This window comes from Rhodoferax saidenbachensis (assembly GCF_031457975.1).
Lineage (GTDB): Bacteria > Pseudomonadota > Gammaproteobacteria > Burkholderiales > Burkholderiaceae_C > Allorhodoferax > Allorhodoferax saidenbachensis_A.
In genome coordinates, this window is sequence record NZ_JAVDXO010000002.1 from 1 (window position 1) to 56,791 (window position 56,791).

Below are 56,791 nucleotides of genomic sequence, written 5' to 3' on the forward strand. Positions count from 1 at the left end.
TCGGCTACCTGTTCATCAAGCTGGGCACAGAACCTGCTCCGCTGCTGCTGGGCTTTATCTTGGGCCCGATGATGGAAGAGTATTTGCGCCGTGCGCTGTTGCTGTCCCGCGGGGACTGGAGCGTGTTCCTCACGCGTCCGCTGTCAGCCAGTTTGCTGGCCGCGGCCGTGCTGCTGCTGGTCGTGGTGCTGATGCCTTCCATCAAGGCCAAGCGCGAAGAGGCGTTTGTTGAAGATTGAATCGGAATCGCTCCTGAATTGCTATCAATTCAGGAGCTTTCCACGCACATTCCACGCGAGCTAGCAGCACTTTTTACTTGTACGTAGAGAGCAGCAGGCTGGTTTCGGTGGTGGCAATGCCGTCGATCTGGCGGATGGTGCGCAACACCGCGTCAAACGCGTCCAGCGAATCGGCGCGTAACTCCGCCGCGGTGTCCCATCGCGCGCTGGTGCTCTGCAGGGCGGTCGGTGTTGTCCATGGGGCTTCTTTCACAATGCCAGAGACAAATGGCATTTTGTTCCATCAGCCAATCTTTTTGCCAGATTTGTGCACTTCTGTCTGGCGGCACCCCGCCGAACAATGGCGCCATGCAACACCGCGTCTTCCCCCAAGCCCCCCGCGCCGTGGTCATGGTGCGCCCCCACCACTTCACGCCCAATCCGCAAACCGCGGCCGACAACGCCTTCCAGCGCAGCGATGCAGCTCGCCAGGCCGATGAGGTGGCACAGCAGGCCTATGCCGAAGTCACCGAGGCCGCACGCACCCTGCAGCGGCATGGCGTGCAGGTGCACTTGTTTGAGGACGAACACCCCGGCCGCACACCCGATGCCGTGTTCCCCAACAACTGGTTTTCCACCCACGCGGGCGGCCATGTGGCGCTGTACCCCATGTACTCGCCCAACCGGCGGCTGGAGCGGCGCGTGGACGTGATCGAGATGCTCAAAGCGCAGTACCGCGTGCAGGATGTGATCGACTACTCGGGCCTGGAACCCGATGGCCTGTTTCTGGAAGGCACCGGCGCCATGGTGCTGGACCATGTGGCGCGCGTGGCCTACACCGCGCGCAGCAACCGCGCCAACGCGATTGCGCTGGAACGCTTTGCCACCCATTTCAACTACGAGCCCATGGCCTTTGACGCGGTGGACGCACAGGGCCGCGCCGTGTACCACACCAATGTGCTGATGTGCGTGGCAACTGACTTTGCGCTGGTTGGCTTGGATCTGATTCCTGACACCGCACGCCGCGCCGAAGTACGGCAGCGGCTGGAAGACACTGGGCGTGAGGTCGTGGCGCTCAGCGCCGCGCAGATTGGCGAGTTTGCCGGTAACGCGCTGGAGCTCAGCAATGGCCGAGAGCGCCTGCTGGCCCTGTCCAGCCGCGCGCTGGCCAGCTTGCAGCCACAGCAGATCCAAGTGCTGGAACACAGCGTGCGCCTGGTGCCGCTCAGCGTGCCGACCATTGAACTGGCCGGTGGTTCGGTGCGCTGCATGCTGGCCGGCGTGCACCTGGCGCCACGCTGAAGCCCAGGCGCTTAAGCGGCCACGGGACTCAAGGGCAAGCCTTGGCTCCAACCTTGCGCCATGCCCGCAGCCATGGCCGCGTAGTCCGTCTCACGCGCCACGCGGTTGCGCTGCGCAATGCCCGCAGCCGGTGTGTGAAAAATACCGCGCGCCAGATGGCGGCCCGCCAGGGTGATGCCCGCTGTCTTGGGCTGGCGCAACGCCGCAAATTGCTGCCAGGCCTGCGGCACATCGTCGCCCTGCGCCTGCACACACTGCGCCAGGTGCCACGCATCTTCCAGCGCCTGGCAGGCGCCCTGGCCGGAGGTCGGCAGCGGTGCGTGCGCTGCATCACCCAGCAACAGCACATTGGCGCGCTGCCACTGCGGCGTGGGGTCGTGGTCGTGCAAAAAGATCTGGTGGATGCCGCCGTCAGGCGTGCCCGCCAGCGCCTGCTGCACGGGCGCGGGCCAGTGGGCAAAACGCCGGGTCAGTTCCGTCCGGTAGTGCGCAGGCTCCGCTTGGCCCAAGGGCGCTGCGGCACCGCCCGCCCAGTAGGCCCGCTGCGGTGACAGGGCCACCACGCCAAAGCGCTCGCCCGTACCCCAATAGTCCAGCACGGCCCCGGGCTCAAACACCGGCTCCGCCGTTTCACAAATGCCGATCCAGTTCACAAAGCCCTGGTACACCGGGCGGGCAGCGTCTTCCGACCCCAGCACAAAGGCCCGGCAACGCGAGCGCATGCGGCCCTCAGTGCCCAGCACCCAGTCCGGCTGTACCGTCGCGCCATTCTCAAAGATCAGCTGCGTAGCCCCCGCCCCGGCCTCTTCCAGCGCAACCACATCGCGCAGGCGCTGGCCGTAGTGCAGCACCACGCCCAGTTCCAGCGCGCGCGCCAGCAGCGCATGCATCAGGTCGTGGCGCAGGATGGCCATGCTGGCGTGGCCCATGGCCGCGTCAATGACACGCACATCGATGCAGCCCAGCCATTCACCACCAGAGGTGTAGCGCTGCATGGCGTGCACGCGTGTGCCGTGCGGGCGCAGGGCCTCCCACACGCCCAGCATGTCGAGCACCCAGCTGGCATTGGGCCAGCTCACGATGCCCGCGCCCAGGCTGCGGATGGCGGGGGCCCGCTCGTACACGGAAACGGAGTGACCAGCTTGGCGCAATGCAATAGCGCTGGCCAAGCCTGCCACCCCGGCACCGATCGTGGCAAAGTGCATGCGGTATCCCGGTTCTATTGGTACACCGCGTCCGCCCAAATGATGGCTTCCATCTGGGCCACGTTGATATCGCGGTACGACAGGCCCAGGCGCTGGGCGGCCTCGGCAAACACGGTGGCGTCTTCCATCTCGCAGGCAATGGCCATGGCCAGCAGGTCCATGTACTTGCCGGTGCCTTTGAGCAGCGCCTCGGTAATGGCACCGTCCAGTCCCAACATGGACACAGCTTCGGCCAGCGTGCAGCCCAGCATGCGGTCCAGCAGCGAGAACAGGCCGATGAGGAAAGCCTCTTCCAGCTCTTCGGGTGACAAGGTTTTGGCCCCCAGCAACTCCATCATCTTGGCGCGCACCACGGCCATATTGCCCGCCAGCGTGGGCTTGCCGTCCACGCCGGCCGTCATCAGCATGGCGGCCCAGCGCTGCAGCCGCTCGTTGCCCAGCAGCATCACGGCCTGGCGGATGGAGGTGATCTTGGTGCGCAGGCCCAGGCCGGCAGAATTGATCAGGCGCAGCAGGTTGAAGCCCAGTGCGGCGTCCTTCTTGATGGCCAGTTCCACCTCGTCCACATCGGCTTCGCTGCGAAGCTTGCTGAACAGGTGGGCCGCGCTGGCCTGGCTGGGGCTGACCACTTGCGACTTCACCACCTCGGGCCGTGAGAACCAGTAGCCCTGAAAAAAGTGAAACCCCATGTCGCGGCAAATCTCAAACTGCGCGGCACTCTCCACCTTCTCGGCCACGGCAATGGCGCCGGTGCGGTTCTGGATCGCGTCCACCAGTGGCTTGAGCTTGGCAGGGTCGATGGCACGCACGTCCACCTTCACAAAGTCAGCAATGCCCTGCCAGGACTTGTAGACCGGCGCCACCACCGTGTGGCTGAAGGCCAGCCGGAAACCGCGCTTGCGCAGCGTCATCAGCTTGAGCCGCGACTCTTCAATGGTGGCAGGGTCATGCTGTGCCACGGGCGGCACTTCGATGATGGTGCGCTGGGGCACCAGAAAGTCCCAGTGCGAGCCGGTCAGGCTCTCGTGCGTGACGTTGAGGAACAAGTCGGCCTGGGCATTGACCAGTTTGGTTCCGCTCTGCGCCATGACGTTGAGCACCAGCGACACGTCACTGGCCAGGGTGTGCTCCCGCTCGCCCTGGGTGCGGTTGAACAGCTCGTAGCCCACGATGGACTTGTCGGCGTCCACGATGTGCTGCCTTGCAATCGAAAAACTCGCAACCTCAGATACATCTGCTTCCATGAAACTCACGGCCACCTTTCCGCAGTCCGGTGGAATGGCCCACCGCCTCCCTGCAACGCAATGATGCCTGAGCCTGGTTAGGACGGAATCGTCAGACCCTTGACCACTGCGGGCCGCGCCACAAAGGCTGCCAGCACGCGCGCTACTTCGGGGAAGTTGGCAAAGCCCACCAGGTCTCCCGCACCGTAGAAGCCAATCAGGTTGCGCACCCAGGGGAAAATGGCGATATCGGCAATGCTGTAGTCGTCCCCCATCATCCACTGGCGACCTGCCAGGCGCTTATCCAGCACGGCCAGCAGGCGCTTGCTTTCGTCAATGTAGCGATCGCGCGGGCGCTTGTCTTCAAAGTCCTTGCCGGCAAATTTGTGGAAGAAACCCACCTGGCCGAACATGGGGCCAATGCCACCCATCTGGAACATCACCCACTGGATGGTCTCGTAGCGCTTGGCGGGGTCTTTGGACATGAGCTGGCCCGTCTTCTCCGCCAGATAGATCAGGATGGCACCCGACTCGAACAGCGGCAGCGGCTGGCCGCCGGGACCGTTGGGGTCGATGATGGCGGGGATCTTGTTGTTGGGGTTCAGCGAGATGAATTCGGGGCTGAGCTGGTCGTTGGTCTGGAAGCTCACCAGGTGCGGCTCGTAAGGCAGGCCCAGTTCTTCCAGCGCAATGCTCACCTTCACGCCGTTGGGCGTGGGCAGGGAGTACAGCTACAGGCGGTCCGGGTGCTGGGCGGGCCATTTGGCGGTGATGGGGAAGGTCGACAGATCGGTCATGGTGCGTCCTTTTGCTCTGATTTTGATAGCTACTCACGCATATTCCGTGGGGGCTAGGGGCTTAAAACGCTGAGATTACCCGACTGTGAATGCCCAGGCACCGGCTGGGGGTACCGGCTTATTTCTTCTTGTCGGCATCCACGCGGTTCAGCGGGCCAAAGCAGTCGTCCTTCGATTCGCTGTAGCACGCCCAGTACTGGCGGCCCGACGGTGCAAAGAACAGGTAGTTGGTGAACCGGAGTCCGGTATCGTCGCTGCTGGACTGGGCGCAGTCCTGGCCTCCGTAGTCCTTCACAACCTCGGCATCGAGCCTGTAAAAACCTTGGGCGTTGGGCTTGGCGGCGATGGTGTAGCGGCTCTCGGTCTTCTCTGCACCGCTGAGCGCGCTGTAAGTGCCATCGGCGCGGTAGTCATACACCTCGGTGCAGGCGACGTCTGCGCGCGTCCAGGTCCAGCGTCCGACCAGTAGCCGGCTGCCGTCGCCCTCTTGCGGCAGCGCCGCGCTGGCCACGGTTGCAGTCGCCAGCCATGCCACCAACATGATGAAGGGAGTACGCATGGGAAGACTTCGGTGTTACGCCGCGCCAATATTCGGAATCAGCCCGCCCACGGGTTGGCCATTCTTCAGCGCTGCAGTGAAGGCCAGCATGCGGTCGATGGGCAGGCGCGCGCGTTCGATGAGGGTCGGGTTCACCTTAATTTCGTTGATGCCATGCTCCAGCACCATGGCCACGCCAGCCAGGCCGTTCATGGCCATCCACGGGCAATGGGCGCAGCTCTTGCAGGTGGCGCTGTTGCCGGCCGTGGGGGCTTCGATGAAGGTCTTGGTCGGGTTGAGCGTGCGCAGCTTGTGCAGCATGCCGTTGTCGGTGGCGACGATGAAGGTATCCGCCTCCAGCGTCTGCGCGGCCTTGAGAATGCCGCTGGTGGAGCCCACGGCATGGGCCAGGGCCACAATCTCTTTGGGCGATTCCGGGTGCACCAGCACTTTGGCCTGGGGGTGTTCCTTCATCAGCGCTTCCAGCTCAAAGGCCTTGAACTCGTCGTGCACGATGCAGGCGCCTTCCCAGAACACCATGTCGGCGCCGGTCTCGCGCTGGATGTAGCCGCCCAGGTGCTTGTCAGGTGCCCACAGAATTTTCTGGCCCTTGTCCTTGAGCGCACGCACGATGTCGAGTGCACAGCTGCTGGTCACCAGCCAATCGGCGCGGGCTTTCACCTCGGCGCTGGTGTTGGCGTAGACCACCACCGTGCGGTCCGGGTGGGCGTCGCAAAACGCATTGAATTCGGTGATGGGGCAGCCCAGGTCCAGCGAACACGTGGCGTCCAGGTCGGGCATCAGCACGGTCTTGTGCGGCGACAAAATCTTGCTGGTCTCTCCCATGAACTTCACGCCCGAGACCACCAGCGTCTGGGCGCTATGGTCACGGCCAAAGCGGGCCATCTCCAGCGAGTCACTCACCAAGCCACCCGTTTCCTCGGCCAAGTCCTGCAGGTCCGGGTGCACATAGTAGTGCGACACCATCACTGCATTCTTTTCCTTGAGCAGGCGCTTGATCCTGTCCTTCAGCGCCACGCGCTGCGCGGGCGTGGGCTCCACCGGCACGCGCGCCCAGGCGTGCTGGGTGCTGCAGGCGGGTTGCTCGTATTCGACGTCAATTACATCGGTGGCAGACATCACAGCTCCTCAAAGCGCATGGAGAAGTCGGTGGCCTTCACGTCTTTGGTCAGCCCACCGATGGAGATGCGGTCCACACCCGTGGCGGCAATGGCACGCACGGTGTCCAGGCTCACGCCACCCGACACTTCCAGAATCGCACGCCCAGCGTTCAGCGCCACAGCCTGCACCAGGTGCGCCAGCGTCATGTTGTCCAGCAGCACCATCTTGGCGCCGCAGTCCAGCGCCTCGCGCAGCTGCTCCAGGGTTTCCACCTCCACCTCGATGAACTTGGCACTTTGGGCCAGCTGGTTGGCGCGCTGCAGTGCGGCGGTAACCCCACCGGCCGCGGCGATATGGTTTTCCTTGATCAGCACGGCGTCAAACAGGCCGATGCGGTGGTTGGTACCGCCGCCCGCGCGCACTGCGTACTTCTGCGCCAAGCGCAGGCCGGGCAGGGTTTTGCGCGTGTCCACAATGGCGGCGCGGTTGCCGGGTACCGATTCGACCGCGCTGACAAAAGTGGCAGTCTTGGTGGCCACGGCGCTCAGCAGCTGCAAAAAATTCAGCGCCGTGCGTTCGGCCGTCAGCAGCGCCTGGGCGTTGCCCTCGATCTCCATCACCACCTGGTCGCCATAGCAGCGCTGGCCTTCGCGCACATGCCAGACGATGGCGGCGCTGGGGTCCAGCGCCCGCACCGCCGCGGTGGCCCAGGCTTCGCCGCAGATAACCGCCGACTCGCGCGCCAGCACGCGGGCGCGGGCGCGGCGCGTGGGGTCGATAAGGGCTGCGGTCAGGTCACCAGCCCCCACGTCCTCCAGCAGGGCACGGGCCACATCGGCCTGGGCCAGGGTGGCAATCTCGGTAGGGCTAAAGTCGAAATAGGTCATAGGACGGCAAGGATAACGGCATTGGCGGGGCCAGTCAGGGCCCCAGGGCTTGTTGCGCCGCAGCTAAAATGGCTGCAACGAGGACACCCCCATGAGCATTTTCCGCCGCCCCGATTACCAATCCGAAGTCACCCAGTTCATTGACCACCTGAAAGTGGCCAAGCCCACACTGGAAGCCGAGCAGCGCCAGGGCCGCGCCCTGCTGTGGGACAAGAAGATCGACCGCAACGCGGTGAAGGAATACGGTGAGGCCCGCGTGGAGCAAAAGCCCTACGTCTACCAAACTGACGCCAAATAATTATCAAATTGGCCTCAAGCCCCCGTAAATATTGCGCGGGTAGCTCTCAAATCCATAGCAAGCCATGAGTACCACCCCTGCGGATAGCGGCACGGATACTGCCGCCATTGCGGTCATGCCCGAGGTGGTAGACCGGGTGGCGCTGGCGCGCCTGTACGGCGAGCCGCTGTTTGCGATGCCACAGGATTTGTACATCCCGCCAGACGCGCTGGAGGTGTTTCTGGAGGCCTTCGAAGGCCCGCTGGACTTGCTGCTGTACCTGATCCGCAAGCAGAACTTCAATATTCTGGACATCCCGATGCTCAGCGTGACCAAGCAGTATCTGGTCTACGTGGACCAGATCCGCAAGCACAACCTGGAGCTGGCGGCCGAGTACCTGCTGATGGCGGCGATGCTGATTGAGATCAAGTCACGCATGCTGCTGCCGCCCAAAAAGGTGGCCGAGGGCGAAGAGGCCGAAGACCCACGCGCCGAGCTGGTACGCCGCCTGCTGGAATACGAGCAGATGAAGCTGGCCGCGGCCCGCCTGAACGCTATCCCCCAATTTGGCCGAGATTTCCTGAAGGCCGAGGTGTTTATCGAGCAAAGCCTGCAGCCGCGCTTCCCCGACGTGCACCTGGTGGACCTGCAAGAGGCCTGGCGCGACATCCTCAAACGGGCCAAGCTGGTACAGCACCACAAGATCAGCCGCGAAGAGCTCTCGGTGCGTGAGCACATGAGCATCGTGCTCAAACGCCTGCAAGGTCGCCGCTTTGTCGGTTTTGAAGACCTGTTCGACCCCAGCCAGGGGTCGCCCGTGCTGGTGGTGACCTTCATCGCCCTGCTGGAGCTGGCCAAGGAAACCCTGATCGAGATCACCCAGGCCGAGGCATTTGCCCCGATTTACGTGCGCCTGGCGTACTCGCCGACCTGATCTCCCAAAAAGCCCCTGCCGCGCGATGCGGTTAGTATTCGGGCCGCAAGCACCCCAACCCTGTTGATGGAGTCCCCTCCCATGGCCCAAGAACCTGCTGGCAATGCGTCTGCCGCTGCGTCCCCCTACGGCACACTGCCCCCGGCCTCGCCCATGGCGACGCGCAAACCCATCAGCCTGCCACGCATCCAGGAAATGCACACGCGCGGCGAAAAAATCACCATGCTCACCGCCTACGACGCCACCTTTGCCGCCGTAGCCGATGCCGCAGGTGTCGAATGCATTCTGGTCGGTGACTCGCTGGGCATGGTCTGCCAGGGGCTGCACAGCACCGTGGGCGTGAGCCTGCAAGACATGGCCTACCACACCGAAAGCGTGGCACGCGGCCTGCGCCGCGCCCAGGGCACCGCCTGGCTGATTGGTGACCTGCCGTTTGGCAGCTACCAGGAATCCAAGGAACAAGCCATCCGCAGCGCCAGCGTGCTCATGCAGGCCGGCGCCCACATGGTCAAGTTAGAGGGCGGCGGCTGGACCACCGAGGTGGTGCACTTTTTGGTGGAACGCGGCATTCCCGTCTGCGCCCACCTGGGCCTGACGCCACAAACCGTGCATGCCCTGGGCGGCTACCGTGTGCAGGGCCGCGGTGATGTGGCCTCCGAGCAGATGAAGAAACATGCCCTGGCGCTGCAAGACGCTGGTGCCACCATGGTGGTGCTGGAAATGGTGCCCGCACCGCTGTCCGCAGAACTCACCAAAGAACTGCCCCACTGCGCCACCATTGGCATTGGTGCTGGCAAGGGCACGGCCGGCCAGGTGCTGGTGCTGCACGACATGCTGGGCGTGAACCTCGGCAAGAACCCCAAGTTCGTACGCAACTTCATGCTTGATGCCACCAGCATCCGCGGTGCCATGGAAGCCTATGTGGCCGCCGTGAAGAACGGCAGTTTCCCCGACGATTCTCTTCACGCTTGGTGAACACACGCCTATGCAACTCCTCCACACCATTGCCGACCTGCGCGCGGCCCTGAACCAATACCGCCACCCTGCCGTGGTGCCCACCATGGGCAATCTGCATGCGGGCCACCTGGCGCTGGTGCGCCAGGCCAAGCCGCTGGGCGACGTGACGGTCAGCACCATCTTTGTCAACCGCCTGCAGTTCGCGCCGCACGAAGACTTTGACACCTACCCGCGCACGCTGGAGGCCGACTGTGCCCAGTTGGAAGCTGCGGGCTGCGACATCGTGTTCGCCCCCAAAGAGGCGGAGCTCTACCCCCAGCCACAGACCTTCAAGATGCACCCGCCCACCGAGCTGGCCGACATTCTGGAAGGCCACTTCCGCCCCGGTTTTTTCATTGGCGTGTGCACGGTCGTCATGAAGCTGCTGGCCTGCACGCAGGCGCGCACGGCGCTGTTTGGCAAGAAGGACTACCAGCAGCTCATGGTGATCCGCAACATGGTCAAGCAATTCGCCTTGCCCATTGATGTGGTGGGCGGCGAAACCCAACGCAACGAGGCGGGACTGGCCCTGTCCAGCCGCAATGGCTACCTGAGCCCCGCGCAGCGCGAGGAAGCGCTGCTGCTGTCCGCCACGCTGAAGAAAATTGTGGCGGCCCTGCGCGCGGGAGAGAAAGATGTGGCCCGCCTGGAGGCCGAAGGCATGAACGCCCTGCGCAGCGCGGGCTGGTTGCCCGACTATGTGGCCGTGCGCCGCCAGGCCGACCTGCAAGCGCCGCAAGCCGGTGATGCGCTGGTAGTACTAGCCGCCGCGCGACTGGGCACCACGCGACTCATCGACAACCTGGAGGTGTAGGTAACAGGGTCGGTTTACAGGAACCGGTCCAGCACCCGTTTGCTGTGCGCGTCCAGCGCAAACTGGTCGCGCACCAGGTACTGAATGCCATGCGCATCGGCAATCAACAGCGCGTGTTCCTTGCCAATGCGGCGGATATCTTCATCGCCACGCAGCACAAACTCGGTGTCGCCCCGGTCCGTCTTCACGGCCCAGGTGCAAGGGGTGGAATAGCTGGTGACCGAGACAATGCGCTCAATCACCGGCATGAACTCCCGCGTGGCCAGCTCAGCCCGGATCAGGCCCTGCGCGGGCTCGGGCACCTCGGCCAATAAATCGACCCAGGCAACCTCTTTGCCATCAGTGCTCACCAGCGAAATGCCGTCGTCGGGCGACTGGATGGGGAAGGCGCGCACCGGCACCACGCCTTCAAAGCGTTCGCCCGCCGCATTGGTCAGCACCAGCTTGCCAAATGATGTGCGCTCCAGGCTGAAGCGCGTGGTGGTGATGGAAGTCAAAGCACTCATTTCACGTCATCCATATCCATGTCCATATTGCGCGCCTGCGCCTGGTAGAGGTTGAAGTAGGCCCCTTCGGCCGCCATCAGCGCGTCGTGCGTGCCCTCTTCCACCACCCGTCCGCGGTCCAGCACCACCAGGCGGTCAGCCCGGTGCAATGTAGACAAGCGGTGGGCAATGGCGATGGTCGTGCGGCCTTGCACCAGGTTCTCCAGCGCCTTCTGGATTTCCTTCTCGGTCTCGGAGTCCACCGACGAGGTGGCCTCGTCCAGAATCAAAATGCGCGGGTCAATCAACAGCGCACGCGCAATCGAGATGCGCTGGCGCTCCCCGCCCGAGAGGCCCTGACCCCGCTCGCCCACCATGGAGTCGTAGCCCTGGGGCAGGCGCAGGATGAACTCGTGCGCATGGGCGGCACGGGCCGCAGCAATGATCTGTGCCCGTGTGGCATCGGGCTTGCCATAGGCGATGTTGTCGGCAATGGTGCCGAAGAACAAAAACGGCTCCTGCAGCACCAGGCCAATGTTCTGGCGGTAGTCCGAAATCGCGAAGGAACGAATATCCACCCCGTCCACCAGAATCGCACCCTCGGACACATCGTAGAAGCGGCAAATCAGGTTGACCAGCGTGCTCTTGCCCGATCCGCTGTGGCCCACCAGGCCAATCATCTCGCCGGGCGCAATCTTGAGACTGATGCCGCGGTTCACCTCGCGGTTGCCGTAGCGGAAGCCCACATCGCGCACCTCAATGCTGCCCTGTACCTTGCCCATGGGCACGGGGTTCACGGGCTCGGGTACGCTGGACACATGGTCCAGGATGTCAAAAATGCGTTTGGCCGCTGAGGCCGACTTTTGCGTGACCGAGACAATGCGGCTCATGGAATCCAGCCGGCCATAGAAGCGGCTGATATAGGCAATGAAGGCGGTGAGCACGCCCACGGTGATCTGTCCCTTGGACACCTGCCAGATGCCAAAGGCCCACACCACCAGCAGGCCCAGTTCGGTCAGAAACGACACGCTGGGGGAGAACAGTGACCAGATCTTGTTGATGCGGTCGTTCACCGCCAAGTTGTGTTTGTTGGCTTCGCGGAAGCGGTTGGCCTCGCGTCGCTCCTGCGCAAAGGCCTTGACCACGCGGATGCCCGGAATGGTGTCTGCCAGCACGTTAGTCACCTCACCCCAGACACGGTCAATCTTCTCGAAGCCGGTACGCAGGCGGTCGCGCACAAAGTGGATCATCCAGGCGATGAAGGGCAGCGGCACCAGCGTCACCAAGGCCAGCCAGGGATTGATGGAGAACAGAATCAGCGCCGTCATCGTGAGCATGATCACGTCGGTCGCAAAGTCCAGAAGATGCAGCGAGAGGAACACGCAGATGCGGTCACTCTCGCTGCCAATGCGCGACATCAGATCACCCGTGCGCTTGCCGCCAAAATATTCCAGCGAGAGGCGCAGCAGGTGTTCGTAGGTGGTGGTGCGCAGGTCCGCGCCAATGCGCTCGGACACCAGCGCCAGGATGTAGGTCTTGGCCCAACTCAGCACCCAGGCCGCCAGCGCGGAGCCCAGCAACCCGCCCATGTACATGGTGACCAGCATGGGGTCGATAGTCTGCCCGTTTTGGAACGGGATTAGCACGTTGTCCATGAGTGGCATGGTCAGGTAGGGCGGCACCAGGTTGGCCGCCGTACCCAGCAGGGTCAGCACGAAACCCAGCAGCAATTGCCCGCGGTAGGGCTTGGCAAAGCGCCACAGGCGAAACAGCGTCCAGGTGCTGGGCGGGGTGTGGACCACCTTGGTACAGACCGGGCACTCTTCTTGGTCCGGCTCCAGCGGGGCCTTGCAGCTGGGGCAGACCTGCGTCAACGCCTGGGCCAAGGGGCGGCCCGACACGGTACTTTCGAGTTGCGCCTGAAATTGGTCCACCAGGCGGATCGCCTGCAGGTTCTGCCCCAGCGTAAAGCGCCAGGTGCCCAACAAACCCATTGGGTTCAGCAGGTCCAGATGCCCCACGCCCGCGTGGTCGTGGTGGTGCAGGCTTTGGCCGGGTTGCAAATCCCAGGCCTGCCAGACGCCCTGGGAGCCCGATCGGCTTAGCAGACGCTGGTTGGTGACCACCACCAGGCCCTTGACGAAGCGCAGTTGCTGGTCAAGGTCAACCTCCAGCGAGGCCAATACGTTCTCTTGGGATCGGAGCTGCAGTTGCACCTCGTCGCGCCACAGCGGGGAAATCTCGCCAAACGGCAGGGGAGCAGCCAGTGCTTCAGTGGTCATTAACAACAACGGATAGGTTTTTATTCAAAAATGCGGGGGATTACAGGCCCCAGGGCCCTCCCGACGTCAGCCTGACGATATTACGCCCTGCCACCAGTGTGCCCACCCCGCCAACGCCGGGTGAGCGAGAATACACAACGCACACAGCGTAACAATGGTGGACCGCCCCCTCCACAGCAAGCCATGACAGCCAAGAAAAACATTGAAATTCTGCGGGTGACCTACCTGCGCGGTCCCAATATCTGGACCTACCGGCCCGTCATCGAGGCCTGGGTCGACATTGGTGAGCTGGAGGATTTCCCCTCCAACACCCTGCCCGGCTTCTACGAGCGCATCACCGCCTGGCTGCCCGGCCTGATCGAACACCACTGTAGCCCTGGAGTGCGTGGTGGCTTTCTGGAGCGGCTGCGCGAAGGCACCTGGGCCGCCCACATCCTCGAACATGTCTCCCTGGAAATCCAAAACCTGGCCGGCATGCAAACCGGCTTTGGCAAGGCGCGTCAGACCTCCCAGCGCGGCATCTACAAGGTAGCGTTTCGCACCCGCCAAGAGCAAGTGGGCCGCCAGGCCTTGGTAGTAGCGCGTGACCTGGTCATGGCCGCCATCAACGACACGGTCTATGACCTGGACGCCCAACTGACCACTCTGCGCGATCAGGTGGACTCCCTGTGCCTGGGGCCCAGCACCTCCAATATCGTCGATGCGGCCACCGACCGGCGCATTCCGTCGATCCGCCTGACCGAAGGCAACCTGGTGCAGCTGGGCTATGGCCATGCGCAGCGCCGCATCTGGACCGCCGAGACCGACCAGACCAGTGCCATTGCCGAAGAAATCGCCAGCGACAAGGACCTCACCAAAAGTCTGCTCAAGTCCTGTGGTGTGCCCGTACCCGAAGGCGCACTGGTCAATTCGCCCGAAGCCGCCTGGGAAGCCGCGCAGGACATCGGCATGCCCGTGGCCATCAAACCCTACGACGGCAACCATGGCCGTGGTGTCTCGCTGGAACTCATGGACGAGACCAGTGTGGTGGCCGCCTTTCACGTGGCCAAGCAGCAAAGCGGTGGCAGCGTCATCGTTGAAAAATTCATCCCTGGCAACGAACACCGCCTGCTGGTGGTGGGCAAACAGGTGGTGGCCGCGGCCCGTGGCGAATCGGCCTGGGTGGTGGGCGATGGCGTGTCCAGCGTGACCACGCTGGTGGACCAGCAGCTCAACACCGACCCGCGCCGAGGCACGGGTGAGGATGCGCCCCTCAACCTGATCGACCTGCGCGACAACCCTGAAGTGGCGCTGGAACTGGAGCGTGTAGGCCTGACTGCCCAATCCGTGCCCGCCAAAGACCGCCGTGTGCTGATCCAGCGCAATGGCAACGTGGCCTGCGACGTGACCGACCAGATGCACCCCAGCGTGGCAGCTATCGCCGCCCTGGCCGCCCGCGTGGTGGGCCTGGACATTGCGGGTATCGACATGGTGATGGAAGACATTTCCAAACCCATCCGCAGCCAGCAAGGCGCGGTGATTGAGGTCAACGCCAGCCCCGGCCTGCTTGCGCACATCAAGCCCGCTGAGGGCCACAGCCGCCCCGTGGGCAAGGCCATCGTGGCGCATTTGTTCGCTCCCGAGGCCGATGGCCGCATCCCCGTGGTCGGCATCACGGGCACGCAAAACACCGGCCGTCTGGCGCGCCTGGTGGCCTGGCTGGTGCACATCAGTGGCAAACATGTGGGCCTGGCCTGCAGCGAAGGCCTGTACCTGGATGGCCGCCAGGTGCTGGCCACCGACTGCGCGCACTGGGAACCCAGCCAACGCCTGCTCATTAACCGCTCGGTGCAAGCCGCCGTGTTTGAAAACAGCAGCCAGATGATTTTGGGCGAAGGCATGGCCTACGACAAATGCGCCGTGGGCGTGGTGACCGATGCCAAGTGGACGCCCTCGCTCAAAGACTTTGACATTTTGGACGCCGAGCAAACCTTCAAGGTAGCCCGCACGCAGGTGGATGTGATCCTGCCTACGGGCACCGCCGTGCTCAACGCCAGCGACCCACAGGTCGTGGAGATGGCCGAACTGTGCGACGGCAAGGTCATTTTCTATGCTATTGATGCGACCCAACCGGCACTGGCAGCCCATCAGGCGGCCGGCGAACGCGTGGTATTCCTGCGCAATGGCGAAATCGTGCTGGCCCAGGGTGCCGAAGAAATCGCGCTGTTGCCCCTGTCCTCGCTCAAACCCGCCAAGGCAGCCCAGCCCGAGCTGGTGATGGCCGCCACGGCCGCCGCCTGGGCGCTAAACATCCCCGTGGAGTTGATTGGTGCAGGTTTGCGCACCTTTGACTCCAGCCCCAAGAAAACTCCCTACTGAGCACCACCATGGAAGTCACCCGCATCCGCGCACTGCGCGGCCCCAATCTGTGGAGCCACCACACGGCCATCCAGTCGGTGGTGGAGTGCCGCCCCGAGGAATGCTCGATCGACAACCTGCAAGGGTTCGAAGTCCGCCTGCGTGCACGCTTCCCCGAGATCAGCCCCTTCCAGTCCACCGGCCACGACGACCATATCCCGATGGCGCGCGTACTCGAATTAGCGGCACTGGGCCTACAGGCCCAGGCGGGCTGCCCGGTCACCTTCAGCTGCACCACACCCACGCTGGAAGCCTGCATCTACCAGGTGGTGGTGGAGTACAGCGAAGAGGAAGTCGGCAAACTGGCCATGGCGCTGGCCCAGCAGCTGTGCCAGGCCGCGCTGGAAGACAAACCCTTTGACCTGCGTGCCGCACTGGACCAACTGCGAGAGCTGGATGAAGACGTGCGCCTGGGGCCCAGCACCGGCTCCATCGTGGATGCCGCGGTGGCACGCGGCATTCCCTACAGCCGCATGACCGAAGGCAGCATGGTGCGCCTGGGATGGGGCAGCAAACAGCGCCGCATCCAGGCAGCCGAAATGGACGCTACCAGCGCCATTGCCGAAGCCATTGCGCAAGACAAAGAGTTGACCAAGAAGCTGCTTGCAGCGGCCGGCGTGCCCGTGCCCGGTGGCCGTGCCGTCACCGATGCGGACGACGCCTGGAAGGCTGCGCAAGAGATTGGCCTGCCCGTGGTGGTGAAGCCCAATGACGGCAACCAGGGCAAGGGCGTGACGGTGAACATCACCACCGAAGCGCAACTGCGCAAGGCTTACACCACGGCCCGCGAGTTCCGCGATGACATCCTGGTCGAGCGCTTCATGCCCGGTAACGACTTCCGCCTGCTGGTGGTTGGCGACAAGCTGGTCGCCGCCGCCCGGCGCGACCCGCCCAAGGTGCTGGGCGACGGCGTGCACACCATTGCGCAGTTGGTGGAGCAGGTCAACCTGGACCCCAAGCGCGGCTCAGGCCACGCCACCTCGCTCACCAAAATTCGTTTTGACGAAATCGCCCATGCCTGCCTGGCCACCCAGGGACTGACGGCCGATTCGGTGCCTGCCAAGGGCCAGCGCGTGAACCTGCGCAACAACGCCAACCTGTCCACCGGCGGCTCGGCCACCGATGTAACCGACGATGTGCACCCCGAAGTGGCCGCGCGCGCCATTGCCGCGGCACACATGGTGGGCCTGGACATATGCGGTGTGGACGTGGTGAGCGACAGCATCCTCCAACCGCTGGAAGACCAGGGTGGTGGCATTGTGGAGGTGAATGCAGCCCCCGGCCTGCGCATGCACCTCTCGCCCTCGTTTGGCAAGGGCCGCGCGGTGGGCGAAGCCATCATTTCCAGCATGTTCAAAAAGGGCCAGGATGGCCGTATCCCCATCGTGGCGGTGACCGGCACCAACGGCAAGACCACCACGGTGCGGCTGATCTCGCATCTGCTGACGCAAAGCGGGCTGCGCGTGGGCATGACCAACACCGATGGCGTGTACGTCAACGGCGACACCATCGACACCGGCGACTGCAGCGGCCCCAAGAGCGCACGCAGCGTGCTGCTGCACCCCGATGTGGATGCCGCCGTGCTCGAAACTGCGCGGGGTGGTGTGCTGCGCGAAGGCCTGGCCTTTGACCGCTGCGATGTGGCCGTGGTCACCAACGTCGGTAGCGGCGACCACCTGGGCCTGAACTACATCACCACGGTGAACGAACTGGCCGTGCTCAAGCGCGTCATCGTGCAGAACGTGGCGCCCACGGGCACCGCCGTGCTCAACGCGGCCGACCCCATCGTGGCGGCCATGGCGGCCAAGTGCAAGGGCTCGGTCACCTTCTTCACCGCAGACAAGAACCACCCCGTCATGGCCACGCACCGTGCCCAGGGGCATGCCGTGGTGTTTGTGGAAGGCGGCCATGTGATTGCGGCCAAGGGTGACCTGCTGCAGTCCATTCCGCTGGCCGATGTGCCCATCACCTTGGATGGCGCCATCGGCTTCCAGGTGGACAACGTCATGGCCAGCGTGGCCGCGGCTTGGGCCCTGGGGCAGGACTGGGCGACGATTCGCCAGGGCTTGGCGAACTTCTCCAACGACAGCCACAACGCAGCAGGCCGCTTCAACCTGTTCAACTACCGCGGAGCCACCGTGATTGCCGACTATGGCCACAACCCGGACGCCATGCTGGCGCTGGTACAGGCGGTGCAGGCCATGCCCGCCACGCGCCGTGCCGTGGTCATCAGCGGCGCGGGCGACCGGCGCGACCAGGACATCCGCCAGCAAACCGAAATCCTGGGCGATGCCTTTGACGAGGTGGTGATGTTCGAGGACCAGTGCCAGCGCGGCCGCAAGGACGGGGAAGTGATTGCCCTGCTGCGCGAGGGCTTGGTCCATGCCAAGCGCACCGTCAAGCGTTCCGAGGTATTTGGAGAGTTTTTGGCCATCGACACCGCCATGGACCAACTCAAGCCCGGCGAGCTGTGCCTGGTGCTGGTGGACCAGGTGGAAGAAGCCATGGCCCACATTGCGGCCAAGGTAAAAGCCAGCCAGGCCTGAGAAAACGCAGCGGGTTCAGGCGCCTTCGGTCGCCGGCCCACGCCCCATCAAGGCTGACACGGCCTGGGCGGGCTGCAGCTTGCCATCCAGCAAGTCCACCACGCTGTGGGTGATGGGCATGGGCACTCCCAGATGCTGGGCACGCTGCAGCACCGTGCGCGCGCTGTACACGCCCTCGGCCACATGGCCCAATTCATTCACGGCATCCGACAAACTTTGCCCTCGGGCCAGGGCCAGGCCCACCTTGCGGTTGCGCGAGAGGTCGCCGGTCGCAGTCAGCACCAGATCGCCCAGACCGCTGAGGCCCATGAAGGTATCGGCCTTGGCACCCAGTGCCAAGCCCAGACGGGAGATTTCTGCCAAGCCGCGCGTGATCAGCGCAGCACGGGCATTCAGGCCCAGTTGTAGGCCATCGCACAGGCCTGTGGCAATGGCCAGCACGTTCTTCACGGCGCCCCCCACTTCCACGCCCACCACATCGTCGTTGGCATACACGCGCAGGGACGGGCTGTGGAAGGCGGCTACGAGGGCATCGCGCACCTTGGTGTGGGCGCTGGCGGCCACCAGTGCCGTGGGGTGGCCAGACGCCACTTCCTGGGCAAAACTGGGACCGCTGAGCACGCCGGCCTGCATCCGGGGCGCCACCTGCGCCTGCACCTCGTGGCCCAGCAGGCCAAATTGGCCCTGCACCGAAGCCTCAAAGCCCTTGCACAACCAGGCCACCGGCACAGTCGCACCGGCCAGCTGGCTCAGCATGTCGCGCAGTCCAGCCATGGGCGTGGCGACCACCACCATGTCAAAGGCGGACAAACCCGCCACCACATCCGCCAGCGGCTGGCTGCTGAGCGAGAGGCTGTCGGGCAAGGGGTGACCGGGCAGGTAGCGCTGGTTCACCCGGGCCAGGCGCATGCCCTGCACCAGCGCAGCATCGCGCGCCCATAGGGTCACCGCGTGACCGGCCTGCGGGTTGGCGGCGGCGCTCACGGCCAGCGCAGTACCCCAGGCACCGGCTCCAAGTACTATGATTTTCATAGCTGCTCGCGCAATATCGACGAGGGCTAGAGGCCTAAAAGACCTCAAACCCTGGCGTTACTGCGGCAGGCTGCCTGCTGGCGCGCCGGCGGAATCCGCCTGCTGCTGCTCGTACATGGCCTGGAAGTTGATTTCCGACAGGTGCACGGGCGGGAAACCACCGCGCTGAATCAGGTCGGCCACGTTGCCGCGCAGGTAGGGGTAGACGATTTGCGGGCAGGCAATGCCCATGATCTGGCTGAGCTGCTCAGGCGCCAGGTTGCGGATCTCGAAAATACCGGCCTGCTTGGCTTCAACCAAAAACACGGTCTTGTCCTGGATCTTGGTAGTCACGGTGGCGGTCACGCTGACCTCGTACACGCCTTCGGCCACGGGTGCAGCTTCCACGCCAAGCTGGATGTCCACCGAAGGCTGCTCTTGCTGCAGCAGGATGGCGGGTGAATTGGGCTGCTCCAGCGAAGCCTCTTTGAGGTACACGCGCTGGATTTGGAAAACGGGATCTTGGTCTGCCATGGCAATAGTCTCTCTAGATAAACACAAAGCCCGCTGGCAGAGTGCCAAACGGGCTTACGAAGCAAATTCGCAACGGGGAGAATTATGTCAGGCTGCGGCGGCCAGCAAAGGCAGCAACTCACCGCGACCGTCCAGCGCCATCAGATCGTCACAGCCGCCCACATGGGTTTGGCCAATGAAAATTTGTGGCACGGTACGGCGCCCGGTCACTTCCATCATCTTCATGCGCTCCTCGGGATGCGCGTCCACCCGAATTTCTTCGATGGTCTCGACCCCTTTGGATTTGAGAATGCGCTTGGCCTGCACGCAGTAGGGGCAGACGGCGGTGGTGTACATCTTGACGGCTTGCATGGTTCTTACCTAGGTTGCAGGGGCCTGGTTAGGCCTTTTCAACCGGAAGATTAGCGGCTTTCCAGGCTTTCAGCCCACCCGCCAGCGATTGGGCCTGCTCGTAGCCCAGCTTCTTGGCCATGGCCACGGCACGGCCCGAACGCGCACCGGTCTGACACACCAGCACGAGTGGCAGGGTCTTGTTCTTCACCGCCTGGGCCAGCTTGGCTTCCAGCTCACCCAGGGGAATGTTCTTGGAACCCACGATGTGGCCTTGTGCGAACTCTGTCGCCTCAGACACATCCACCACCACCGCTTTTTCGCGGTTGATCAACTGAATGGCAGCCGTGGGGGCAATACCCGCCAGCGTAGCGCCTTGCAGCACGGGCCACAGCAGCAGGGCACCGGAGGCCACGGCAATCGAAATCAGCATCCAGTTGTCGATAATAAATTTCACTTTGTTCCTTGTTGGTTACTTCACGCTAACCCGCCATTTTAGAATGGCAAGCTGTACGCCGCCGGGCACTCTGCCCGGTCCCCCCACTGATTTGTGACCCATACCATGTACAAACTTGTTCTCGTACGCCACGGCGAATCCACCTGGAACCTAGAAAACCGCTTCACCGGCTGGACCGATGTGGACCTGACACCCCTGGGCGTGGAACAGGCAAAAACCGCCGGCAAGCTGCTCAAGGCCGACGGCTACGAGTTTGATGTGGCCTACACCAGTGTGCTCAAGCGCGCGACCCGCACCCTGTGGCACACGCTGGACGAGATGGACCGTACCTGGCTGCCCGTGGTGCACAGCTGGCGCCTGAACGAACGCCACTACGGCGCCCTGCAAGGCCTGAACAAGGGCGAAACCGCTAAACAATACGGCGATAACCAGGTTCTGGTGTGGCGCCGTAGCTACGACACCCCGCCTCCCGCACTGGAAGCAACTGACCCACGCAGCGAGCGGGGTGATCTGCGCTACGCCAAACTGCAGCCCGACCAGGTGCCACTGACCGAATGCCTGAAAGACACCGTGGCCCGCGTGCTGCCGTTCTGGAACGAATCGATGGCGCCCGCCATCAAGGCCGGCAAACGCATCGTAGTGGCCGCCCACGGCAACTCCATCCGCGCGCTGATCAAGTACCTGGACAACATTTCCGATGACGACATCGTGGGGGTGAACATCCCCAACGGCATCCCGCTGGTGTACGAGCTGGACGCCGACCTGAAGCCCATCCGCCACTACTACCTGGGTGATGCGGAAGCTGCCGCCAAGGCCGCAGCAGCCGTAGCCTCCCAAGGCAAGGCCTGAGCCTGACACACCAGCCCCACTGAAATAGTGGGGCTGCAGGGGAACTGGAACGAAAGAGTGACCTCCAAGGTGTATATTGGTGCGGCACAGGAATACATATGGGTCACAAACTGAAAATTACGGGCTGGATTGCCTTGGGCGCACTGGCCGGAGCACTGACCACCGTGTCACTGCAAACCGTTGCGCGCAACACACTGGCCCCGTTGCCACTGGAAGAGCTGCAGCAATTGGCCGCTGCATTCGGCTTAGTAAAAGCGAACTACGTCGAGCCAGTCGATGAAAAGAAACTTATTGCAGACGCCATTGCTGGCATGGTGTCTAGCCTAGACCCACATTCGCAATATTTTGACAAGAAGTCTCTCAAGGAATTCAAAGAGAGCACTTCTGGCAGATTTATTGGAGTCGGCATTGAAATCACCCAAGAGGATGGCTTAGTCAAAGTCGTGTCGCCCATCGAAGGATCCCCAGCCTTTCGCGCTGGCCTCAAGACCAACGACCTGATCACCAAGATCGACGATACCGTGGTCAAGGGCTTGTCGCTCAATGACGCGGTCAAGCGCATGCGTGGCGAGCCCAACACCAAGGTATTGCTGACCATCTACCGCAAGGATGAGAACCGCACCTTCCCGGTGACCATCACCCGCGAAGAAATCAAGCAGCAATCGGTACGAGGCAAGGTCATTGAATCCGGCTATGCCTGGATCCGCATCAGCCAATTCCAAGAACGTACTACCGAAGACTTTGTCAAAAAAATAAACGAAATCTATAAACAAGAGCCGAAGATCAAAGGATTGGTTCTTGACCTGCGCAACGATCCTGGAGGCCTATTGAATGCGGCAGTGGCCATTTCAGCCGCATTCTTGCCAGAGAATGCTGTGGTCGTCTCAACCAATGGGCAGACACCTGATAGTAAACAGGTCATTAAAGCCATGGCGCAAAACTATATGAGACGCGACAGTGCCGATATTCTCAGAACGTTGCCTGCTGACATTAAAAAGGTCCCTTTGATCATTTTGGTTAACGAAGGTTCTGCGTCGGCGAGTGAGATCGTTGCTGGAGCATTGCAAGACCATAAGCGCGCAACAGTTATTGGCAGTCAAACGTTTGGAAAAGGCTCTGTTCAAAGTGCTTTGTGCCTCGATCAGGGGTACTCTTTCAATGATTGCCCCAACGCCGCAGTGAAGATCACCACCTCGCGCTACTACACCCCTAGTGGACGCTCCATCCAGGCCAAGGGCATCGTGCCCGATGTGATGGTGGACGAAACCGAGGAAGGCAGCCCTTACGCAGCCCTGCGCATGCGCGAAGCCGACCTGGAGAAGCACCTGACCAGCGGCCAGGGTGAGGAAAAGAAGGATCCCGCGCGCGAAAAGGCCCGTGAGGACGCCATCAAACGATTGGAAGAAGAGTCCCGCAAGCCAGTGGCCGAGCGCCGCCCGCCCGAGTTTGGCTCTGACAAGGACTTCCAGTTGATGCAAGCCATCAACCAGTTCAAGGGCAAACCCGTGATGGTCAGCAAAACCCTTGTGGAACGCAAGGAAGAGCCCAAGGACAACTGAACCCAGCATGCAGGACCAGGAACTGCTGCGGTATTCGCGCCACATCCTGCTCGATGAAATTGGCATCGAGGGGCAAGACAAACTCAACGCAGCACACGCCCTGGTGATTGGGGCCGGGGGCTTGGGTTCTCCGGCTGCCATGTACCTGGCCTGCGCAGGTGTCGGTCACATCACTCTGGTCGACCCCGACACCGTCGATCTGACCAATCTCCAGCGGCAGATTGCCCACACCACCGCACGCGTGGGCCAACCCAAAGTGGACTCCGCAGCCGCGACCCTGCGGGCACTCAACCCCGAGATCCGAATCACACCGCTGCAGGCATCGGCCGACGCCGCATCGCTGCAGGCGCTGGTGGCCCAGGCCGATGTGGTGCTGGACTGCTGCGACAACTTCCGTACCCGCCAGGCCGTCAATGCCGCCTGTGTGCAACTGTGCAAACCGCTGGTGTCAGGTGCCGCGATTCGCTTTGATGGGCAAGTGAGCGTGTACGACCCGCGCGATACAGCCAGCCCCTGCTATGCCTGCGCCTTTCCACCCGACGAGCATCCCGAGGAAACCCAGTGCTCCACCATGGGGGTGTTCGCGCCACTGGTAGGCGTCATCGGCGCGGTGCAAGCCGCAGAGGCACTTAAACTTTTAATGGGCCTGGGACCCAGCTTGACCGGCCGCTTGCTGATGCTGAACGGCCGGGCCATGGAGTGGACCGAGGTGCGCCTGCCACGCCAGCCCCACTGCAGCGTCTGCGGCCATTGAATCACCTCGGAAATGCCCTCGGAAAGCCGCCTTTCTCCACCGTCAGCGCCGGGTAAAACTTGCCATCGGCATTACCGTTCCTGTTAGACTTTCGCAACACATTTCCTAACGCCTTGGTCACCAAAATATCGCGCTCCTCCATCGAATTGCAAGAACTGCAGTTGGAGGATGCACGCGCCCTGCTGGACCATGACCAAAGCATCAACCTGCCAGCCCCCGAGGCCTCGGCAACGGCTTACCTGCAGGGCATCATTGATGGCTTGTGTGAGCTGTCCCTCAAAGACCCACTGACCGGTTTGCCCAACCGGCGACATTTCCGCTCGGTGGTGGACCGCGCCATTGACGTGGTGGCCCGCTCCGGCGAACCTGCCCTGCTGCTGATGCTGGACATTGACCACTTCAAGAACGTCAACGACACCTACGGCCACCAGGCCGGTGACCAGGTGCTGCAGGCCATCGCCAAGTGCCTGGTGGGCTGTGTGCGCCCCATGGACACCGTAGCCCGGCTGGGTGGAGAAGAATTTTCCGTCATGCTGCCCAGCTGCCACACCTCGTTTGGCAACGTGGTGGCGGAGCGCATCCGCCACAACATCGAAGCCATGCAGATTGCGATTGCACCGGGTGTCAGCATCCAGGTAACCATCAGCATAGGCGGCGCTTTCGCGCCCGAATGGGTGCGATCCACCGCGGCCTTGTGGACCGAGCGCGCCGACCAGCAGCTCTACCGCGCAAAAGCAGAAGGACGCAACCGAGTGCTTCTGGACCAACAGCAAGAAGTTTACGTAAGTGCCGAAGAGAAAAATCTTCTCTTCGGCCATTTGTCTCTGGGCGATCCCGCCTGGATCGAAAGTGCGGCCACCGAGGCTTCCGGTGGTAACGCCAATGGCACCATGCAGAGGGTCTATTAATGTCTGACGTGCTAAATCCCCCCGAGTCCGCCGAAGGCAGCACCAGCGTGCCGCTCAAGCCCTTGGGCAAGGTCGTGGCTGTCACCAGTGGCAAAGGCGGCGTGGGCAAGACCTTTGTGTCGGCCAACCTGGCCGCGGCTCTGGCCAAACGCGGGCACCGCGTGCTGGTGCTCGATGCCGACTTGGGGCTGGCCAATCTGGATGTGGTCCTGAACCTCTACCCCAAAATCACTTTGCACGACGTGTTCACCGGCAAGGCCAAGCTCGAGGACGCCATCATCCGCGCGCCCGGCGGTTTTTCCGTGCTGTTGGCCGGTTCAGGCATGGTCGAGTATTCGCGCCTGACACCCGAAGTACGTGATGACTTCCTGCGTATCATGGCTGGCCTGGTTCCGCACTACGACGTGGTGCTGCTGGACACCGGTGCCGGTATTTCGGATGTGGTGCTGTTTGCGGTTTCCCTGGCCTCTGAGGTGCTGGTGGTCGCCACGCCCGAACCCACCTCGCTGACCGATGCCTATGCCACCATCAAGGTGCTGGCCGGGCAGCAAAAACGCAAAATCATTCGCATGGTGATCAACCAGACCGCCCGTCTGGGTGATGGCCGCGCCATCACCACCCAGCTGCAGCAGGTGCTGGACCGCTTTGTGACGTCAGAGGACGGCAAGCAGTTGCGCTTGGTACATATGGGTGATATTCCGGCCGACAACTCTGTGCGCCAGGCCATCATGCGTCGCCAGTTGCTCTTGCAAAGCATGCCAGGCTGCCCCGCAGCCATGGCCATTTCTCAGTTGGCGCTCAAGATCGAAGAGACCGTCGCCCCCAAAGCAGCTTGAGGTTGCATTAGCAATCGCCTCGCTTCAGGCGGTCAAAATCCAGCCCTCCAAAGGGTCCAGGTCCGCTGGCAGGCCATAGCAGGGATGACCAGCTTGCAATTGCCGTTCCGCCCAGGCGGCTTGCAGCAGGCACAGCACGGCGTCCAGCGCGTCCCCCGAGGCATCCTCTACCAGCGCATCGTGCTGCGCATGGCTGAGCTTGAGGCGCAGCTGCAAGCGCGTCTGGCCCATCTCCAGCGCCGTAACCAGATCCTTGCGGGCAATCAGGCGTTCCGGGGTTTGTTTGGCCACGTCGTCACTCTTGTAGCTGCGCGCGCCTAGCACCTCACGCGCCAGCAACCCGGGGTAGGCCTCCAGCGCCACGCGCAGCGCAGCATGGGGCGCCACGGCGGGTTGCAGGCCCGGCAGATGCACGCCGGCATCCAGCAAGCGCGGTACACCCGCATGCAGCATGTAGGCCACGGGCGGATTGACCCATTTCATGGAGGGGCTGGAGCCCGCGGGCCCATCCGTGGCGCGGTGGGCAAACTTCCCCCCCACAGGCCGGGCCGCGCAGAAGGCGGCGAAGGTGTCACGGACATCGGCACGCGGCAAGGACGCAAAGTGGCGAATGCAGGCCTCCCATTCCAGCGGCCAGCCCAAGGTGTTGACCAACTCACGGGGCAACCCGAACGGCAGATCAAAACCACCAATCCAGCCGCGTGGCACAGTCAGCCAGGCCGAGAAGGCATCGAGAGAATCCAGGCGCACCAACGACTGCAACACCACCCGCCCCCGGTCTTGTGCACCTAGCGCCAGCACAATTTGCTTGCGCCGCGACGGACTGCTGGAGAAATCACAGCCCACAAGCAGGCTCATACGCTCACCCTAAGGCCAGTGCCATCACCCCGATGGCAATACAGGCGGCGCCCAGCAGGCGTGCCACGCGGTCACCCTCGCCCAGCAAATGTCCGCCCAGCAGAGCGGCAAACAGCATGGACACCTCGCGTGCGGGCGCCACATGGCTCATGGGCGCGACCTGCATGGCGTACAACACCAGCACATAGGAGATGGGGCTGATGATGCCCACGATGAGCGCGTACTTCCACTGCTGCGCCCACAGGGCGGCGGCGGCCGGGCGGTCGCGCAGGACCGGCGGCAGCAAAAATGCCAGCCGCACAAAGTTGCCAAAGTAGTCGATCAGGATGGGCGAGAGCAGCAGCACCTTGACCGCATAGCCATCGACCACGGTGTAACTGGCGATGAACACACCGGTCATCAGGCCATAGACCATGCCCTTGCGGATGCGTACGCGCTTGAGGGGGTCATGCGCCTGGCGGAACAGCCCGGGGCCACCAGCCACCAGAAACACGCCGCCCACCACAGCAACGATGCCCAAGCCCCCCAAAGCGGAAATATGTTCACCCAAAAAAAGAATGGCCACGAGTGACGAGAGCAGAGGCCCAGAGCCCCGCGCCAATGGATAGACGACAGTGAGATCGGCCTTGCGGTAGCCGCGCAGCAGCACCACGTAATACACCACGTGCAGCACACCACTGATGGCCACAAAGGTCCATTCGGTAGCGCCCCAACCGGGCACCTGCTGCCAGCCCAGCCACAGGCCGACAGGGGCCCAGAACACCATCAATACCAGCGCGGTGAAGCAGGCAAAGCGTGCATCCCCCCCGGCCTTCTTGGCCGCGATGTTCCAGCTTGCGTGAATCAGGCCGGCAAAAATGACCAGTGCTAAAGCGCTAACCGGCATCCGCGCAGACTACGCTCTACCGATGATGGACGCGGTGGCCATCAGCTCTTCCAGCAAAGCAAGGGATACCTTGCCCGACACCGAATACGGGTCCAGCTCGGGCTTCTCGGCGTACTTGAGCAGGATGTTGGTGTTGATCTTGGACATGTTCACCTGGCCCATGGTCCAGCCGCCAAAGCGGCGCTCGGTGATCTCTTCGTAGTGCAGCAGCACCACGTCCTTGTGGCGCACGTCTTTCTGGATGTGGCCATACAGCTCGCTCACCGCCATGCGCCCGCCCTCGATGGCCTGCAGAAAAATGCCACCGCCATAACACAGGATGCCGGTGATGCCGCAGGTGGGGTTGTAGTGGCGCGACTGGGTCAGGATGGCCTCGATGGCCTCGGGACGCGAATCGATCGCACGGCTGGCGTAGAGCAAACGGACCAACATGGCTTTATCCTTTCCGGGGAATCAGTGAGAGGAATTCACGGCGCAAAGTGGGGTCTTTGAGGAACACGCCGCGCATGACCGAGTTGATCATCTTGCTGTCCATGTCCTTCACGCCGCGCCAGGCCATGCAGTAGTGGCTGGCTTCCATCACGATGGCCAAGCCATCGGGCTGGGTTTTTTCCTGGATCAGGTCAGCCAACTGCACCACGGCTTCTTCCTGGATCTGCGGGCGGCCCATGATCCATTCGGCCAGGCGCGCATACTTGGACAGGCCGATCACGTTGGTGTGCTCGTTGGGCATGACACCAATCCAGATCTTGCCGATGACCGGGCAGAAATGATGGCTGCAGGCGCTGCGCACGATGATGGGGCCCACGATCATGAGTTCGTTGAGATGGCCCACATTGGGAAACTCGGTGATGGTGGGCGCTTCCACATAGCGGCCGCGGAACACCTCGTTGACATACATCTTAGCCACACGGCGTGCGGTGTTGTCGGTGTTGTGGTCGTGCTCGATGTCGATCACCAGGCTGTTGAGCACGCCCTTCATCTTGTCTTCCACCTCGTCCAGCAGCAGGGCCAGCTCACCGGGTTCGATGAATTGCGCAATGTTGTCGTTGGCGTGAAAGCGCTTGCGCGACGCTTGGATGCGCTCGCGGATCTTGACGGAAACCGGGGTTCCTTCGTCGGCGTCGGTGGGGTTCATGGTGCTCTGGGTGTTCATGGTTAGAACGATGTTACCAGCCTTTGGTCGCTCTGTATTTATAAGGTTTTTAGCCTCTAGCCCCCGTATTCATTGCGCTAGCAGCTATTAATTTAATAGCGACGCCCGGTCAGCATGAGAGTCAAACGCATCAGGCCATAGGCCAGCCAGTCCAGCGCACGCTGGCCCAAGGGCCGTCGGGCGTGGGTCGCACCTTCGAGCTTGCGCCCATGCTGGGCAATGGCCTGCAACAAGCTTTGGCGCAGCTGGGTGGCAAACGCAGCGTCCTGTACCACCACATTGGCCTCACGCGCTAGCAGCAAACTCAAGGGGTCCAGGTTGGACGACCCGACCGTGGCCCACTGCCCATCCACCACCGCCACCTTGGCGTGCAGAAAGCCAGTGGAGTACTCGTGGATCTCCACCCCCGCCTCCAGCAGTGCCCCATAGACCGGGCGAGCGCCGTGGTACTGCATGAAATATTCGTACTCGCCGTTGAGCAATAGGCACACGCGCACACCGCGCCGCGCCGCATGCATGAGCGCGCGGCGCAGCTTGCCGCCCGGCAAAAAGTAGGCATTGGCAATGATTACCTCGTGCTGTGCGGCGCCCAGTGCCTTGCGGTAGGCCCGCTCGATGCGGGCGCGGTTACGCACGTTGTCACGCAGCACCAGGGCCGCTGGTGAGCCAGCAACGTCACCCGGCCCGGCGGACTCCGTTCGCGTGGCCTGGGTGGCGCGAACCAGCGAGGCCTTGGCCTGCGCCCATTGCAACCGCTCCAACTGGCGCGTGGCCTGCAAGCGCCCCCAAAACTGCCGCATAGTGCGATGCACATCGGCCACCAGCGGCCCTTGCACCTGCACGGCAAAGTCAAACCGGGGCGATTCCAGCTTTCCGTAATAAGGGTCGTACCAATCGTCCAGCACATTGATGCCGCCGCAAAAGGCGACCCGACCGTCCACCACCGCCAGCTTGCGGTGCAAGCGGCGCCAGCGCCCCGGGATCAGCAGGCCCAGCCGCCCCAGCGGCTTGAAACGATGCCAATGCACGCCCGCACTGTTCCAGCGCTGCCGCCAAGCCAGAGGCACTTCGGGCGTGCCCACGCCATCCACCACCACCATCACCTGCACACCGCGTTGGGCGGCTTGCATCAGGGCCTGGGCAACGCCCTCCCCCTGCGTATCAAAGTTGAAGATGTAAGTCTCCAGCCGCACCTCTTGCGTGCTGGCGTCAATGGCGGCAATCAGCGCCGGGAAATACTCGGTACCGCCCTGCAGCAACGCCAGGTGGTGGCCGGGTGTGTAAGGCACATCGGTCACTGCGCATCCGCCCACTCAAATTCGGCAATCAGCGGCAGGTGGTCCGACATGCGCCACCAGTTGCGGCCGTGCGGCACGGAGATGCCTACGGGCTCCATACCACGTGCCAGCACATGGTCCAGCTGCACCAGTGGCAAGCGTGACGGAAACGTGGGATAGCGACCCACGGTGTAGGCCCGCAAGCCCGCAGGCGCAAGCAGGCGCGACACCACCGCAGCACCATCGTTGAAATCGCCCGCCACCACCAACGGCGCATCGTGCGGAATCTCGCGCGCAACGAACTCCACCAGTTGGCCCAGCTGGCGCACCCGGCTGCCGCGGATCAGCCCCAGGTGCACCACCAGCACGTGCACTGCACGCCCTTCGATCAGCAGCTCCACATGCAACAACCCGCGCTGCTCAAAGCGGTGGTCGGACATGTCCTCATGCTGGTGTGCCACCACCGGCCAGCGCGAGAGCAAGGCGTTGCCATGTTCGCCATGGCGGGTGATGGCATTGGTGCGGTACACGGCCTCGTAGCCTTCAGGTGCCAGAAAATCCGCCTGCGGCAACTCGGGCCAGTGGGCAAAGTGTGCAGCCTCGCGGTGGTGCACCTTGCGCACCTCTTGCAGGCAAACCACATCGGCATCGAGCTGCTCCACCCCATGGCCCAGGTTGTGGATCTCCAGCCGGCGCACGGGCCCCAGGCCCTGCACGCCTTTGTGAATGTTGTAGGTGGCAATGCGCAGCCGGGTCATGCCGCGGTGCCCAGGCGCTGTTTGGCGTAGTGGGGCAACTGCAAAATTGCCTCCGCATTCGAGGGAGAAAAACAGGCGTCTGCAGCTGCGTCGTACGGCAGCCACTGGTAGTCGGTGTGCTCGCGCGGGTTCAAGGTCACCACCGAACCATCTGGCACCTGCACGCCAAACACGCGTTCCAGGTTGTGCGTCACGCCCCGTGCATAGCGGTGGCGCCAGCGCGGGTAGATGTTGTAAATGTTCTCCAACCCCCAGTCATGCAGATGGGGGGCCAGCGCGCTGCCCGGTGTGCAGTCCAGACCGGTTTCCTCCAGTACTTCGCGTGCAGCAGTCTGCTCCCACGGTTCGTCCAGGGTGTCTTTGCTGCCGGTCACCGATTGCCAGAACGCCGGAGCGCTGGGGTCTGCTTCCGTGCGACGGATCAGCAACACGTCCCAAGCCGGGGTGTAAATCACCACGAGCACGGACTGCGGGATTTTGAAGGGTTTGGGCATAGACAAACAAAAAGGGCGCTCACAGAGCGCCCTTTCATTGTGCACCAGCCTCGTGGCTGCGCTTGTAGGATCAGGCCGCTTTCGCGGCGTCCAGATTGCGCAGGCGAATGTGCAGTTCGCGCAGTTGCTTCTCGTCCACCGGGCTGGGGGCTTGCGTCAGCAGACACTGCGCGCGCTGGGTCTTGGGGAAAGCAATCACGTCGCGGATGGACTCAGCGCCGGTCATCAGCGTGACGATGCGGTCCAGACCAAAGGCCAAACCACCGTGCGGGGGCGCGCCGTACTGCAGCGCATCTAGCAAGAAGCCGAACTTGAGTTGAGCTTCTTCGGGCGTGATCTTCAGTGCGTCGAACACCTTCTGCTGAACGTCGGCGCGGTGGATACGGACGGAACCGCCACCCATTTCCCATCCGTTCAAGACCATGTCGTAGCCCTGCGAGATGCACTTCTCGGGTGCAGTGACCATCCAGTCTTCGTGGCCGGCCTTGGGCGCGGTGAAGGGGTGGTGTACCGCGGTGTAGCGCTGGTTTTCCTCGTCGAATTCGAACATCGGGAAATCCACCACCCACATGGGCTTCCAGCCAGCAGTGAACAGGCCGTTCTTCTTGCCGAATTCGCTATGGCCGATCTTGATGCGCAGGGCGCCAATGGCGTCGTTGACGATCTTTTCCTTGTCGGCGCCGAAGAAGATCAGATCGCCGTCTTGCGCACCGGTGCGTTCCAGCACTGCAGCCAGGGCCCCGTCGTGGATGTTCTTGACGATGGGGCTTTGCAGACCATCGCGACCCTTGGCCAGCTCGTTGACGCGGATGTAGGCCAAGCCCTTGGCGCCGTAGATCTTGACGAACTCGGTGTAGGCATCGATCTCGCCGCGGCTGATACCGCCAACCTCTTTAGAACCACCAGGCACGCGCAGGGCCACCACACGGCCGCCCTTCATGGTGGCGGCGCCGGAGAAGACCTTGAAGTCCACGTCCTTCATCACGTCGGTCAACTCTGCAAACTGCAGGTTCACACGCAAGTCTGGTTTGTCAGAGCCGTACAGGCGCGCAGCGTCCTGGTAGGTCATGACCGGGAACTCGCCCAAGTCCACACCGATGGTGTTCTTGAACACCGTGGTGATCATGCCCTGGAACATGTCACGGATGTCTTCCTCGGTCAGGAAGGAGGTCTCGATATCGATCTGGGTGAACTCGGGCTGGCGGTCTGCGCGCAGGTCTTCGTCACGGAAGCACTTGGTGATCTGGTAGTAGCGGTCAAAGCCGGCCACCATCAACAACTGTTTGAACAGCTGGGGCGATTGCGGCAGCGCGAAGAAATGGCCGTCGTGCACGCGGCTGGGCACCAGGTAGTCGCGCGCGCCTTCGGGCGTGCTCTTGGTGAGCATAGGGGTTTCGATGTCCACAAAGCCGTTGGCATCGAGGAACTTGCGCACTTCCATGGACACGCGGTAGCGCAACATCAGGTTGTTCTGCATGTACGGGCGGCGCAAGTCCAGCACGCGGTGTGTGAGGCGGGTGGTCTCGGACAGGTTCTCGTCGTCGATCTGGAACGGGGGCGTGACGGAGGCGTTAAGCACGGTCAGCTCATGGCACAGCACTTCAATCTTGCCGCTCTTCAGGTTGTCGTTGGTCGTGCCCTCGGGGCGCGCACGCACCAGGCCTTTGATCTGCACGCAGTATTCGTTGCGAATGTCTTCGGCCACCTTGAACATGTCAGCACGGTCGGGGTCGCACACCACCTGTACATAACCTTCGCGGTCACGCACATCGACAAAAATCACACCACCGTGGTCACGGCGACGATTCACCCAACCACACAGGGTTACGGTTTCGCCCAGCAGGGCTTCGGTCACAAGACCGCAATAGTGGGAGCGCATGGCCATAGCTTGCTTTCAGTTCGCCGCCCCGCGGGCGGCGGGTTGTTAATGGGTTGGTTGGGGCGCCACAGAACCCATGGAGATCACATAGGTCAGGGCTTCGTCCACGCTCATGTCCAGTTCGATCACATCTGCCCTGGGCAGCATCAGAAAGAAGCCGCTGGTGGGGTTGGGGGTGGTGGGTACGTACACGCTGACGAACTCGCCGTTCAGGTGCTTTTGCACTTCACCACTGGGCGTTCCGGTCTGGAACGCAATCGTCCAACTGCCCGCACGCGGGTACTGGATCAGCAAGGCCGTGCGAAACGCATTGCCATTGCTGGAGAACAGCGTGTCCGACACCTTCTTGACGCTGTTGTAGATGGATTTGACGATGGGGATGTTGGTGAACAGGCGGTCCCACTGGCGCACCAGCCAACGGCCGGCCACGTTGGACACCAGAGCGCCGGTGAGCAGCAGCGCCAGCACTACCAAAATTACGCCCAGGCCATGGATGGCGCGCAGCTTGTCGATCATCGGCAAGGCGGCCACCGGCAGCAAAGCCTCGAAGCCGGACAGGACCCCACCAAAGATGCCGTCCAGAATGCCGACCATCCACAGAATCACCCAGACGGTGATGGCCAGCGGCAGCCAGACCAGCAGGCCGGTGATCAGGTATTTTTTGATGGGCACGGTGTTTCCAGTTCTGCGGACGGGTCAGGGAGTCGATTTGGGTGGGGTGGCTGCAGGCGTGGGGCTGCTGGGGCTGGCTGCTGCCGGGGCTGCGGCGGGCGCGGCATCGGTCTTGGCAGCAGGGGCCGCAGCGCTATCGCCGGTGGCTGGCGCCACGCTGGTCGCAGGCGCACTACCACCCTTGAAGTCGGTCACGTACCAGCCGGAGCCCTTGAGCTGAAAGCCAGCGGCCGTCAGCTGTTTTTTGAAGGTGGATTGCCCGCAGGTGGGACAGTCTTGCAGGGGCGCGTCGGAGATTTTTTGCAATACGTCCTTGGCAAACCCGCAGGACTCGCATTTATAGGCGTATATGGGCATGGAAGTATGGCTCTGACATCGAGTTGCAAAGCCTTCAATTATATGTGGCGCTTAGAAAACCCCAACGCGCACCACAATCTGCATCACCACCATGCCCAGCGCGAACCCGATCACCGCGGCCACCAGGGTCTGCAGCAGGCGATTCGTACGCTTTTGTTCCAGCAGCAGCTCCTGCACCAGTTGGCTGTTGTCGGTACCGCGTTGCTGCAAAAACTGGTGCAGCAGCGCAGGCAGCTCGGGAATCAGCTTGGCGTAGCGCGGGGCTTGGGCCTTGAGTTCATTGATAAGCTTTTGCGGACCGACCTGCTCCAGCATCCACTGCTCTAAGAAAGGCTTGGCAGTGGCCCACAGGTCCAGCTCGGGGTCCAACTCGCGGCCCAAACCTTCGATATTGAGCAGGGTTTTTTGCAGCAGGACCAACTGGGGCTGGATTTCCACATGGAAGCGGCGCGAGGTCTGGAACAGGCGCATCAGCACCATGCCGAGAGAAATTTCTTTCAGGGGCCGGTCGAAATAGGGTTCACACACCGCGCGGACTGCAGCTTCCAACTCGTCCACCCGGGTAGTGGCTGGCACCCAGCCCGATTCGATGTGCAGCTCGGCTACACGCTTGTAGTCGCGCCGGAAGAAGGCCACGAAGTTCTGCGCCAGGTATTCCTTGTCCACCTCGGTGAGCGTGCCCACGATGCCAAAGTCCAGCGAGATATAGCGGCCAAACGTGGCAGGGTCCAGGCTGACCTGGATGTTGCCCGGGTGCATGTCGGCGTGGAAAAAACCATCGCGAAACACCTGGGTGAAGAAGATGGTGACCCCATCGCGCGCCAGCTTGGAGATATCCACCCCCGCCGCACGCAGGCGGTCCATCTGGCTGATGGGCACGCCCACCATGCGCTCCATCACCAGCACATCGGTAGTGCAGTAGTCCCACAGCATCTCGGGAATCAGCACCAGCTGCAGGCCTTCCATATTGCGGCGCAGTTGGGCGGCGCTGGAGGCTTCGCGCACCAGATCCAGCTCGTCGTGCAGGTACTTGTCGAACTCGGCCACCACCTCGCGCGGCTTCAGGCGCTTGCCGTCGGCCGACAGGCCCTCCACCCAACCCGCCATCATGCGCATCAGGCTCAGGTCTTTGTCGATAACCTTGAGCATATCGGGGCGCAGCACCTTGACGGCCACCTCGCGCTCACGGCCCTGGCGGTCGCGCAGCACGGCGAAGTGCACCTGCGCAATGGATGCGCTGGCCACGGGCGTGCGGTCAAACGACACAAACAGCTCGTCCACCCGTTGGCCCAAGGCCCGCTCCACCATGGCCACGGCCAGATCGGAAGGGAACGGAGGCACGCGGTCTTGCAGCTTGGCCAGCTCATTGGCAATATCCAGCGGTAGCAAGTCGCGCCGGGTAGACAGCACCTGGCCGAACTTCACAAAGATGGGGCCTAGGCGCTCCAGCGCCTCACGCAGGCGCTGGCCACGCGGAGCGTCCAGCTTGCGCCCTATCGAGACAATGCGTGCCAGCAGGTGCAACCAAGGTTTCTGGAAACTGGTGAGTACCAACTCATCCAGCCCGTAGCGCAGCGCCACCCAGACGATGAAAATGCCGCGGCTCAGACGGGTCATGCGGCAGTGCCGGACGCAGTGTCAGACGGCGCAGCGCGCTTGCCCACGAACTGTTGCAGCGCCTGGGCAAAAGTGCGCCCGGTTTGCATCAACAGATGGGCCGGGGCGTCACCCAGAATGCGCGAGAGGTCTTCTTCCACATCCCAGCGCACATGGTCGGCCAGCCAGTTGATCTCGGCGGCCAGCTGCACATCGCCCTCAATGCGCACCTTGGGTTTGTCGCCTTGCATCAGGGCCTGGGCAATCGCAAAGGGGGATTCGTCGGTGATCACCAGCGTCAAGTCGGCGGTAGCGTCGGCCGGCGCCAGGTCCAGCAGACCGGCAGGTGTGGCCTGTACCTTGAAAGTGAAATCGCGCCATTGGCTCAGCACCACTCTGCCCTTTTGGCGCGCCAGGCGCTCCATGGCCTGGGGTTCTTGCTGCAACACATGGTTGAGCAGAAGCACCACACGGCGGTGGCTTTCTTCAACGGCCCACGCGGGGGGAGCGGGAGGGGTCGGAAGGGCTTTCAAAAAGCCTTCCAGCATAGAAAATGGGGACTGTGTTGCCATAGTCCCCGATTATTGCTCACCCCCGTGGCGGCGCGCACGCACGCCGGGTACGTTTATTACTGCAGGGCTTGCACGCCTGCCACCAGCCAACCGCTGCCGCCGGACTTGGACTTGGTCATGTTCCAGACTTCGCGGAACGGGCTTGGGCCGGCAGAGGGCTCTTCGCGGATCATGCCGGAGAACTCCACGCTGGCCATGTACTCGTCGGGCAGCTCTTCGATGCCGAGCAGATGGGCTTCGATCATCACCACCTCGGTCAGGTTGGCATCGGCGCCCGTGTGGGTCTCACGCTCGGATAGCTGGGCCTGAATTTCCTTGAGCATGTCGTCCGTCATCATGGCGCGCAGGGCGGGAATGTCCGAGCGGTCCCAGGCGGCCTGCAGCGTCACAAAGTTGGATTTGGCGGACTTCAGGAAACCTTCGCTGTCAAAGCCAGCAGGCACACCCCAGGTTTGCGAACCCAGCAAGGCGGAGCCGATCATGGAGCCGCCTTGGGGTGGTTGCTGTGGCGCTTCAAACGCCATGCTATTGCGCTCCCAAGGGCGGGCCGAAGCGTCGTTGCCCACGTTCTCGGCACGGTAGGGTTTGGCCAGCGGTGCAGGCGAAGCGCCAGCCCCCTGGAAAGCAAACGGAGACGCCTGGGGTGCTGCGGGCTTGCGGTTGCGCATGAACCAGCCCACCAACATCATCACACCCAAGGCCAAGAGTCCAAACATCAGGATGCTGCCAAACGCTCCACCCATGCCCAACGAGTTGGCCAGCCATGCCAGCCCCAGGCCGGCGGCCAGGCCACCCAGCATGGCGCCCCAGGGGCGTTTGGGGGCAGCCGCTGGCGCAGGGGCTGCGGGAGCCGGCTTGGCCGCTGCATTGTTCACGCCCTGCGCGGGGGCGGCTGGAGCCGCAGGCGCGGCTTGCCGTTGTGTCACATTGCTGGACTGCTTGCCGAACGACGTGCCGCCGCCCAAGCGTTTGGCGGCCTCTGCATTGATGCCCGACAAGGACAACACCAGCGCCAAACCCAAAGCCCACAATTTCATGATTTCTCCAAAATGATTGTTCTCAACACTTGATTCCAACATGCAATGCGGCAATGCCGCCAGTCAAGTTGTGATAGTCCACATGTCCAAAGCCCACTTTGTGCATCATGGTCTTTAGCTCTTGCTGGCCCGGATGCATGCGGATGGACTCCGCCAGATAGCGGTAGCTGGCATCGTCCCCTGCGATCAATTTGCCCAGGCGCGGCAGCACTTTGAAGGAGTACCAGTCGTAGACTTTCTCCAATGGTGGTGCTACTTTGGAGAACTCCAGCACCAGCAGCTTGCCACCGGGTTTCAGCACGCGGTTCATCTCGGCCAGGGCCAAGTCCTTGTGGGTCATATTGCGCAGGCCAAAAGCCACGCTCACCACGTTGAAGTGGTTGTCGGGAAAAGGCAACTTTTCTGCATCGCACACCAGCGTGGGCAGCACAACACCGGCGTCCAGCAAGCGGTTGCGGCCCGTGGAGAGCATGGCCTCGTTGATATCGGTGTGCACCACCAGCCCGCTCTTCCCCACCTTTTTGGAAAAGGCCAGGGCCAGGTCTCCCGTGCCGCCTGCGATATCCAGCGCCTGGTCGCCCTCTTTCAGGCTGGCCACCAGCACGGTGTAGGCCTTCCAGCCACGGTGCAGGCCCGCCGACATCAGGTCGTTCATCAGGTCGTACTTGGGCGCAACCGAATCGAACACGCCGCGCACGTGGCTGGCCTTTTCCGATTCATCAACGGTCTTGAAGCCAAAATGGGTGTTTGTCATGGGTTATGGATAAAAAATGGTTCTAGCCCCCGCAGAATGTGCGCGAGCAGCTCCTGAAACAATAGCAATTTTAATGGCTGGCGCAGCTGTGCCCGCCCTTGGCCGCCATGGGCGCATCGCGCTCGGTGTAGGCGGCCTTGAGTTTGTCCTCATATTCCTGCCAGAGCCGGTCGGCCTGGGAGCCCAGGAAATACAGGTAGTCCCAGGTGTAGATGCCGGTGTCGTGGCCGTCGGAAAAGCGTGGCTGCACCGCGTAGTTGCCCACCGGGTCCAGTGCCTCCAGCTGCACGTCGCGCTTGCCAGTTTGCAAGGTTTCCTGGCCGGGACCGTGGCCCTGTACCTCGGCTGACGGTGAGTAGATGCGCATCAGCTCAAACGGAATGCGAAAGCTCGCGCCGTCCGAAAAACTGACCTCCAGTACCCGGGACTGGCCGTGCACCGTCAGCGCCTGCGGGGTGGGAGAGTTGGGAGAGAGTCCTGCCATGGTCTTTTAAAAACGTGCGGTAAGGTTGATGTGCAATTTGTCATCCCCTTCGCGGGGGTAGGTCGTACCGCTGCTCGCGGGCAAGGCGCTGCCCGTGATCACGCGGCCATAGTCGGCCGACAGCGAGAGTCCGGAGCGCACATAGCGCACCCCCAAGCCCACACTGGCGATATTGTCCGATGCCAGCTTGTTGGCATTCGGGTTGTTGTTGCTGAGCCAGCCTGCGTCCACAAAGCCCAGCGCACGCCAGCCCGGGGCCAGTTCAGGGGTGGTGATCTCGCCGGAAAGCGACAACCCACTGTCAGCCGAGATGGGGCGCTCGCCCGTGCCGCGTACGGAGGTAGCACCACCAATGCCAAACTGCTCGCCCGCAATCAGCGCGTCCGGGCTGTACTGGAATTGGCCACGCACACCCCAGAGCCAGCCACCACCCAGTCCCGCCAGGTAATTGGCCCCGCCATGCACGGCGGTCCAGCTGGCCGTGCTGATGCGGGTGTCTTCGGTGCGGTAGGCCGCCAGATCATTGCCGTCGCCACCGGGCAGGTTGATAGCCACATCGGCGTTGTAGCCCCAGGTGGCTAAGTCCGACTCCAGACGGGCGTTGTAGCCAAACGTGAGCGGCAGGCTGCGCCGTGTGGTCTGCCCAGCCAGGGGCACGCCGTTGATCTTCGTTACGTTGAACTGTTTGTCATCTACGCCCAGCAGCAGGTAGCTGCGAAAGCCGCCCTGCGGTGCCAGATAGTGGTTGTAACTGATGCCAGCTGTCTGGCCCGCGCCCGTGCTCTTGAAGGAACCAAAGTCCCCCAGCACGTCGGACTGGGTGAAGTTGGCTCCCAACACACCGCCCCAGCGGTACATGGGGATGCGGTAGTTCAGCCCGTACTGGCGTACATCGTCAGGCCGCTCCATGGAGGTGGTGAAGGCCAGTGTCAGCGAATGGTCCAGGTCCGCAATATTGGCGTGGCCTGCGGCCAGCGTCACGCGGTCATTGCCGGTGGCCTTGGAGCCCGTGTTGGCGGCGTTCACCGACACGTACCAGGGCTTGTCTTCCTTGACCAGAATGCGTGCGTCGATCTTGTCGGGTTGCTCCGACTCCTTGAGAGACACCTGCACCTGCTTGCCTGGGCTCTCGTTGGCAATGGCCGTTTGCACCGCCAGCGTCTGGAAATTGGGCGCCGTGCCCTCGGCCAGCTCGGGCACGCTGGCGCGCAGGTTGGCCTCGCTGTAGCGCTCGCGCCCTTCGATCGTCACCTTGCCAATCACGAACTTCACAATGTTGAGCGTAACGGTGTTGCCCACCTCTTGGGGTGGCAGTGCCACGCGGTGCAGCAGGTAGCCACGCTCTTTCAGCGCGGCCTCCAGCGCCTGGGTGGCTTTTTGCAACGTCTCGATGGTGGCGTCGTTGCGCAGGTAGGGTGCCAAGATGCGCGACACATCCGAGGACGACAGCGGGTTGTCCCCCACGATGTCAAAGCCACGGATCACAAAGCTGGGGTTGCTGACCGCAGGAGACACGGGAACCGGCGTCTGCTGGGCATTGGCGGCCAAGGGCGCGAGCCACAGGACGGCACAGGCCAGGGACAGGGCGTGCAACGGAAATTTGGAGAGCTGGGGCATGGGCATCATCCGCGGCACTGGTTAACGGAACGCACACCGGCGTCGTTGAGCACGCCGCGCAGCTGCTGGTTCTTGCTATCGGGGCGCGGGATGATGTCAAAGTCCAGGAACAACGGAATACGCAGGGGGCGCACTGCGTCGCCATTGGCGCCGGCAAAGCCGGCCTCGCCCCGACCCAGCTGCAGAACCTCAGAAGCGGTGGTGATCTCGATATGGCCATCGCGCACAAACACGTACAAGCCTTCCGTGCCTTCGGGTAAGGCAGCGGCAGAGAACAGCTGCTGCATATCCACTTTGACCTCGTCAGGACGCGGCAAATCGCCCAGCGTGGGCGCAGCTAGTACCCGCACTTCGTCGCGGCTCACAAACAGGCCCTGGCCGGCTTCCAGCACCTGCAGGGCAGTTTGCCCGTTGGGCGTGACTTCAATAGCCCCCAGCCAGGTGAAGAAGCTGCAACTGCCTTCGCTGGAGCAGTCCATGTCCAGCCCCGTTCCGCGAATGCCGATGGTGGACGTGGCCGTGGTGAAACCCACATTGCGTTGGTTGGCCTTACCGATAAGTCCGGTCAGCGCCCGCATGGAGCCCTGCAACAACGAGACCAGGAAGCGCCCCTCGCGCGGGCTGGCTTGGTCAAACACAAAGCTGTCGACCTTGAAGCGGGTGTTGGCACCTATGGTCACGCGGCTCTCGTCGCGAAACGCGAAAACGGCCGTAGCACCCACACCGGTTTCCACCACGTCGCCAGGGTACACACTGCCGCCGGGCACCACACGGCGCCGGGTACCTGTGGCATCCACCACGCTGGCCTCACCCAGCAGGGTGACCAACTTGGCGCTGGCCAACACCATGTTGCTGCGGGCCGGGTCAGGCACCTTGGCCGACTCGGCCTTGCAGTCCGTGGCGCAAATGCGTGCATCAAAGTCCGTGCCGCGGATACCAATGGTGGCCGTGGCCGTGATCACACGCGCCGCGCCCGGCGTGCTTTTGTTGATTAGCCCCGTAATGGCGCGAAACCCGCCGCGCAGCAGCTGCAGTACCAGGCTGTTGTTCTCCGCGTTTTGTTTGTATTCGTACTGCTGGATCAGGATGTCAGAGTTGGGGCGCACCGTCATCTGCGTGCCGTCCTGCAGCTTGACGATGGCGTAGGCCCCCTCAGCCGTGGTCAGGCGATCCCCCGCCTGTAGGGCCAGACCCTGCCCCAGCGTGCGCGGCGTCTGTCCGGCTGATTGGGCAAAGCCCACGCCACGTGCAAACTCCACCTGTCCGGCGGGCTGTGCCAGTGCTGCGGATGTGCAGGCCACAGCCAGAGCAAACACCGCACCCCATGTTTTCAGATGCGGCATATTTCACCCTCCACCACTAGCCCGTCGGTGCCCTTACCCTTGTCGTCCTTAGTGTCCTGCCGGATCAGCAGGTTTTCAAACTTGTCGGCGAAATCGGCGGTGGTGGTGCCTGCAAACGGCTGCAGCGTGGACCCGGCCTTGGTCACGGAGGCAATGGCGCCACTGGTGTTGGCCGTGTAGCCATACACCTTCAGTCCGCCTGCATCCACCATGACGTCCACCGTGGCGTTGCTCACCGTGGTAGAGATGCCGGTGCCAATATCGGGGCTGCTCAGCGTGCCGGTGCCAGACAGCGTCACCGCGCCCACCGGGGTGAAGGCCTCGGCAAAGCCGGTGGGGGAAGCCAGCGTGGCCCCGGTCAGGCTGATGGAAGTCGTCCCGTCATAGACCTTGGTAATGGATCCGCCCAAACTGCCGGACAACACCGCCACCACTGTGGGGTCGTACAGCACGCCATTGCCAGTGCCCAGCACCGTGGCGCCATAGGCAGCGTTGAACTGCTTGAAGTTGGGGGCAGAGACAAAGCTGTGCCCGCCCACACTCTTCACGTAAGCCAACCAGCGCCCGTTGGGCGTGGTGATGGAGGCCGTCGCGTTGCCCATCGTGCCATCCGTGCGCAACACAACAGCATCGCCCGCCGCGCTGGCACTGATGGACCCCGCCAGCGTGAGGTTGCCCACGGCGTGCGCATTGAGGGAGGCTACCGACATGCTGGCCAAGGTCATCGCATTGGCATCCTTGAGGCTCACCACGCCGGCGTTGGTAATGGCTACAGAACCAAAATTGTTGCTGCTGTTCGTCAACGTGATGTTGCCGCTGCCGGCGTTCAGCGTCGTGAGTCCAGACACCGACAAGGCTGCCGACTGCGTCAGCGCCCCGCCCCCTGTGCGGATTTCCAGATCGCCCGTCGTGGTGATGGCGCCCAAACTCAGGGCTCCGGTGTTCCAGTAGGTGAACTGGTTGGTGTTGCCGCCCGTTTTGACAGCGCTGAAGGTGCTGACGGTGTTGGACCCATCCAGCGTGGCGAAACTGTCGCCCTGCAGATTCAGGGTGGACGCCGTCACACCCGCCCCAGCACCCGCCGTAGACACGCCACCGGTACCGAACTTCAGCGTGATGGTGTTGCCTGCAGACGCCAACGCACCCGTGATGCTGACGCCACCACCACTCTCCAGGGTGAGGTTGTCATTGAATGTAGCTGTACCGGCTGAGATCAAACCCGTGTGCGTAGCACTGCCGATGGTGATGCCTGAAAACCCGTTGCTCAGAGCCCCAAGCTCCGTCGCATCCAGCGTAAAGGTCCCCGCGCCGTTGCCCACTCCGATGCTGGTGCTGCCGGTCAAAGGCTTGAGCGACAGGGTACCCGTACTCTTGATCGAGATGCCGGACCCGATGGCGATGTCTTCCAGTACCCCGCCAGCCACAAAGCTGATGGCGCCCGAAGCGGACGCGCCCCCGATGGTGACGGCACCGTTGCTGCCGTCCAGCTGGAAACTGTTCTGCGAGGCCACGCCTGAGCCCGCACCGGTGAAGCTGATGGAAGCAGAGCCCGAGGACGTCACACTCACCGCCTGCCCAAAACCATACGCACGCACCCCTTCGGAATTTCCTGTCGCGGTGCCATCAATGGTGACCGAGCCGTTGGTGGAGGACACAGAAAGCCCTGAAGTACCACCCGCAAGCAAGACACCGTAGTTCAAGCCACCCGTGCTGCCAGCTCCGCCATTGCCGGTGATGGACACGGTTCCGCTGGAAGTCGCGCTCACCGTACCCCCATTCAGATAAACCCCCATGTTGGAACCTGCGCCGTTGCTGCCGCCCGTACCCGTGAGCGCAATGGCACCGCCGGCCGTCTGGATGGTTCCACCTTGCAACAAAATGCCGTACTTGTTGTTGTACACCCCGCCGCTGGCGCCTCCGGTGCCGTTGAGGGTAATGTTGCCGCTGGTGGTTATCAGGGAACTGCCCGCACCCACTTCAATGCCACTGTTGATGCTGGGAATGCCTGCAACGCCAGCGCCCGTAATGCTGATGTTGCCCGTCTCCGCGCTCAAGGTAGCGCCGGTCAGCTTGACCCCGGTGGTATTGGTGGCGTTGCCAACGCCGCTCAGCGTGATATTGCCGCCCTTGCTGGTAATGGCAGAACCGGTGTTCATCACAATCGCGCCACTGGCGGTCAAAACCACGTCCAGCGGATGGGCCGTTGATGTCGAGCTGATACTGATGCCGCCGTTCACAACGATATCGTTGTCCGCCTGAAGCGTCAGCGAAGTGCTGGCGCCGGCACTCTTGGTCACGTTGGACCCCACCACGATGTTGCCCGCGCCACCACCGCTGCTGGAAGTGCTGACCGTCACATTGTTTGACACCAATGCTGCGTCCAGCGTGGCCGTGGTCAACAGGGAGTCTGCTGGGGTTCCTAACGTTGAAAATAGCGTGGGACCGGCCAAGTCCACGGAATTGTCCGTCCCGACCATGCCCAAGGCAGTCGCAGTTGCTTGATCCACTGCAATGTAGATATTCGTGGGGTCCAGCAGCAACGTGCCCTTTTTGCCATTGGCGGCACTCGTGGTGACCGTGCCGTTGTAGGACAAAAACTTCTTGCCGGACACCTCCACCGTGCCGCCATTCCCACTCTGCGAACCGCCATTGGCGCCAATGGTGCCGAAATACCGCGTCGCATCATCCGCCCACACAATCACCTTGCCACCATTGCCGTTCGTTCGGGCATTGGCCAGCAGCTGGGTGTTCGCCCCCACATAAGTGACCTTGGCGTTTTGCACCTGCGCATTCTTGCCCTGGTAGTCACCGCCGACCAGAATCTCGCCGCCACCGGTAGCTCCGGATGCGTCTACGACTGCGCGATCGGTAACCGCCACACGATTACCCAGAATGGCCACGCTGCCGCCCTTGCCGGCCGCGCTACTGGCATCGATGCGGGCGTCATCACTTACATAGGTATCGCCCGCGGCCTTGAGAACGACCTTGCCACCTTCCAGCGTGGCGGTTGTGGCCTGGATCACGCCGCTATGGCGCAACGTGCCTGCAAACACGCCGACAGCGCCGGCCTTCAGGGTGCCCAGGTTCACCGCAGAGTCGGTAGGTGCCTGCACTTGCAGGTAAATGCCTTCCAGGCCGCGGCCGGTGAGCTCCACCTTTTGCCCGGCCGCCAAAATCGTGCTGCCATTGGGTGCCTCGATGAGCGCGTCTTTGCCCGTGTCCACGCTAGAGCCAATCAGGACCACATCGCCGCTGCGCGCCAGAATGCGGCCCTGCACCGACACGCCCGAGGTAGCCGTGTTGTCATCACCAAAACGTAGGCGCCCTGCCAGCGCGTCGGCATCGGACATGCGCAAGGCCGACGCGGTAAAGCCAGCGGTGTCCACCACGGCCCCTGAGCCCACGGCAATGCCAGCCTGATTCACCAGCACCAGGTTGCCGTTACTCGACAAGGTACCAAACAGCAAGGATGGGGTGTTGGTCACCACCCGGTTGATGGAAGTGCTGGCCGCATTGGGCTGCTGAAAATGCGTGGTGCTGCCGGTGGGGATGGAGAAACTTTGCCAGTTGATGGCCGAGTAGTTGGTGCCCGCGCCGTTTTGGGTCGTCACCACCAGGCGGTTGCCCGTGGTGGCCATATTGGCCGTACCCACGATAGCCACACCGCCTTCTGGGTTGGCGAAGACCACAGATGTGGTCCCCATCCACCCCACCGCAATGGCTAGCGAAAGCGCCCCCAGCCGCAACGGAGGAGACGTCGCAGGCCACACCAACACCCTGCCACCTGCGCCAGCAGCCGCACGCCCGCTGCTGGTGGCAATTTCAGCCACGGCCACCATAGCTCCCAACGCACTGTTCCAGACGGTGCGGTAAACATGGTTCAGCGATGCACGATTCGACATATGGGAGCCCCCCCGACAACACAACCCTGGATCAGCGCTCCGCCTGTGCAACGCTACACCTGCGGCCTGTGGCGAGTATCCGTCGAAATGCCGCCGCGTCCCTTACAAATTCTCAAGCCTGCGCCAAGAGGATTACACGAGAACCCGTTCAATGCCCCCAGCGTTGGCCGTTTGCACGTACTCGGGCATCCAGTCTTTGCCCAGAATCTGGTTGGCCATCTCGACCACGATGTAATCGGCCTCCAGCAGACCCGACTTGAGGTCATCCTGGTAGCGGTTCAGGCCCATCAGGCAGCTAGGGCAGGAGGTCAGAATTTTTACGTTCTGTTCGGCTGGCACGCTGCCCGACGCGCGCAGCGTCGCTTCGCCTTTGCGGATTTCTTCTTCCTTGCGGAAGCGAATCTGGGTGGAAACATCAGGACGCGACGAAGCCAGGCCCCCGCTTTCGCCGCAGCAGCGCTTGCTTTCCACCACACCATCGCCCATCAGCGCCTTCACGGTTTTCATGGGCTCCTGCATCTTCATGGGGGTGTGGCAGGGGTCGTGGTACAGATAGCCACCACCGGCGGCCGCGCCTAAGGTGATGTTCTTTTCCAGCAGGTACTCATGGATATCCATGATGCGGCAGCCAGGGAAGATCTTCTCAAACTCGTAGCCTTGCAACTGGTCGTAGCAGGTGCCGCAGCTCACCACCACGGTCTTGATGTCCAGGTAGTTCAGCGTGTTGGCCACCCGGTGGAACAGCACGCGGTTGTCGGTAATGATCTTCTCGGCCTTGTCGAACTGGCCCGAACCCTTTTGCGGGTAACCGCAGCACAGGTAACCTGGCGGCAGCACGGTTTGCACACCGGCATGCCACAGCATGGCCTGCGTGGCCAAGCCCACCTGGCTGAACAGGCGCTCCGAGCCGCAGCCAGGGAAATAGAACACCGCCTCGGTTTCCGCCGTGGTGGTCTGCGGGTTGCGGATGATAGGCACGTAGTCCTTGTCTTCAATGTCCAACAAGGCACGGGCCGAGCGCTTGGGCAGGCCACCCGGCATCTTCTTGTTGATGAAGTGGATCACCTGCTCTTTAGGCGAGGCAGGCCCCACCGTGGCGGGCGGCGCCTGTGTCTGCTTGCGGGCCAGCACATTGAGCACCCGGTTGCCCAGCCGCTGGGCCTTGAAGCTCAGGTCGGTAGCAGTGCGCGCCACGGCAATGGCGCTGGGGCTGGTGGTGCCGATGAACCAGGACTGAAAGGCTGCCGCCGGGCGGAAGCTCTGCTTGTTCATCTTGCGCAACAGGTTGCGCATGTTCATGGTCACATCGCCAAAGTCGATCTTCACCGGGCACGGCGACTCGCACTTGTGGCATACCGTGCAGTGGTCGGCCACGTCCTCGAATTCTTCCCAGTGCTTCACGCTGATGCCACGACGCGTCTGCTCTTCGTAGAGGAAGGCCTCCACCAGCAGGGACGTGGCCAGAATCTTGTTGCGCGGGCTGTACAGCAGGTTGGCGCGCGGCACGTGGGTAGCGCAAACGGGCTTGCACTTGCCGCAGCGCAGGCAGTCTTTCACCGAATCGGCAATGGCGCCAATATCGCTCTGCTGCATGATCAGCGACTCGTGGCCCATCAGACCGAACGACGGCGTATAGGCGTTGGTCAGGTCGGCATAAATGGTCGAACCATCTTCAGTCAAATGTGGTGCAAACCCGCTTCCAGGTTGCGCAGGCAGCTCCTGATTTCGTAGCAACTTGCCTTTGTTGAAGCGCCCTTCGGGGTCCACCTTGGCCTTGTAGGCGATGAAGGGGGCCAGCTCGGCTTCGCTCAAAAATTCCAGCTTCGTGATACCGATACCGTGCTCGCCCGAGATCACGCCATCCAGGCTGCGCGCCAGCGCCATGATGCGTTTGACCGCACCGTGGGCGGCCTGCAGCATGTCGTAGTCATCGCTGTTAACAGGGATGTTGGTGTGCACATTGCCGTCGCCGGCGTGCATGTGCAGCGCCACCCATACACGGCCTTTGAGCACGCGCTTGTGGATGGCCGTGCACTCCAGCAGGATGGCCTCGAACGCCGCACCGGTGAAGATGTCTTGCAGCGGCGCACGTATCTGGGTCTTCCAGCTGGCACGCAGCGTGTGGTCCTGCAGCTGCGAGAACAACGGCTCCACATCATTGAGCCAACCCTGCCACTGGCCGCGCACCTGCGCCACCAACTCCAGCGCCTGCGCCACGCGGTCCTCCAGCAGCTCAGCCGACGGGATGTCATTCGCGTCGTCGGTCTTGCCCAGGGGCAGGTCGCTGCGCTCAAAGAACTCGGTCAGGGCATCGCACAGGGCCAGCTTGTTCTGCAGGCTCAGTTCGATGTTGATGCGCTCGATGCCGTCGGTGTATTCGGCCATGCGCGGCAGCGGGATCACCACGTCTTCATTGATCTTGAAGGCGTTGGTGTGCTTGCTGATGGCGGCGGTGCGCTTGCGGTCCAGCCAGAATTTCTTGCGCGCCTCGGCGCTCACGGCCACAAAGCCTTCGCCGCTGCGGCTGTTGGCCAGGCGCACCACTTCGCTGGTCACGCGGGCTACGTCGTCGGCGTCGTCACCCGCAATATCGCCCACCAGCACCATCTTGGGGAAGCCGCCGCGCTTGCTCTTGGTGGCGTAGCCCACGGCCTTGAGGTAGCGGTCGTCCAGATGCTCCAAGCCCGCCAGCAGCACGCCGCTGCGCTTTTGCTCGGCAAACATGAAGTCCTTGATGTCCACGATGCTGGGCACCGCGTCACGGGCATTGCCAAAGAACTCCAGGCACACGGTGCGGGTGTGGGCCGGCATCTTGTGCACCACCCAGCGCGCGCTGGTGATCAGGCCGTCGGTGCCCTCTTTCTGAATGCCGGGCAAGCCGCTGAGGAACTTGTCCGTCACGTCCTTGCCCAGGCCTTCCTTGCGGAAGGTGGCGCCGGGAATGTCCAGGCGCTCTTGGCGGATGGGCGTTTTGCCATCGGCCTTGTAGTACTGCAGCTCGAAGCTGGCCACGTCCACGTCATGGATCTTGCCCATGTTGTGGTTGATGCGGGTCACCTCCAGCCACTCGGCCTGCGGTGTCACCATGCGCCAGCTGGCCAGGTTGTCCAGCGCCGTGCCCCAGAGCACAGCCTTTTTGCCACCCGCATTCATGGCGATGTTGCCGCCAATGCAAGACGCCTCGGCCGAGGTCGGGTCCACGGCAAACACATAGCCCGCACGCTCGGCCGCATCGGCCACGCGCTGGGTCACCACACCGGCTTCACTCCACACGGTGCCGACTTCACGGTCCAGACCTGGCAGGACTTTCATCTCCACCTCGGTCATGGCTTCGAGCTTTTCGGTGTTGATGACCGCGCTCTTCCAGGTCAGCGGAATGGCGCCGCCGGTGTAACCCGTGCCACCCCCACGCGGGATGATGGTCAGACCCAGGTCGATACAGCCCTTCACCAGCCGCGCCATTTCTTCTTCCGAATCGGGGCACAGCACCACAAACGGGTATTCCACGCGCCAGTCGGTCGCGTCGGTCACATGGCTCACGCGGCTCAGGCCATCGAACTTGACGTTGTCTTTGGCGGTCAGCTTGTAGAGCAGTTTTTGAGTCTTTTTGCGCAGCCCAGCCACTTCCACAAAAGCAGCGTCAAAGGCCTTCACGGCGGCACGGGCAGCCACCAACAGCTGGCCCACCATGGCGTCCCGCTCAGGGTCGGCCTGCGGGGTGCGGCGTTTTTCTACCTCACCCAGGCGGTGGTTCAGCGCATCCACCAATTGGCCCCGGCGCTTGGGGTTGTCCAGCAGGTCGTCCTGCAAATAGGGGTTGCGCTGCACCACCCAGACATCGCCCAACACTTCATACAGCATGCGTGCAGAACGGCCGGTCTGGCGCTCACCGCGCAACTGGTTCAGCAGGTCCCAGCTCTGAGACCCAAGGAGGCGAATCACGATCTCACGGTCGGAGAAGGACGTGTAGTTGTACGGGATTTCGCGAATGCGTTCTTGCACATGCGCACCAGGGTTGGCGGCGCTGAGGAGGTGATTGAGCGAGGTGGGTGCGTTCATCAGGGTGGGTAGTTGCTGCCAAGAGCCCCAAAACAGGCGTTTTTTGGTAGGCCTTAGATGGTAACGCACCCTCTATTCACGGGCTTTTCTAGTGGAAACCCCTGACCAAATGGTCAAGGTCTCTCGGGTTTAATCAAATTGACACGAATTTGACACGACCCGCACCTAGCATCGCGCCATTCTTAATTCAGGAGCCCTCCCCATGTCGATCACCCGCAGAGCCCTTGCCATTGCCGCTGTGTCCGCAGCCGCGTTCTCCGTTCCCAGCCTGGCCCAAGCCCAGGTGGACATCCAGTGGTGGCACTCCATGACCGCCGTGAACGGCGAATGGGTCAACGACCTGGCCAAGGAATTCAACGCCAGCCAGAAGGAATACCGCATCCTGCCCACCTTCAAGGGCACGTATGACGAATCCATGACGGCAGCCGTGGCCGCCTTCCGCGCGGGCAATGCGCCGCACATCCTGCAGGTGTTTGAAGTGGGCACCGCCACCATGATGGCCAGCAAGGGCGCCATCGTGCCCGTGGGCAAGGTGATGACGGACGCGGGCTACAAGTTCGACCCCAAGGTCTACATCCCCGCCGTGGCCGGTTACTACACCGCGCCCAATGGCCAGATGCTGAGCTTCCCGTTCAACAGCTCCACCACCGTGTTCTATTACAACAAGGACGCCTTCAAGGCCGCCGGCCTGGATCCTGAGAAAGCACCCGCCACCTGGGGCGAAGTGGCCCTGGCCGCCGCAAAACTCAAGGCCAGCGGCCACAAGTGCCCGCTGTCCATTTCCTGGCAGAACTGGACCCAGTTGGAGAGCTTCTCCGCCTGGCACAACGTGGAATTCGCCAGCAAGCAGAATGGCCTGGGCGGCACGGACACGCGCCTCAAAGTGAACACCCCGCTGCACCAGCGCCACATCGAGAACCTGGCCAACATGGCCAAACAGGGCCTGTTTGTCTACAAGGGCCGCGGCAACGTGCCCGAGGCCAGCTTTGTGTCCGGCGAGTGCGCCATGATGACCACCTCCAGCGGCTTTTACGGCAACGTGAAAAAGAACGCCAAGTTCGCCTACGGCCTGGCCCCCCTGCCCTACTACCAGGATGTGCCCGGCGCACCGCAAAACACTGTGATCGGCGGCGCCAGCCTGTGGGTCATGGCCGGCAAGAAGCCCGAGGAGTACAAGGGCATCGCCAAGTTTTTCGACTTCATCTCGCAACCCGAAGTGCAATCCGCCAGCCACAAGCGCACCGGCTACCTGCCTGTTACCACCGCCGCGTACCAGCTGACCGAAAAGTCCGGCTTCTACAAGGAAAACCCCGGTACCGATGTGGCCGTGACCCAAATGATCCGCAAGGTGACTGACAAGTCGCGCGGCATCCGCCTGGGCAACTACGTGCAGATTCGTGCCATCGAGGACGAAGAACTCGAACAAGTGTGGGCCGGCAAGAAGACAGCAAAAGAAGCCCTGGAAGCCATCGTCACCCGTGGCGACGAGCAGCTGGCCCGCTTTGAAAAAGCCAACAAATAAGTAGCTGCCGATAGTGGAAAAACGCGTCTTCTTCAAGTCCGCCTGGCTGCCCTGGGTGCTGATTGCACCCCAGGTGCTGGTCATCGCGGTCTTCTTCTTTTGGCCCGCCGGCCAGGCCCTGCTGCAGTCGGTGCAGCAAAGCGATGCCTTTGGCACGTCGGTGGAATTTGTCGGGCTAGAGAACTTCCGCAACCTGTGGAATGACGCGTCCTACCTGGAGTCGTTCAAAACCACCGCCGTGTTCTCCGCGCTGGTGGCTGTGTTGGGTCTGGTGCTCTCGCTCACCCTGGCCATTTTTGCGGACCGGGTGGTGCGCGGCTCGGGCATCTACCGCACGCTGCTGATCTGGCCCTACGCCGTGGCCCCGGCCGTGGCCGGCGTGCTGTGGCTGTTCATGTTTTCGCCCAGCATCGGCATCTTGTCGTACTGGCTGCGTCAATGGGGCGTGGGCTGGGACCCGCTGCTCAACAGCACCCACGCTATGGCGTTGATCGTGATGGCCGCAGTGTGGAAGCAGCTGTCCTACAACTTCCTGTTCTTCCTGGCCGGCCTGCAGTCCATCCCCAAGTCGCTGATCGAAGCCGCTGCCATGGACGGTGCACGGCCCTGGCGTCGGTTCTGGACCATCCAGTTCCCGCTACTCTCGCCCACCACCTTCTTCCTGCTGGTCATCAACATCGTCTACGCCTTCTTCGACACCTTCGCCATCGTGGACGCGGCCACCAAGGGCGGCCCCGGCAAGGACACGGCCATTCTGGTCTACAAGGTCTACTTCGACGGCTTCAAGGCCATGGACCTGGGCGGCTCCGCGGCCCAGAGCGTGGTGCTGATGGTCATCGTGGTGGCGCTCACCGTGGTGCAGTTCCGCTTTGTCGAAAAGAAAGTGAGCTACTGAACATGGTTGAACGACGGCTCACCCTGGGCATCCTCGCGCACGTGATCCTGCTGCTGGGGGTGCTGATCGTGGCATTCCCGATCTACATCACCTTTGTGGCTTCCACCCACACCACAGAAGCCGTGGTGCAAGTCCCCATGCCGCTGCTGCCCGGCACGCATATGCTGGACAACTACGCCACCGCGCTGTCAGGCGAGCGCACGGGTACCGGCTCCCACGCATCCGTGGGCCGCATGATGGTGGTGAGCTTTGTCACCGCCATGGTGATTGCGCTGGGCAAGATCGCCATCTCGCTGCTCTCGGCCTTTGCCATCGTGTACTTCCGGTTCCCGTTTCGCATGGCGTTTTTCTGGGCCATCTTTGTCACGCTGATGCTGCCGGTGGAGGTGCGCATCGGGCCCACTTACCAGGTGGTGGCAGACCTGGGCATGCTCAACAGCTATGCGGGCCTCACCGTGCCGCTGATTGCTTCGGCCACGGCTACCTTTTTGTTCCGCCAGTTCTTCCTGACCGTGCCCGACGAGCTAGCCGAGGCGGCACGCGTGGACGGCGCAGGGCCCATGCGCTTTTTCAAAGACATCCTGGTGCCGCTCTCGGCCACCAGCATGGCCGCGCTGTTTGTGATCCAGTTTATCTACGGCTGGAACCAGTACCTGTGGCCGCTCTTGGTCACCACCGAAGAAAACATGTACCCCGTCGTCATCGGCATCAAGCAGATGATTTCCGGGGGTGATGCGCAAACCGAATGGAACATCGTGATGGCCACCGCCATGCTGGCCATGCTGCCACCGGCGCTGGTGGTCATGCTGATGCAAAAGTGGTTTGTCAAAGGCCTGGTCGATACCGAAAAATAGTCGGAAAAATAAATGGCATCCATAGCACTCAACAACGTCATCAAGCGCTACGGCAGTGGCAAATCGGCCAACCAGGTCATCCACGGCGTGAACGCACAGATTGCCGATGGCGAATTCATCGTCATCGTCGGCCCCAGCGGCTGCGGCAAGTCCACGCTCCTGCGCATGGTGGCCGGGCTCGAAGAAATCAGCGACGGCCAGATTTCGATCGGTGGCCGGGTGGTGAACGACCTGGAACCATCGGACCGGGACATCGCCATGGTGTTCCAGAACTACGCGCTCTACCCGCACATGAGCGTGTTCGAGAACATGGCCTACGGCCTGAAGATTGCCAACGTGCCCATGGACGAGATCAAGCGCCGCGTGGACAAGGCGGCCAAGATTCTGGAACTGGCACCGTTTCTGGAGCGCAAGCCCAAGGCCCTGTCGGGCGGCCAGCGCCAGCGCGTGGCCATGGGCCGTGCCATCGTGCGCCAGCCCCAGGTGTTTTTGTTTGACGAGCCCCTCTCCAACCTGGACGCCAAGCTGCGCGCCCAGACCCGGCTGGAGATCCAGAAGCTGCACCGCGAACTCGGCATCACCAGCCTGTTTGTGACCCACGACCAGGTGGAGGCTATGACCCTGGCCCAACGCATGATCGTCATGAACGGCGGTGTGATGGAACAGTTCGGCACGCCCGAAGAGGTCTACACCCGCCCGGCCACTACCTTTGTGGCCAGCTTCATTGGTTCGCCTCCCATGAATCTGCTGAAGAATGCGCCCGACGCGCAGCCCGGCCTCATCACCGGCGTGCGCCCCGAGCACCTGGACATCACGCCCACAGGATGGGCGCTGCAGGTGGAGGCCGTCGAAATGCTGGGCGCCGAGCGCCTGATCTATGGCAAATGGGCCCACAAATTGCATGCCGCAGATGCCGACGAGCTGCTGATCATTCGCACCGAAGAATCTGCCGCCGTTCCCGCGCTGGGCGCGACGCTGCATGTGACGCCACGTGCCAACCGCATCCACCACTTTGACGCAACCACTGGAAAACGCGTAGACACTGTATGAGCGACCCCACTGCACCCGACCTGCCTGCCTGGCCCTACCCACGCTGGGTGGCGCACCGCGGTGCGGGCAAGCTGGCGCCAGAGAACACGCTGGCCGCTTTCCGCCTGGGGGCCAGCCATGGCTACCGCATGTTCGAATGCGATGTGAAGCTGAGCAGTGACGGTGTGCCGTTTTTGATGCACGACGCCACCCTGCAGCGCACCACCAACGCACGCGCCAAGCTGGGCCAGGGCCAAAGCGCCGTGGGCGGTGACCACACCTGGAGCGCGCTGTCGCAACTGGACGCTGGCAGCTGGCACAGCCGCACCTACGCGGGGGAGCCCCTGCCCACGCTGGATGCCATTGCCGCCTACTGCATCCGCAACGGCTATTTTTTGAACATCGAGATCAAACCCACACCCGGCACCGAGCGCCACACGGGCGAAGTGGTGGCGCAACACGCCGCGCGCCTGTGGCAGGGCCAGGCGGTACCACCCCTGCTCACCTCATTTGACCCCGAAGCGCTGGAAGGTGCCCAGGCCAGCGCACCCGCCCTGCCCCGGGGCCTGCTGCTGGACACGCTGTGGAAGGGCTGGCTGGAAACCGCGCTGAGCCTGGGCTGCCAGGCGATTGTGTGCAACCACGCGCTCTGGGACAGCAGTACGGTGACCCAGGCCAAGAGCGCGGGCTTCCGCACTTTGAGCTACACGGTGAACGACGACTGGGCCGCGCAGCGCCTGATGGACCTGGGTACCGACGCCATCATCACCGACCGTGTGGACCTGTTCAGCCCCGCCTAACTGCTATACAAACCATAGCTACTCGCGCATATTCTGCGGGGGCTAGGGGCCATTTTTCCTATAAAACCTGCGCTGGCAGCCGCATCGGCACATAGGCAATGCCGCGCGTGTGCACCTCGGGCCCGGTGGCCACAAAACCCAAGCGCTGGTACACCGGCAGGGCGAAAGGTGTGGAATTCACGGTAAAGCCCTGCGTGTTGCCACGCGCCAGCGCACGCTGCTGCGCATGGACCCACAGGCGGGCGGCAAAGCCCTTGCGCTGGAACGCGGTGTCTACAAACAGATGGAACAGGTGCTGGCCATCCCGCACGGCTACCACCCCGGCCAACTGCCCTTGGCATTCCCCAACGCTGTAATCAAACGCATCGGAGGCGATGTAGCCCGCAATCGCCGCGGGCGACACGGTTTGCAGAAACGGCGCCGTGGCGGCCTGTTCGGGGTCCAACAAGAAATGGTGGGACAGCCCCTGAACCAGGCGGCTAATGGCTGGCGCGTCATCGGCCTGTGCCGGGCGAATATGCAGGTCCATAGCCCGCACCACTCAGGGCTGGGCCAGTGCCCAGCGCACGGCATCCTGCATGCAGGGCAGGGTCACCGTGGCGGCACTGAAGTCGTGGGTGGCCGACATCTCGGTGGGAATGGCCACACAGGCCAGGCCCGCGGCGACAGCGGCGGCTACGCCATGCTCGGTGTCCTCAAACGCCACCACCGCTTGCGCTGGCAGGCCCATGCGCTGCAGCGCCAGCAGATAGCAATCGGGTGCGGGCTTGCTGTGCACCACATCGTCGGCCGACACCACGGTTTCAAAGGCGGGGGCCAGGTCATGCGAGCGCAGTGTCGCGTCAATGGCATAGCCGCGCGCACCGGTGACCACGCCCAGGCGCAAGTCCGCAGCCTGCAGCCGGGCGACGGATTCGCGCACACCGGGCATCAGCGGAAAGGCATGGGCTTGCAAATAGGCCTGGGCGCTCTCGTTCTTCAGGCGGGCCAGCACTTCGGGCACCTCTTTCACGCCAAAGCGCTCCACCAAGTCGGCCGCATTGGCATCGGTGGGCACACCGGCGTAAAAGTCTTTGTACTGCGCCAGCGTCAGCGCAAAGCCATAGGGCGCCAGCACCTGGTTCCACAGGGCAAAGTGCTGGCCTTCGGATTCCACCAAGGTACCGTCGTGGTCGAACAAAACCGCCTTAAAACGCATGGGGCTCCAATAAAAAGGGGATTAACGGCGCAGCGCCCACCACTGGCTGGTGGCCGTTGCCAGCACCAGGGCGGCGTAGCCGGCCATCTTGCCGTCACGCCCCAGCAGCCACAGGGCCAGCCCCAAGGCCAACGCACCCGCTACAGAATTAATAGCTGCTTGCGCAATGCGGCCGCGGGCCAGAGACTGTTTTCGATAAAAAACAGGCGCCACAAAGGCCAGCAGGCAACCCAAGGCCAGGGCCGGTGCCACAAAATTCAGCAGGTGATTGAGCAGGTCAAAGAGGCCCATGGTGGTTGGCGCAAAGGCCAATTGGGGCCTCGGTGGTGGGGAAGAAGGGCTCGATTTTATAATCGGGGTCTAAACATATGGCAGTCTGGGCATTAGGCATCAACCACACCACCGCACCGCTGGATATGCGGGGCCGGTTTGCGTTCGCCAGTGACCAGATCGCGCCGCAGCTCCACGGCCTGCGCCAAAGCATGGCCCGCCCCCCGGAAGCCGCCATTGTCTCCACCTGCAATCGCACCGAAATTTACTGCGCAGGCGACGAGTCGGCGCTGGACCACACGCTGACTTGGCTCGCCGAATCGGGTGGCCTGACCGCCAACGAGCTGCGCGCCCACACCTACCGCTTGGAAGACGGCCAAGCCGCACGCCACGCCTTCCGCGTGGCCAGCGGGCTGGACAGCATGGTGCTGGGCGAGCCGCAGATTTTGGGCCAGTTGAAAGACGCGGTGCGCGCCGCAGACGAAGCGGGTGCCCTGGGCACCACGCTCTCGCAAATGTTCCAACGCTCGTTCGCCGTCGCCAAGGAAGTGCGCACCTCCACCGAGATTGGCGCCCACAGCATCAGCATGGCCGCCGCCGCGGTACGCTTGGCAGGCAACCTGTTTGAAGACCTAGCCCAGGTGAAGGTGCTGTTTGTGGGTGCGGGCGAAATGATCGAGCTGTGCGCCACGCACTTTGCCGCCAAGAACCCCAAGGCCATCGCCATTGCCAACCGCACGCTAGAGCGTGGCGAAAAACTGGCCAGCCGCTTTGGCGGCGAGGTGATGCGCCTGGCTGACCTGCCCGACCGGCTGCACGAGTTTGACGCCGTCATCAGCTGTACCGCCAGCACCCTGCCCATCATTGGCCTGGGTGCGGTAGAGCGTGCCATCAAGAAGCGCAAGCACCGCCCCATGTTCATGGTGGACCTGGCCGTGCCGCGCGACATCGAGCCCGAGGTCAAGGCGCTGGGCGATGTGTACCTGTACACCGTGGACGACCTGGCCAGCGTGGTGCAAACCGCCCAGGCCAGCCGCCAGGCCGCCGTGGCCCAAGCCGAAGCGATTGTGGACGCCGGTGTGCAAAGCTTCATGCACTGGGTAGACCAGCGCCGCGCCGTGCCGCTGATCCAGCAGCTCAACGCCCAGGCCGACGAATGGCGCCTGGCCGAACTGACCCGCGCGCGCAAGCTGCTAGCCAAGGGTGAAGACATGGACACCGTGCTCGAAGCCCTGTCCAAGGGGCTGACGCAAAAGATGCT

Annotated in this window: 51 protein-coding genes and 3 pseudogenes (1 of these 54 cut by a window edge); 19 read left to right on the forward strand and 35 right to left on the reverse strand. The window is 62.7% G+C overall.

The features are described from left to right. Nucleotides 1-239: pseudogene (locus tag J2X15_RS04065) on the forward strand (tripartite tricarboxylate transporter permease); the annotation flags it as partial. 73 nt (nt 240-312) lie between these two features. On the opposite strand, the pseudogene J2X15_RS04070 reads toward J2X15_RS04065, so the two are convergent. After that, nucleotides 313-462: pseudogene (locus J2X15_RS04070) on the reverse strand (Lrp/AsnC ligand binding domain-containing protein); the annotation flags it as partial. Between the two features lie 125 nt (nt 463-587). Between J2X15_RS04070 and ctlX the strand changes: the two are divergent. Then, nucleotides 588-1,520, forward strand: a complete 933-nt coding sequence (gene ctlX, locus J2X15_RS04075; RefSeq protein ID WP_310339719.1) for a citrulline utilization hydrolase CtlX — start codon at nt 588-590, stop codon at nt 1,518-1,520. 11 nt (nt 1,521-1,531) lie between these two features. Here the strand turns inward: ctlX and J2X15_RS04080 are convergent, their stop codons facing one another. The 6 genes and pseudogenes from J2X15_RS04080 to nadC form a co-directional block, all read right to left on the reverse strand. Further along, complete coding sequence (locus tag J2X15_RS04080; RefSeq protein WP_310339721.1) at nt 1,532-2,725, reverse strand: FAD-dependent monooxygenase; 1,194 nt, start codon at nt 2,723-2,725, stop codon at nt 1,532-1,534. 14 nt (nt 2,726-2,739) lie between these two features. Then, nucleotides 2,740-3,969, reverse strand: a complete 1,230-nt coding sequence (locus tag J2X15_RS04085) for an EAL and HDOD domain-containing protein (RefSeq protein ID WP_310339722.1) — start codon at nt 3,967-3,969, stop codon at nt 2,740-2,742. A 77-nt stretch (nt 3,970-4,046) separates the two neighbouring features. Next, nucleotides 4,047-4,745, reverse strand: a pseudogene (locus J2X15_RS04090) (glutathione S-transferase N-terminal domain-containing protein). Nucleotides 4,746-4,863: 118 nt separating this feature from the next. After that, entirely contained in the window at nt 4,864-5,304 is a 441-nt protein-coding gene (locus J2X15_RS04095; RefSeq protein ID WP_310339723.1) for a hypothetical protein, read from the reverse strand. 15 nt (nt 5,305-5,319) lie between these two features. Beyond that, complete coding sequence (gene nadA / locus J2X15_RS04100) at nt 5,320-6,423, reverse strand: quinolinate synthase NadA (protein WP_310339725.1); 1,104 nt, start codon at nt 6,421-6,423, stop codon at nt 5,320-5,322. Further along, nucleotides 6,423-7,292 (reverse strand): carboxylating nicotinate-nucleotide diphosphorylase, encoded by an 870-nt coding sequence (gene nadC / locus J2X15_RS04105; protein ID WP_310339727.1) that lies wholly within the window; start codon nt 7,290-7,292, stop codon nt 6,423-6,425. The genes nadA and nadC overlap by 1 nt, the downstream gene beginning before the upstream one ends. Before the next feature lie 91 nt (nt 7,293-7,383). Between nadC and J2X15_RS04110 the strand changes: the two genes are divergently transcribed. From J2X15_RS04110 to panC, 4 genes are all read left to right on the forward strand, one after another. Then, nucleotides 7,384-7,590 (forward strand): DUF3460 family protein, encoded by a 207-nt coding sequence (locus J2X15_RS04110; RefSeq protein WP_310339728.1) that lies wholly within the window; start codon nt 7,384-7,386, stop codon nt 7,588-7,590. A gap of 64 nt (nt 7,591-7,654) precedes the next feature. Then, nucleotides 7,655-8,503, forward strand: a complete 849-nt coding sequence (locus tag J2X15_RS04115) for a segregation and condensation protein A (RefSeq protein WP_310339729.1) — start codon at nt 7,655-7,657, stop codon at nt 8,501-8,503. Nucleotides 8,504-8,584: 81 nt separating this feature from the next. Then, nucleotides 8,585-9,478 carry a 3-methyl-2-oxobutanoate hydroxymethyltransferase gene (gene panB / locus J2X15_RS04120; RefSeq protein ID WP_310339731.1) on the forward strand — a complete coding sequence of 298 codons (894 nt, stop codon included), beginning with the start codon at nt 8,585-8,587 and terminating at the stop codon, nt 9,476-9,478. A 10-nt stretch (nt 9,479-9,488) separates the two neighbouring features. Next, entirely contained in the window at nt 9,489-10,313 is an 825-nt protein-coding gene (gene panC, locus J2X15_RS04125; protein WP_310339733.1) for a pantoate--beta-alanine ligase, read from the forward strand. Between the two features lie 14 nt (nt 10,314-10,327). Here the strand turns inward: panC and J2X15_RS04130 are convergent, their stop codons facing one another. Then, a complete protein-coding gene (locus tag J2X15_RS04130; RefSeq protein WP_310339734.1) occupies nt 10,328-10,819 on the reverse strand; it encodes a cyanophycin metabolism-associated DUF1854 family protein in 492 nt (163 codons plus the stop codon). Further along, nucleotides 10,816-13,080 (reverse strand): cyanophycin metabolism-associated ABC transporter, encoded by a 2,265-nt coding sequence (locus J2X15_RS04135; RefSeq protein ID WP_310339736.1) that lies wholly within the window; start codon nt 13,078-13,080, stop codon nt 10,816-10,818. The genes J2X15_RS04130 and J2X15_RS04135 overlap by 4 nt, the downstream gene beginning before the upstream one ends. A 183-nt stretch (nt 13,081-13,263) precedes the next feature. Here J2X15_RS04135 and J2X15_RS04140 point away from each other — a divergent pair, with 183 nt between their 5' ends. Together J2X15_RS04140 and cphA are read left to right on the forward strand one after the other, a co-directional pair. Then, on the forward strand, nt 13,264-15,438 hold the full coding sequence (locus tag J2X15_RS04140) for a cyanophycin synthetase (RefSeq protein WP_310339737.1): 2,175 nt from the start codon (nt 13,264-13,266) through the stop codon (nt 15,436-15,438). An 8-nt stretch (nt 15,439-15,446) separates the two neighbouring features. Further along, nucleotides 15,447-18,023, forward strand: a complete 2,577-nt coding sequence (gene cphA, locus J2X15_RS04145; RefSeq protein WP_310339739.1) for a cyanophycin synthetase — start codon at nt 15,447-15,449, stop codon at nt 18,021-18,023. 15 nt (nt 18,024-18,038) lie between these two features. On the opposite strand, the gene J2X15_RS04150 is transcribed toward cphA, so the two are convergent. From J2X15_RS04150 to J2X15_RS04165, 4 genes are all read right to left on the reverse strand, one after another. Beyond that, nucleotides 18,039-19,055 carry an NAD(P)H-dependent glycerol-3-phosphate dehydrogenase gene (locus J2X15_RS04150; RefSeq protein WP_310339741.1) on the reverse strand — a complete coding sequence of 339 codons (1,017 nt, stop codon included), beginning with the start codon at nt 19,053-19,055 and terminating at the stop codon, nt 18,039-18,041. A gap of 57 nt (nt 19,056-19,112) precedes the next feature. Beyond that, entirely contained in the window at nt 19,113-19,568 is a 456-nt protein-coding gene (secB, locus tag J2X15_RS04155) for a protein-export chaperone SecB (RefSeq protein ID WP_310339742.1), read from the reverse strand. An 87-nt stretch (nt 19,569-19,655) separates the two neighbouring features. After that, a complete protein-coding gene (gene grxC, locus J2X15_RS04160) occupies nt 19,656-19,919 on the reverse strand; it encodes a glutaredoxin 3 (protein WP_310339743.1) in 264 nt (87 codons plus the stop codon). 28 nt (nt 19,920-19,947) lie between these two features. After that, the gene (locus J2X15_RS04165) at nt 19,948-20,355 is read right to left on the reverse strand and encodes a rhodanese-like domain-containing protein (protein WP_310339744.1); all 408 of its coding nucleotides are present in this window, start codon (nt 20,353-20,355) and stop codon (nt 19,948-19,950) included. 105 nt (nt 20,356-20,460) lie between these two features. Here J2X15_RS04165 and gpmA point away from each other — a divergent pair, with 105 nt between their 5' ends. From gpmA to J2X15_RS04190, 5 genes are all read left to right on the forward strand, one after another. Then, nucleotides 20,461-21,204: a 2,3-diphosphoglycerate-dependent phosphoglycerate mutase gene (gene gpmA, locus J2X15_RS04170; RefSeq protein WP_310339746.1), complete on the forward strand. Its 744-nt coding sequence runs from the start codon at nt 20,461-20,463 to the stop codon at nt 21,202-21,204. Between the two features lie 98 nt (nt 21,205-21,302). Beyond that, entirely contained in the window at nt 21,303-22,763 is a 1,461-nt protein-coding gene (locus tag J2X15_RS04175) for a S41 family peptidase (RefSeq protein ID WP_310339748.1), read from the forward strand. A 7-nt stretch (nt 22,764-22,770) separates the two neighbouring features. Further along, entirely contained in the window at nt 22,771-23,517 is a 747-nt protein-coding gene (locus J2X15_RS04180; protein ID WP_310339750.1) for a HesA/MoeB/ThiF family protein, read from the forward strand. A 113-nt stretch (nt 23,518-23,630) separates the two neighbouring features. Next, nucleotides 23,631-24,425, forward strand: a complete 795-nt coding sequence (locus J2X15_RS04185; protein ID WP_310339752.1) for a GGDEF domain-containing protein — start codon at nt 23,631-23,633, stop codon at nt 24,423-24,425. Beyond that, a complete protein-coding gene (locus J2X15_RS04190) occupies nt 24,425-25,261 on the forward strand; it encodes a MinD/ParA family protein (RefSeq protein ID WP_310339753.1) in 837 nt (278 codons plus the stop codon). Before J2X15_RS04185 ends, J2X15_RS04190 begins: the two co-directional genes overlap by 1 nt. Before the next feature lie 24 nt (nt 25,262-25,285). On the opposite strand, the gene J2X15_RS04195 is transcribed toward J2X15_RS04190, so the two are convergent. From J2X15_RS04195 to J2X15_RS04285, 19 genes are all read right to left on the reverse strand, one after another. Next, nucleotides 25,286-26,119 (reverse strand): DUF429 domain-containing protein, encoded by an 834-nt coding sequence (locus J2X15_RS04195; RefSeq protein WP_310339754.1) that lies wholly within the window; start codon nt 26,117-26,119, stop codon nt 25,286-25,288. Nucleotides 26,120-26,123: 4 nt separating this feature from the next. Beyond that, the gene (locus J2X15_RS04200; RefSeq protein ID WP_310339755.1) at nt 26,124-27,005 is read right to left on the reverse strand and encodes an EamA family transporter; all 882 of its coding nucleotides are present in this window, start codon (nt 27,003-27,005) and stop codon (nt 26,124-26,126) included. Nucleotides 27,006-27,014: 9 nt separating this feature from the next. Further along, nucleotides 27,015-27,437, reverse strand: a complete 423-nt coding sequence (locus J2X15_RS04205; RefSeq protein WP_310339757.1) for a BLUF domain-containing protein — start codon at nt 27,435-27,437, stop codon at nt 27,015-27,017. 4 nt (nt 27,438-27,441) lie between these two features. After that, nucleotides 27,442-28,161, reverse strand: coding sequence for a GTP cyclohydrolase I (folE, locus tag J2X15_RS04210; protein ID WP_310339758.1), 720 nt, complete (start codon nt 28,159-28,161; stop codon nt 27,442-27,444). Between the two features lie 92 nt (nt 28,162-28,253). Further along, complete coding sequence (gene clsB, locus J2X15_RS04215) at nt 28,254-29,450, reverse strand: cardiolipin synthase ClsB (protein WP_409034255.1); 1,197 nt, start codon at nt 29,448-29,450, stop codon at nt 28,254-28,256. A gap of 5 nt (nt 29,451-29,455) precedes the next feature. Continuing rightward, nucleotides 29,456-30,196 (reverse strand): endonuclease/exonuclease/phosphatase family protein, encoded by a 741-nt coding sequence (locus tag J2X15_RS04220; RefSeq protein ID WP_310339761.1) that lies wholly within the window; start codon nt 30,194-30,196, stop codon nt 29,456-29,458. Beyond that, nucleotides 30,193-30,690: a dihydroneopterin triphosphate diphosphatase gene (nudB, locus tag J2X15_RS04225; RefSeq protein WP_310339763.1), complete on the reverse strand. Its 498-nt coding sequence runs from the start codon at nt 30,688-30,690 to the stop codon at nt 30,193-30,195. Before nudB ends, J2X15_RS04220 begins: the two co-directional genes overlap by 4 nt. 70 nt (nt 30,691-30,760) lie before the next feature. Then, on the reverse strand, nt 30,761-32,575 hold the full coding sequence (gene aspS, locus J2X15_RS04230) for an aspartate--tRNA ligase (protein ID WP_310339764.1): 1,815 nt from the start codon (nt 32,573-32,575) through the stop codon (nt 30,761-30,763). A gap of 39 nt (nt 32,576-32,614) precedes the next feature. Next, nucleotides 32,615-33,235 carry a DUF502 domain-containing protein gene (locus J2X15_RS04235; protein ID WP_310341197.1) on the reverse strand — a complete coding sequence of 207 codons (621 nt, stop codon included), beginning with the start codon at nt 33,233-33,235 and terminating at the stop codon, nt 32,615-32,617. 30 nt (nt 33,236-33,265) lie between these two features. Next, nucleotides 33,266-33,598 (reverse strand): FmdB family zinc ribbon protein, encoded by a 333-nt coding sequence (locus J2X15_RS04240; protein WP_310339765.1) that lies wholly within the window; start codon nt 33,596-33,598, stop codon nt 33,266-33,268. A gap of 51 nt (nt 33,599-33,649) precedes the next feature. Then, entirely contained in the window at nt 33,650-35,215 is a 1,566-nt protein-coding gene (ubiB, locus tag J2X15_RS04245) for a ubiquinone biosynthesis regulatory protein kinase UbiB (protein ID WP_310339766.1), read from the reverse strand. After that, nucleotides 35,212-35,727 carry an SCP2 sterol-binding domain-containing protein gene (locus tag J2X15_RS04250; RefSeq protein WP_409034248.1) on the reverse strand — a complete coding sequence of 172 codons (516 nt, stop codon included), beginning with the start codon at nt 35,725-35,727 and terminating at the stop codon, nt 35,212-35,214. The genes ubiB and J2X15_RS04250 overlap by 4 nt, the downstream gene beginning before the upstream one ends. 95 nt (nt 35,728-35,822) lie before the next feature. Then, the gene (locus tag J2X15_RS04255; RefSeq protein ID WP_310339770.1) at nt 35,823-36,803 is read right to left on the reverse strand and encodes a Tim44 domain-containing protein; all 981 of its coding nucleotides are present in this window, start codon (nt 36,801-36,803) and stop codon (nt 35,823-35,825) included. A 22-nt stretch (nt 36,804-36,825) separates the two neighbouring features. Next, a complete protein-coding gene (ubiE, locus tag J2X15_RS04260) occupies nt 36,826-37,557 on the reverse strand; it encodes a bifunctional demethylmenaquinone methyltransferase/2-methoxy-6-polyprenyl-1,4-benzoquinol methylase UbiE (protein WP_310339771.1) in 732 nt (243 codons plus the stop codon). A 70-nt stretch (nt 37,558-37,627) separates the two neighbouring features. Beyond that, on the reverse strand, nt 37,628-38,041 hold the full coding sequence (locus tag J2X15_RS04265) for a gamma-butyrobetaine hydroxylase family protein (RefSeq protein ID WP_310339772.1): 414 nt from the start codon (nt 38,039-38,041) through the stop codon (nt 37,628-37,630). 6 nt (nt 38,042-38,047) lie between these two features. Continuing rightward, nucleotides 38,048-39,658 (reverse strand): ShlB/FhaC/HecB family hemolysin secretion/activation protein, encoded by a 1,611-nt coding sequence (locus J2X15_RS04270; RefSeq protein WP_310339774.1) that lies wholly within the window; start codon nt 39,656-39,658, stop codon nt 38,048-38,050. A 5-nt stretch (nt 39,659-39,663) separates the two neighbouring features. Continuing rightward, nucleotides 39,664-41,001 carry a FecR family protein gene (locus J2X15_RS04275; protein ID WP_310339775.1) on the reverse strand — a complete coding sequence of 446 codons (1,338 nt, stop codon included), beginning with the start codon at nt 40,999-41,001 and terminating at the stop codon, nt 39,664-39,666. Next, nucleotides 40,989-44,903, reverse strand: coding sequence for a beta strand repeat-containing protein (locus tag J2X15_RS04280; RefSeq protein ID WP_310339776.1), 3,915 nt, complete (start codon nt 44,901-44,903; stop codon nt 40,989-40,991). Before J2X15_RS04280 ends, J2X15_RS04275 begins: the two co-directional genes overlap by 13 nt. A gap of 132 nt (nt 44,904-45,035) precedes the next feature. Further along, nucleotides 45,036-48,962 (reverse strand): DUF3683 domain-containing protein, encoded by a 3,927-nt coding sequence (locus J2X15_RS04285; protein WP_310339777.1) that lies wholly within the window; start codon nt 48,960-48,962, stop codon nt 45,036-45,038. Nucleotides 48,963-49,164: 202 nt separating this feature from the next. Between J2X15_RS04285 and ugpB the strand changes: the two genes are divergently transcribed. Genes ugpB through ugpQ form a run of 5 tightly spaced genes read left to right on the forward strand, consistent with a single transcriptional unit; the run spans nt 49,165 to nt 54,062 of the window. Continuing rightward, a complete protein-coding gene (ugpB, locus tag J2X15_RS04290) occupies nt 49,165-50,484 on the forward strand; it encodes a sn-glycerol-3-phosphate ABC transporter substrate-binding protein UgpB (RefSeq protein ID WP_409034249.1) in 1,320 nt (439 codons plus the stop codon). 13 nt (nt 50,485-50,497) lie between these two features. Then, entirely contained in the window at nt 50,498-51,379 is an 882-nt protein-coding gene (gene ugpA, locus J2X15_RS04295; protein ID WP_310339780.1) for a sn-glycerol-3-phosphate ABC transporter permease UgpA, read from the forward strand. Nucleotides 51,380-51,381: 2 nt separating this feature from the next. After that, nucleotides 51,382-52,233 carry a sn-glycerol-3-phosphate ABC transporter permease UgpE gene (ugpE, locus tag J2X15_RS04300; protein WP_310339782.1) on the forward strand — a complete coding sequence of 284 codons (852 nt, stop codon included), beginning with the start codon at nt 51,382-51,384 and terminating at the stop codon, nt 52,231-52,233. Between the two features lie 12 nt (nt 52,234-52,245). Further along, a complete protein-coding gene (ugpC, locus tag J2X15_RS04305) occupies nt 52,246-53,283 on the forward strand; it encodes a sn-glycerol-3-phosphate ABC transporter ATP-binding protein UgpC (RefSeq protein ID WP_310339784.1) in 1,038 nt (345 codons plus the stop codon). Beyond that, nucleotides 53,280-54,062 carry a glycerophosphodiester phosphodiesterase gene (gene ugpQ, locus J2X15_RS04310; protein WP_310339785.1) on the forward strand — a complete coding sequence of 261 codons (783 nt, stop codon included), beginning with the start codon at nt 53,280-53,282 and terminating at the stop codon, nt 54,060-54,062. The genes ugpC and ugpQ overlap by 4 nt, the downstream gene beginning before the upstream one ends. Before the next feature lie 58 nt (nt 54,063-54,120). Here ugpQ and J2X15_RS04315 read toward each other — a convergent pair whose 3' ends face one another. The 3 genes from J2X15_RS04315 to J2X15_RS04325 are packed head-to-tail and all read right to left on the reverse strand — an operon-like array spanning nt 54,121 to nt 55,551. Further along, nucleotides 54,121-54,591 (reverse strand): GNAT family N-acetyltransferase, encoded by a 471-nt coding sequence (locus J2X15_RS04315; RefSeq protein ID WP_310339786.1) that lies wholly within the window; start codon nt 54,589-54,591, stop codon nt 54,121-54,123. A 12-nt stretch (nt 54,592-54,603) separates the two neighbouring features. Then, on the reverse strand, nt 54,604-55,260 hold the full coding sequence (locus J2X15_RS04320; RefSeq protein WP_310339788.1) for an HAD family hydrolase: 657 nt from the start codon (nt 55,258-55,260) through the stop codon (nt 54,604-54,606). 21 nt (nt 55,261-55,281) lie between these two features. Beyond that, nucleotides 55,282-55,551: a hypothetical protein gene (locus tag J2X15_RS04325; protein WP_310339789.1), complete on the reverse strand. Its 270-nt coding sequence runs from the start codon at nt 55,549-55,551 to the stop codon at nt 55,282-55,284. A gap of 77 nt (nt 55,552-55,628) precedes the next feature. Between J2X15_RS04325 and hemA the strand changes: the two genes are divergently transcribed. Next, on the forward strand, nt 55,629-56,791 hold the 5' portion of the coding sequence (hemA, locus tag J2X15_RS04330; protein ID WP_310339791.1) for a glutamyl-tRNA reductase. 97 nt of this gene lie beyond the right edge of the window; 1,163 of the gene's 1,260 nt are visible here — the first part of the coding sequence; its start codon is at nt 55,629-55,631; the stop codon falls past the right edge of the window.

What these genes read in the sequence shown, in the direction of transcription:
- J2X15_RS04180 (WP_310339750.1), top strand. Translation starts at nt 22,771, where the DNA reads ATGCAGGACCAGGAACTGCTGCGGTATTCGCGCCACATCCTGCTCGAT.
- nudB (WP_310339763.1), bottom strand. Translation starts at nt 30,690, where the DNA reads ATGCCCAAACCCTTCAAAATCCCGCAGTCCGTGCTCGTGGTGATTTAC.
- J2X15_RS04135 (WP_310339736.1), bottom strand. Translation starts at nt 13,080, where the DNA reads ATGACCACTGAAGCACTGGCTGCTCCCCTGCCGTTTGGCGAGATTTCC.
- secB (WP_310339742.1), bottom strand. Translation starts at nt 19,568, where the DNA reads ATGGCAGACCAAGATCCCGTTTTCCAAATCCAGCGCGTGTACCTCAAA.
- J2X15_RS04255 (WP_310339770.1), bottom strand. Translation starts at nt 36,803, where the DNA reads ATGAAATTGTGGGCTTTGGGTTTGGCGCTGGTGTTGTCCTTGTCGGGC.
- J2X15_RS04220 (WP_310339761.1), bottom strand. Translation starts at nt 30,196, where the DNA reads ATGACCCGGCTGCGCATTGCCACCTACAACATTCACAAAGGCGTGCAG.
- J2X15_RS04130 (WP_310339734.1), bottom strand. Translation starts at nt 10,819, where the DNA reads ATGAGTGCTTTGACTTCCATCACCACCACGCGCTTCAGCCTGGAGCGC.
- J2X15_RS04240 (WP_310339765.1), bottom strand. Translation starts at nt 33,598, where the DNA reads ATGCCCATATACGCCTATAAATGCGAGTCCTGCGGGTTTGCCAAGGAC.
- J2X15_RS04285 (WP_310339777.1), bottom strand. Translation starts at nt 48,962, where the DNA reads ATGAACGCACCCACCTCGCTCAATCACCTCCTCAGCGCCGCCAACCCT.
- nadA (WP_310339725.1), bottom strand. Translation starts at nt 6,423, where the DNA reads ATGTCTGCCACCGATGTAATTGACGTCGAATACGAGCAACCCGCCTGC.
- cphA (WP_310339739.1), top strand. Translation starts at nt 15,447, where the DNA reads ATGGAAGTCACCCGCATCCGCGCACTGCGCGGCCCCAATCTGTGGAGC.
- J2X15_RS04280 (WP_310339776.1), bottom strand. Translation starts at nt 44,903, where the DNA reads ATGTCGAATCGTGCATCGCTGAACCATGTTTACCGCACCGTCTGGAAC.
- ugpC (WP_310339784.1), top strand. Translation starts at nt 52,246, where the DNA reads ATGGCATCCATAGCACTCAACAACGTCATCAAGCGCTACGGCAGTGGC.
- grxC (WP_310339743.1), bottom strand. Translation starts at nt 19,919, where the DNA reads ATGCAAGCCGTCAAGATGTACACCACCGCCGTCTGCCCCTACTGCGTG.
- J2X15_RS04150 (WP_310339741.1), bottom strand. Translation starts at nt 19,055, where the DNA reads ATGAAAATCATAGTACTTGGAGCCGGTGCCTGGGGTACTGCGCTGGCC.
- folE (WP_310339758.1), bottom strand. Translation starts at nt 28,161, where the DNA reads ATGAACACCCAGAGCACCATGAACCCCACCGACGCCGACGAAGGAACC.
- J2X15_RS04275 (WP_310339775.1), bottom strand. Translation starts at nt 41,001, where the DNA reads ATGCCGCATCTGAAAACATGGGGTGCGGTGTTTGCTCTGGCTGTGGCC.
- J2X15_RS04115 (WP_310339729.1), top strand. Translation starts at nt 7,655, where the DNA reads ATGAGTACCACCCCTGCGGATAGCGGCACGGATACTGCCGCCATTGCG.
- ctlX (WP_310339719.1), top strand. Translation starts at nt 588, where the DNA reads ATGCAACACCGCGTCTTCCCCCAAGCCCCCCGCGCCGTGGTCATGGTG.
- J2X15_RS04080 (WP_310339721.1), bottom strand. Translation starts at nt 2,725, where the DNA reads ATGCACTTTGCCACGATCGGTGCCGGGGTGGCAGGCTTGGCCAGCGCT.
- J2X15_RS04270 (WP_310339774.1), bottom strand. Translation starts at nt 39,658, where the DNA reads ATGCCCCAGCTCTCCAAATTTCCGTTGCACGCCCTGTCCCTGGCCTGT.
- ugpQ (WP_310339785.1), top strand. Translation starts at nt 53,280, where the DNA reads ATGAGCGACCCCACTGCACCCGACCTGCCTGCCTGGCCCTACCCACGC.
- J2X15_RS04315 (WP_310339786.1), bottom strand. Translation starts at nt 54,591, where the DNA reads ATGGACCTGCATATTCGCCCGGCACAGGCCGATGACGCGCCAGCCATT.
- panC (WP_310339733.1), top strand. Translation starts at nt 9,489, where the DNA reads ATGCAACTCCTCCACACCATTGCCGACCTGCGCGCGGCCCTGAACCAA.
- ubiE (WP_310339771.1), bottom strand. Translation starts at nt 37,557, where the DNA reads ATGACAAACACCCATTTTGGCTTCAAGACCGTTGATGAATCGGAAAAG.
- gpmA (WP_310339746.1), top strand. Translation starts at nt 20,461, where the DNA reads ATGTACAAACTTGTTCTCGTACGCCACGGCGAATCCACCTGGAACCTA.
- J2X15_RS04320 (WP_310339788.1), bottom strand. Translation starts at nt 55,260, where the DNA reads ATGCGTTTTAAGGCGGTTTTGTTCGACCACGACGGTACCTTGGTGGAA.
- aspS (WP_310339764.1), bottom strand. Translation starts at nt 32,575, where the DNA reads ATGGCCATGCGCTCCCACTATTGCGGTCTTGTGACCGAAGCCCTGCTG.
- J2X15_RS04205 (WP_310339757.1), bottom strand. Translation starts at nt 27,437, where the DNA reads ATGTTGGTCCGTTTGCTCTACGCCAGCCGTGCGATCGATTCGCGTCCC.
- J2X15_RS04265 (WP_310339772.1), bottom strand. Translation starts at nt 38,041, where the DNA reads ATGGCAGGACTCTCTCCCAACTCTCCCACCCCGCAGGCGCTGACGGTG.
- ugpE (WP_310339782.1), top strand. Translation starts at nt 51,382, where the DNA reads ATGGTTGAACGACGGCTCACCCTGGGCATCCTCGCGCACGTGATCCTG.
- ubiB (WP_310339766.1), bottom strand. Translation starts at nt 35,215, where the DNA reads ATGACCCGTCTGAGCCGCGGCATTTTCATCGTCTGGGTGGCGCTGCGC.
- nadC (WP_310339727.1), bottom strand. Translation starts at nt 7,292, where the DNA reads ATGACCTATTTCGACTTTAGCCCTACCGAGATTGCCACCCTGGCCCAG.
- J2X15_RS04190 (WP_310339753.1), top strand. Translation starts at nt 24,425, where the DNA reads ATGTCTGACGTGCTAAATCCCCCCGAGTCCGCCGAAGGCAGCACCAGC.
- J2X15_RS04175 (WP_310339748.1), top strand. Translation starts at nt 21,303, where the DNA reads ATGGGTCACAAACTGAAAATTACGGGCTGGATTGCCTTGGGCGCACTG.
- ugpB (WP_409034249.1), top strand. Translation starts at nt 49,165, where the DNA reads ATGTCGATCACCCGCAGAGCCCTTGCCATTGCCGCTGTGTCCGCAGCC.
- J2X15_RS04085 (WP_310339722.1), bottom strand. Translation starts at nt 3,969, where the DNA reads ATGGAAGCAGATGTATCTGAGGTTGCGAGTTTTTCGATTGCAAGGCAG.
- J2X15_RS04110 (WP_310339728.1), top strand. Translation starts at nt 7,384, where the DNA reads ATGAGCATTTTCCGCCGCCCCGATTACCAATCCGAAGTCACCCAGTTC.
- J2X15_RS04325 (WP_310339789.1), bottom strand. Translation starts at nt 55,551, where the DNA reads ATGGGCCTCTTTGACCTGCTCAATCACCTGCTGAATTTTGTGGCACCG.
- J2X15_RS04195 (WP_310339754.1), bottom strand. Translation starts at nt 26,119, where the DNA reads ATGAGCCTGCTTGTGGGCTGTGATTTCTCCAGCAGTCCGTCGCGGCGC.
- J2X15_RS04095 (WP_310339723.1), bottom strand. Translation starts at nt 5,304, where the DNA reads ATGCGTACTCCCTTCATCATGTTGGTGGCATGGCTGGCGACTGCAACC.
- panB (WP_310339731.1), top strand. Translation starts at nt 8,585, where the DNA reads ATGGCCCAAGAACCTGCTGGCAATGCGTCTGCCGCTGCGTCCCCCTAC.
- J2X15_RS04200 (WP_310339755.1), bottom strand. Translation starts at nt 27,005, where the DNA reads ATGCCGGTTAGCGCTTTAGCACTGGTCATTTTTGCCGGCCTGATTCAC.
- J2X15_RS04140 (WP_310339737.1), top strand. Translation starts at nt 13,264, where the DNA reads ATGACAGCCAAGAAAAACATTGAAATTCTGCGGGTGACCTACCTGCGC.